A 55,228-nucleotide genomic window follows, 5' to 3' on the forward strand; every position below is an offset into this window, starting at 1 on the left:
GTCGAACGCTTCAACCGCACCCTGCTCGACGAATGGGCCTACCTGCGGCCCTACACCAGCAACCAGGAACGGTCCGAAGCTCTGGCAGACTTCCTGCACACCTACAACCACCACCGCTGCCACACCGCACTCGGCGGCCAGCCACCGATCAGCCGCGTGAACAACCCCGCGGGTCAATACACCTAGAACACCACCAGCGCCCGCCCGCCCTTGCCCGCCAGCATGTTCTCGAAGGCCGCCGGGATGCCGTCCAGGGCGATGCGCTCGGTCACCAGGGCGCCGAGGTCCAGGCGTCCGGCCCGGACGTGCTCGGCCAGCACCGGGAGGTCCCGGGCCGGGTCGGCGTTGCCGTAGACGCAGCCGGAGAGGGTGCGGCCCCAGTGGAAGATCTCCAGGGCGTTGAAGGTGACCTGCTGGTCCTTGCCGCCGATGCCGACGACCGTGGTGCGGCCGCCACGCCGGGTGGATTCCCAGGCGGTGCGGATGGTGACCGCACGGCCGACGCACTCGACGGCGACGTCGACGCCCTGCTTGCCGGTGAGGGCGCGGATCTCGCGGGCGGTGGTGTCGGAGGCGATCAGGTAGTCGGTGGCGCCGGCGGCGCGGGCCAGGTCCTCCTTCTCCGGGGACACGTCGACGGCGACGATCTTCGACGCGCCCGCGATCCGGGCCGCCTGGAGCGTGGCGAGGCCCACTCCCCCGACGCCGAACACGGCGACCGTCTCGCCCTCGCAGACCTTCGCCGAGTGGTGGACGGCGCCGTAGCCGGTGAGGACCGCGCAGCCGAGCAGGGCGGCGTCGGTGAGCGGGATGCCGTCCGGGACGGGCAGGACGCAGCCGGCGTCCACGACAGTCTCCTCGGCGAACGCGGCGACGTTCAGGCCGGGGTGCAGGTCGGTGCCGTCGTCGGCGCGGCGGGCGTGCACGTTGGCCGCGCCGGCCAGGGCGTTCGCGCACAGCCAGACCTCGCCGAGCGAGCAGGCGTGGCAGGCGCCGCAGGACGGGGCCCAGTTGAGGACGACGTCGCCGCCGGGGGCGACGCGGGTGACGCCCTCGCCGACGGCGAGGACCGTGCCGGCGCCCTCGTGGCCGAGGACGGCGGGGACGGGCACGCGCATGGTGCCGTTGGACAGGGACAGGTCGGAGTGGCAGACCCCGGCGGCGGCGAGCTTCACCCGGACCTGCCCCGGGCCGGGCTCGGGCAGCTCGATCCCGGTGACCTCCAGCGGGGCGCCTACGGCGGGTACGACGGCGGCACGGACAGCGGTACGGACGGCCATGACGTGGACAACTCCCCTGGAGTCAGAACTGGAGGGACTTGGTCTGGAGGTACTCGGACAGGCCGTGCGAGCCCAGTTCGCGGCCCACGCCCGACTGCTTGTAGCCCCCGAAGGGCGCCAGCGGGTTGAACCGGCCGCCGTTGATGTCGACCTGGCCGGTGTCCATGCGGCGGGCGAAGGCGACGGCCTCCGCCTCGTCGCCGGCCCAGACGGCGCCGGCGAGGCCGTAGACCGTGCCGTTGGCGATCCGCAGGGCGTCCTCCTCGTCGTCGTACCGGAGGATGGACAGGACCGGCCCGAAGATCTCCTCCTGGGCGATGGTCATGTCCTCGCTCACGTCGGCGAAGACGGTCGGGCTGACGAAGTAGCCCTCCTCGCGCGGGGCTTCGGGGCCGCCCGCGACCAGGCGCGCGCCCTCGGCGACGCCCTTCTCGATGTAACCGCGCACGCGCTCCTGCTGCTTGGCGTTGACGACCGGGCCGATCCGGTCGCCGTACTTCGCGGCGGCCTCGGCGGCCAGCTCCACGGCCTCGTCGTACCGGGCGGCGGGCACGAGCATGCGGGTCCAGGCGCTGCACGTCTGACCGGAGTTGGACATGACGTTGGCGACGCCTACGTTCACGGCCTTGGCCAGGTCGGCGCTCGGGAGGATGACGTTGGCGGACTTGCCGCCGAGTTCGAGCGCGACCTGCTTGACGGCGGCACCGGCGAGGGCACCGATCCGCCGGCCCACGGCCGTGGAGCCCGTGAAGGAGACCAGGTCGACGCCGGGGTGCTCGGCGAGGGCCTGCCCGGCGACCGGGCCGAGGCCGGTGACCAGGTTGAAGACGCCCGCCGGGACGCCGGCCTCGTGCACCGCCTCCGCGAAGAGCTGGGCGGTGAGGGGGGTGTCCTCGGCGGGCTTCAGCACGATCGTGCAGCCGGCCGCGAGCGCCGGGGCGACCTTGGCGACGATCTGGTGGAGGGGGTAGTTCCAGGGGGTGATGGCGCCGACCACGCCGATCGGCTCGTGGTGGACCACGGAGTTGCCGACCTTCTCCTCGAAGGCGTAGGTCGCCGCCAGCTCGGCATAGGAGCCCGCGACCGCGATCGGGGCGGCGGCGTGCACGGCCTGCGAGAACTTCAGCGGGGAACCCAGCTCGGCGGTGACCGTCTCGGCGACCTCGTCCTTGCGGGCCACCAGTACGTCCCGAAGGGCGGCCAGGCGGGCGGCCCGCTCGGCGGGCGGGGTGGCGGCCCAGGCCGGCAGGGCGGCGCGGGCGGCCCGTACGGCGCTGTCGACGTCCAGGGCGGTGCCGGCGGGGACCTTGCCGATCACCTGCTCGTCGGCCGGGTTCACGACCTCGATCGTGTCCCGGCCGTCGGCGGGCCGCCAGGCTCCGTCGATGTACATGCCGTCATGTGCCTTCATCGCGTTCCTTCCGGGCGGGCCTCGTCATCCGCGCCCCAAACTAGCGCCGATAGTTTTACGGCACCAGGGGCGGCCACCATGGTGGCGCGGCTCACCCTTCCGCCGGGCCCGGTCCCGACGCGCTTACTCCTCCAGGTCCGGCAGCCGGGCCGGGGCGGGGCAGATCCGTTCGCCGTGCTGGTCGAAGACGAACAGGTGGGCGAGGTCGACGAGGAGGGGGACCTGCATGCCGTGACGCAGGTCGATGTCGGGGGTGGTCCGGACGATCAGGTCACCGGGGAGGCGGCCGTCGGGGGCGGCGACCGCCGGTTGCTCGTCCTCCTCGTCGTCCATGACCACCACCGGCCCGGCGCGCAGGGCCCCCGCCCGCTCCTTCAGCCGGTCCAGGACCGTGCCGTCGCGGCGGCGGCGTCTGGCGGGGCGGGTGGCGGGGCGCGGAGCCTCAAGGTCGGGCACGACGGCGGGCCGCGAGCCGGTGTTGAAGTGGACGAGGACCTCGTGGCCCTGGAACTCGACGTGCTCCACCAGGCCGGTGAGCAGCACCTCGCCGGGGCGAGCGGAGGCGGGCTTCGCGATTCGTACTGCCTCCGAGCGCAGGCCGACGATGACCTCGCGGCCCTGCTGGACGCGGAGCAGCTGGTGGTCCAGGGAGAGCGGTTCGGGCAGGCGCAGGAACTGCTTGCCCAGACTGATGGTCATCGCACCGTCGAGCGGCGCCCGTACGAGGCCGCGCAGCAGGTTGATGCGCGGGGTGCCGATGAAGGCGGCGACGAAGACGTTGCGCGGCAGGGCGTACACGGCGCGCGGGCTGTCCACCTGCTGGAGCACGCCGCCGCGCAGGACGGCGACGCGGTCGCCGAGGGACATGGCCTCGGACTGGTCGTGGGTGACGTAGATCGTGGTGACGCCGAGTTCCCGGGTCAGTTTGGTGATCTCGGCGCGCAGGTGGTTGCGGAGCTTGGCGTCGAGGTTGGACAGCGGCTCGTCCATCAGGAAGGCGCTGGGGTGGCGGGCGATGGCCCGGCCCATGGCGACGCGCTGGCGTTCGCCGCCGGAGAGCTGGGCGGGGAAGCGGTCGAGGAGGTCCTCGATGCCCAGCATGCGGGCGGTGGCGTCCACCCGGGGGCCGGGGTCGGTCTGGGGGGCCTCGACGCGCAGCGGGAAGCCGATGTTCCCGCGGGTGGTCATGTTCGGGTACAGGGCGAAGTTCTGGAAGACCATCGCCATGCTCCGCTCGGAGGGGAGCAGGTCGTTGGCGTAGGCGCCGTCCAGCAGCAGCCGCCCGTCGGTGATCTCCTCCAGGCCGGCGATCATGCGCAGCACGGTGGACTTGCCGCAGCCGGAGGGGCCGAGCAGGACGAGGAACTCGCCGGGCGCGATGTCCAGCGACAGCCGGTCCACCACGCGGACGCCTCGCGCGTAGGTCTTGCTCACGTCGTGCAGGGAGATGGCGCGTGTCATGGCTGGTGCCCCCGGGGGCTCACTGAGCGCTGGTGCTCCGCGGTCGGACGCCCTCGTGCGGGTCGTACGGGGCGTTTGAGTCACGGAAGCTAACGGAATGTGCGCGGCCGGGGGAAGACGCTGGACCATATCTCGGTGCCACCGTCCATCTGGTGAGAAAGCGGACGGCCGGATTCAGGGGCGGGGCGTCTCGGGCGAGGGGTCGGATGCCCGGTGCCTTCGGCGATCCGGCGGACGAGGGGGAGGTGCGGGAGCGGCGGGCGCCGCGGGGCGGGCGGGCCGGCCCTGGCGGTCCTACGGCCGCCCGGCGCGGCGCCGGCGGTGGGGCGTGTGGTGCGTGCGGGGCGTGCCCTCGGGCTCGTCCTCGGTGGACGGCCGGTCCGCGGGCGAGCCGGTGGACGGTCGGTCCGCGACCGCTCCGGTGGACGGCCGGTCCACGGGCGAGCCGGTGGACGGCCGGTCCACGGGCGAGCCGGTGGACGGTCGGTCCGCGGGCGAGCCGGTGGACGGCTGGTCCGCGACCGCTCCGATGGAAGGCCGGTCCACGGGCGAGCCGCGGGCGGTGCGGTGAACAGGAACCCACCGGGGCGCCCCGACCCGACCGCGATGACCGCGCGCGTGAGGCAGCACGAAGCGCGTGCGGGCGCCGGGACGCAGGCGGCGGGGGCGCAGGCAGCAGGGCGAGCAGGCTTCGGCGGGCGGCCCCGGGAAACAGGCGGCGGGCCGGACAGGCTTCCGCGGGCGGCCCCGGGAAACAGGCGGCGGGGCGGACAGGCTTCCGCGGGTGGCCCCGGCCGTCCTAACGGGTCGTCCGGCGCAGCGGACGGCGGCGGGGCGTGGCCCCGGGCTCGTCCTCCAGGGGCGGGCGGTCCCCGGACGGTCCCGTGGACGGGGCGCGCAGGGCGATGCCCGAGGACATGAGCAGTAGGGCGCCGAGCATCACGAACGGCGCGGCCACGCCCGCGACGCCGGCGATCAGGCCCGCCGCGGCGGGTGCGGCGACCTGGCCGAGGCGGTTGCCGGTCAGGCGCAGGGCGAGGGCGGTGGAGCGGGCTCCGTCGGGGGCCGCCTGGACGACGGTCGTCATGGACAGCGGCTGGCCGACGCCGAGGCAGAAGCCGAGGACGACCAGCATCAGCGCGAGCGCCCAGACCGGCACCGGCAGCGCGACACCGGCGCACAGCAGGGCGGCCAGCAGACACGTGACCGTGAGCAGCGCGGTGCGGCCGAGCAGCCGCAGCAGGGGCGTCAGCACCAGTCGGCAGGCGATGGTGGCCGCCGCACGCAGGCTGAGCAGGACGCCGATCACGGCCGGGGAGATCCCCCGGTGCTCGCCGACGACCGGCAGGTAGGCGGTGAGGATGTCGGTGGCGGACAGGACGGACAGGCTGATCAGGATCCCCGCGGGCACGCCCCGGGCGCGCAGGATGCTCCCCACGGGCACGCGCGCGCCTGCCTCCGTACGGGATTTGGCGGCCGCCGGGTGCTCTATGCGCCACAGCGACGTGAACGCCACCGCCGCGCCCGCCCCCGCCACCACCAGGGCCAGCGCGCTGCTGCCCGCCATGTCGTGGCCGCCGATCAGCGCGCCCGCCGCGACGGGCCCGACGAGTTGGCCCAGCGAGGCGCCGATGGTGAAGTGGCCGAAGTTGCGGTCCTGTTCGTGCGGCGCGGACTGGCGGGCGACCAGCGACTGCGCGCCGATGACGAAGCAGAGGTGGCCGAGGCCCATGACGCCGCTCCACAGGGCCATCGCCCACAAGGAGCCCGCGATGCCGCTCAGCGCGCAGCCGCCGGCGATGAGCACCACGCCGACGGGCAGCAAGGGCGCGCAGCGGCCGTGGTCGGTGCGGCGGCCGAGCGGGACGGCGGCGAACAGCGGCAGCAGCGCGTACACACCGGCGATGACGCCGACCGCCTGTTCGTCCGCGCCCAGCGCGAGGGCCCGGTAGGAGACGGCGGGCCGGGCCATCGACACCGCCCCCTGCGCGAAGCCGAAGGCGATGACGAGGCGGAGCAGCCAGCCGCGGTTCCCACCGGGCGCCATGATCGTGTCCTTCCCGGACTGCCGAGTCCCTGCCCGGCCCCCCAGAAGCCGGGCCGATGATCAGATGATGCCGAACAGAATGCCCGCCGCGAGAATGACCAGGCTCGTCAGGACCGCCCACTTCACCACGAACCGCGTGTGGTCGCCGAACTCGACCTTGGCCATGCCGACCAGGACGTAGACGGCCGGGACGAGCGGGCTGGACATGTGCAGCGGCTGGCCGACGATCGAGGCGCGGGCGATCTCCAGCGTCGACACGCCGTGCGCCTGACCGGCCTCGGCGAGCACCGGCAGGACGCCGAAGTAGAAGCCGTCGTTCGACATGAAGTAGGTCAGCGGCAGGCTCAGCAGACCGGTGACCAGGCCCATCTGCGGGCCCATGCCGTCGGGGATGGTGTCCACGAGCCAGTTGGCCATGTGGTCGACCATGCCGGTGCCGGTGAGGACGCCGGTGAAGACGGCGGCGGCGAAGACCATGCCGGAGACGTTGAGGACGTTGTCGGCGTGGGCCGCGATCCGGGCCTTCTGGTCGGGGATGTGCGGGAAGTTGACGGTGAGCGCGAGGGCGGCGCCGAGCAGGAAGAGCACCGGGATCGGCAGCACCTCCATGATCATGGCGCTGAGCAGCGCGACCGTGAGCAGCGCGTTGAACCAGTACAGCTTGGGGCGCAAGGTGGGCCGGTTCGGGTCGAGACCCTTGAAGTCGTCGTCGGACTCGTCGTCGGACTCGCCGTCCTCGACGGCGGCGTCCTGGGACCCGAGGGACCCACCCCCGCCCACAGATGCCTTCCCCGAACCCGCACCGGCACCGGCACCGGCACCGGCACCCGCGCCGACCAGCACCGTCTCGCTCTCCGGCTCCGGCTCCGGCTCCCGCACCAGCGCCTCGTCCAGCGTCAGCGTGCCCACCCGCCGGCGCTCGCGCAGACCGAGCACGTACGACAGGGCGATGACCGCGAGCAGACCGACGGCCAGGGCCGGGATCATCGGGACGAAGATGTCGGTGGCGTCGACCTTCAGGGCGGTGGCGGCGCGGGCGGTGGGGCCGCCCCAGGGCAGCGTGTTCATCACACCGTTGGCCATCGCGGCGACGCCGGTCATCACGACCAGGCTCATCTTCAGGCGCTTGTACAGCGGGTACATCGCCGAAACCGTGATCATGAAGGTGGTGGAGCCGTCGCCGTCCAGCGAGACGATGGCGGCGAGCAGGGCCGTACCGACGACGATCCGCATCGGGTCGGCCTTGCAGAACTTCAGGATGGCCCGGACGATCGGGTCGAAGAGCCCGACGTCGATCATCACCCCGAAATAGACGATCGCGAACATGAGCATCGCCGCGGTGGGGGCGAGGCTGGACACGCCGTCGATGACGTAGTCACCGAGGTGGGCGCCCTTGCCGACGAACACGCAGAACAGCGCGGGGATCAGCACGAGCGCCGCGATCGGCGACATCTTCTTCATCATGATCAGGACCAGGAAGGTCGCGATCATGGCGAAGCCGAGGATGGTCAGCATGTATGAGTACCTAACGTTCGCCCTTGAACATTCCACCGGGGCAGGCGGTGCGAGCGACGTTAGGTGCCGCAAAGCAGCGTTAACAAGACGTTGACATGCGAGCAATAAGCGCAAAACTCCAGGTCACAGCTTTGCGCCGGTCAGGGCCGGGTCGCGGGGGCGATCGCGACGGGTACGCCGTTGAGGACCGCGTTGCCCGAGAGCGGGTCGAGCAGGCTGCCGTCGAGGAGCTGGTTGACGTTGACGCCGGGCTCGGTGGCGGCGTGGGTCAGACGGGTGCCGGGGCGATCGTGGCCCCAGCCGTGCGGGAGGCTGACCACGCCCGGCCGCACCGCGTCGGTGACTTCTGCGGGGGCGGTCACCTCTCCCCCGGCGCCCATCACGCGCACGGGCTCTCCGCTGCGCACGCCGAGCCGTTCGGCGTCGTCGGGGTGGAGGTGCAGGGTGCAGCGGTTGGAGCCGCCGGTGAGGGCCGGGATGTTGTGCATCCAGCTGTTGTTGGAGCGCAGGTGGCGGCGGCCGACGAGGACGAGCCCGTCGGGGCGCTCGGCCAGGGCCTGCCGCAGGCGCGGCAGATCGTCGGCGATCGGCCCCGGCAGCAGCTCCACCTTGCCACTGCGGGTCTTCAGCGGCTGCGGCAGCCGCGGGCGCAGCGGGCCGAGGTCGATGCCGTGGGGGTGGGCGAGCAGCCGCTGAAGGGACAGCCCGTCGGGCCGTACGCCGAAGCCGTCGCCGTAGGGGCCGAGGCGCAGCATCATGTCGAGCCGCCGCTCGGGGCCGTTCTCGCCGGTGAGCCGGGCGGTCAGTTCGCCCGGGTCGCGTCCGTGCACGGGTGAGTGCGGCTCCCGTACGGCCTTGCCGAGGGTCTGTTCGATCACCATGGCGTCGACGGCGGCCGGGTCGGCGCCGTGCCTGCCGGTGGCGGCCAGGATCAGCCGGGCCAGGATCTCGGTCTCGGCCATGCGGCCGGATTCCAGCGGGACGGCGGGGCGGGTGTAGCGGACCTGGTTGCGCACGGCGAGGGTGTTGAAGGCGAAGTCGTGGTGCGGGCTCTGGGCCGGCGGGGGCGGCGGGAGGACGACGTGGGCGTGGCGCGAGGTCTCGTTGAGGTAGGGGTCGACGCTCACCATGAAGTCGAGCGAGGCCAGCGCCTTGTCGAGCCGGTCGCCGTCGGGTGCGGACAGTACGGGGTTGGCGGCGACGGTGACCAGCGCGCGGACCGGCTCGCCCGTCTCGACGGCGACGGCGGTGTCGATCTCCTCGACGGCAGTGGCGGTGTCGATCTCCTCGGCGAGGGCGGACAGCGGCAGTTCGCCCTTGGCCTCGGGGTGCCCGCTCACCCGGGAGCGCCAGCGGCCGAGCGCGAACCCGTGGCCGGATCCGGCGGGGCGGGGCGTCCTGTCGGTGGCCGCCTGCGGGAAGAGGGCGCCGCCGGGCCGGTCGAGGTTGCCGGTGAGGATGTTGAGGACGTCCACGAGCCAGCTGGCGAGCGTGCCGTGCGGGACGGTGCAGCTGCCGATGCGGCCGTAGACGGCGGCGGTGGGGGCGGCGGCGAGTTCACGGGCGAGGGCCCGCGTCACCTCGGCCTCCACGTCGCAGGCGGCGGCGACGGACTCCGGCGTGAAGTCGCCCACGGCGGCGGCGAGTTCCGCGACCCCTTCGACGTGTGGGGCGAGTGCGCCGAGGTCCACCAGGTCCTCTTCGAACAGTACGTGGGCCATCGCGGCGAGGAGCAGAGCGTCGGTGCCGGGGCGGATCGCCACGTGTCGGTCGGCGAGCTTCGCGGTGCGGGTGCGGCGCGGGTCGATGACGGTGAGGGTGCCGCCGCGGGCCCTGAGCGCCTTGAGGCGGCCGGGGAAGTCGGGGGCCGTGCACAGACTGCCGTTGGACTCCAGCGGGTTGGCGCCGATGAGGAGCAGGTGGTCGGTGTGGTCGAGGTCGGGCACCGGGATGGCGCCCGCGTCACCGAAGAGCAGCCCGCTGGAGACGTGCTTGGGCATCTGGTCGACCGTCGACGCGGTGAAGAGGCTGCGGGTGCCGAGGGCGCCGATCAGGACGGTCGGGTAGAGGGCGCCGGCCATGGTGTGCACGTTGGGGTTGCCGAGGACGACGCCGACGGAGTGCGGCCCGTACCGCTCGACGACGGGCCGGATACCGGCGGCGACCGCGTCGAACGCCTCCTCCCAGGTGGCCTCGCGCAGCTCGCCGTCCCTGCGCACCAGGGGCGCGCGCAGCCGGTCGGGGTCGGAGTCGACGGCGCCGAAGGAGGCGCCCTTGGGGCAGATGAACCCGCGACTGAAGACGTCGTCGCGGTCCCCTCGGGCCGCGGTGACCGTGGTGCCGTCGATGGTGAGCGCCAGGCCGCAGGTGGCCTCGCACAGGGGGCAGATACGCAGGGCGGTGCGGGACACGGGTCCTCCCGGAAGGCGGCGGTGACGCTCTCTGGCGGCGAGCATACCGACCGGTAGGCATGCTGGGGAGGCTTTGCGCCGACGGTTGCGTGAACAGCGGTACGACACCGGCCCGCCGGCCGATCACGGACCGCTCGTCGGTCATGCACGGGCAGCCCGCCGATCGAGCACGGCCGGCCCGTCAGTCGAGCACGACCGGGCCCGCCGGTCAGGCACCGGACCGCCCGCCGGTCAGGCACGGGCAGCCCGCCGGTCGAGCACGGCCGGGCCCGTCGGCCGAGCACGGCCGGGCCCGTCGGCCGAGCACGGCCGGCCCGTCAGTCGAGCACCCGCCCCAGATACGCCCGCAGCAGTTCCCGGGCCTCCTCGATGATCTTCTCGTCCCCGTCCGGCGCGACCCGGAAGGCGAGCTGTACGAGGGTGTCGGCCGTCTCCACGGCGACAAGAAAGGTGCGGCGCAGATCGTCGTCGGGGCGGCGGCCGAGGTAGCCGGAGAGCAGCTCGGTGAGCCGGTCGGCGACGCGGTGGTTGGGGACGGCGTGGCGGCCCCCGACCGGTATCTGGTTGCCGAAGTCGATCAGGGAGAAGCCGGGCGCGGTTCGCTTCATCGCCAGGTACTCGTCGAGCACCGCGTCCAGCGCCCCGCGCCAGTCGCCGTCGCCCGTCTCCGTCAGCCGTTCGGTCACGCGCTCCGCGTAGCGCTCCAGGTTGCGCTGGGCCAGCGCGTCGGCCATCTGCCGCTTGTTGCCGAAGAAGCGGTACACGGAGCCGATGGGGACGTCCGCGCGCAGCGCCACGGCGCGGGTGCTCAGGGCGTCGTAGCCGACCTCGTCGAGGAGGTCCGCGCAGGCGTCGAGGATCCGGGTCAGCCGTTCGGCGCTGCGCCGCTGCACGGGGGCACGGCGGAGCGAGGTCGCGTGGGACACGGTCTTCATGATGCCCTTCCGCCGCGGTCCGGTGAACTGTGACCTTCAGTACGGCGACGGCCACCGACTTCGCTCACCATGCCGCCGCGCGTGCGGCAGCCGCCGTGCGTGCGGGAAGCGCCTGCTCCTCTGTCCCCTCCGGCTCGGTTATCTCCTCCGGTTCCGCTATCTCCTCCGGCTCCGTCGCCTCCGACGGCTCCGCGTCCGACGCCGTGATGTCCGCCGTGCTCTCGACGGGTTCGCCGTCGACGGCCCAGACGGTGCCGTCGTCGGCGTACAGGCGGACCGTGAGCTGGTGGGTGCCGCGGGGCACGAGGTCGGCGGCGAGGCGGTACTCCGGTCCGCGCAGGCGGGTGAGGAGGTCGCCGTCGAGGAAGAGGTGGGCGACACCGCGGCCGGCCACCGCCTTCGCCTCCGTCCCGGCCGGCGAGAACCTGAAGTCGCGGACGGTCAGGCGTACGACCCAGCTGTCGTCGGTCTCGGGCTGTACCTCGATACCGACCTCGGGAGCGCGCTCGCCGTCCACCTCCCGGTAGCGCCGGCCCTCCTCGTCGGTGGCGTCGAGCAGCCTGCCCACCGGTGTGGCCGAATCCCGGGCCTCCGGTTCGCCCGTCCCGCCCGTATCACTGGAGCCGCACCCGGCGGGTCCGGTCAGCAGCAGGACACAGACCGCGAGCACGGCGAGCACTCCCCGCATCCACGACATGACGGGAGACTAGAACACCGGTCCGACAGTCCGGATCCCCCGGGGGTCTGGTTCCGGCCATCCTCCCCCGGTATGACCCGCGTGGACCCGAACCCCGTACGACCTCTTGCGCACGGGAAACCGCAATCCTACGGTGTCCCATAGGAATCGGGTGGGAATCGGGTTGCGAGGGAGCGATCAATGAGCGGGGACGCGCGGAAGACCGCGGAGGGACTGGCCTACCTGTCCGGTTTCGGCAACGAGCACAGCTCGCAGGCCGTTCCGGGCGCACTGCCCGAGGGCCGGAACTCGCCGCAGCGGGCGCCCCTGGGCCTGTACGCGGAGCAGCTGAGCGGCACGGCGTTCACGGAGCCGAGGGCGGACAACCGGCGCTCCTGGCTGTACCGGATCCGCCCGTCGGCCGCGCACCCGGCGTTCACCCGCGCGGGCAACGGCGCGATCCGCACGGCGCCCTTCACCCAGGCCGTACCGGACCCGAACCGGCTGCGGTGGAACCCGCTGCCCGAGCCGGAGGCGGGGACCGACTTCCTGGCGGGCCTGTGGACGCTCGGCGGCAACGGCGACGTCACCCAGCGCACCGGCATGGCCGTGCATCTATACCACGCCACGGCCTCCATGGAGCGCGTCTTCAGCGACGCCGACGGCGAGCTGCTGATCGTGCCGGAGCGCGGCGGCCTGTTGCTGCGCACCGAGTTCGGGCTGCTGCACGCCGAGCCCGGCCATGTGGCGCTGATCCCGCGCGGGGTCCGCTTCCGCGTGGAACTGCTCGACAAGGGGGCCCGCGGCTACGTCTGCGAGAACTACGGCGCCCCCTTCCGCCTCCCCGACCTCGGCCCGATCGGCGCCAACGGGCTCGCGAACGTGCGGGACTTCATGGCGCCCGTCGCGGCCTATGAGGACGTCGAAGGGCCGGTGGAGGTGGTCAACAAGTTCTGCGGCAACCTCTGGACGGCCACCTACGATCACTCCCCGCTCGACGTGGTCGCCTGGCACGGCAACCATGTCCCGTACGTCTACGACCTGCGCCGCTTCAACGTCATCGGCACGATCTCGTACGACCACCCGGACCCGTCGATCTTCACGGTGCTGACCTCCCCGTCGGACACCCCCGGCCTCGCGGGCGTCGACTTCGTGGTCTTCGCGCCGCGCTGGCTGGTGGGCGAGGACACCTTCCGGCCGCCGTACTTCCACCGGAACGTGATGAGCGAATACATGGGCCTGATCGAGGGCGCCTACGACGCGAAGGCGGAAGGCTTCGTGCCGGGCGGCGGCTCGCTGCACAACATGATGTCGGCGCACGGTCCGGACCGGGAGACCTTCGACCGGGCGAGCGCGGCGGAGCTGAAGCCGCAGCGGATCGACGACGGGCTGGCGTTCATGTTCGAGACGCGCTGGCCGGTGACCCTCACGCCCCACGCGGCCCGCGCCGAACACCTGCAACCGCGCTACGACGACGTCTGGCAGGGCCTGGAGCGTCACTTCCGCCCCTTGCACTGAGGATTCCCTACCGGTACGGATGGCCCGTGACCTCCTTCGCCCCGGACTCCATCGTCCTGAACCGCAAGCTGCCGCTGTGGTACCAGGTGTCGCAGTCGCTGCGCGCCTCGATACTCGGCCGCTCGCCCCGGGACCCGCTGCGCCTGCCCACGGAGGAGCAGCTGGCCGGTCACTACGGGGTGAGCGTGCTGACCATGCGGCAGGCGCTGAAGGAGCTGGAGGACGAGGGGCTGATCACGCGGCACCGCCGGCGCGGCACGTTCATCGAGCCCGACGCCCGGCGGGGCGCCCCGGTGCGGCTGCTGGGCTCGGTCGACGCGATCGTGGCCCAGCAGTCCGGCATGAAGGCCGAGCTGCTGGGCCACGGCACCGGGCCCGTGCCGCCCGAACTCGCCGAGTTCTTCCCGGACCTGGCGGAGACGGCGACGTACCACCGGCTGCGCTGCGACGAGAAGACGGGCGAGCCCACCAACCACGCCCGCAACTACGTCCGTCCCGAAGTCGCCGCCCGCATCGACGTGGACGACCTGGCCCGTTGGCCGATGACCAAGGTGCTGCGGGACGTGGTGGGCATGGACATCAGCCGGATCACGGACACGGTGGAGGCCCGGCTCGCGGACCCGGAGACGGCGCGGCTGCTCGAAGTCCCGCTGCTCAGCCCGATCCTGCACTACACGGGCATCACGTACGACACGGCGGGGCGGGTCCTGGACGTGGCGGTCATCCACTACCGGGGGGACCGTTTCTCGTTCACGGTCACCCTGGACGCCACGTGAGGCCCAAGCACCCCGTCGTACGATGCCCAGCGTGACGCACGACGACGCTCCGCCGCTGGCGGACCTCATGCCGTGGTCCGTCGCACCGCCGCGGCTCGGCCGGGGGTGGCCGACGGCACCCGACGCGACGTCCCTCAAGGCCCGCTGGGACGCCCTGATGAAGGCCGAGGGGCCCGACCGGGAGGCCCTGTTCGAGCCGACGCGCTCGCGGACCGCGCACACGGCGGTCGGACGGCTGCCGGGCGGGGCCGGTGGCACCGGGAAGCTGGCCCGCGCGTCGGGGCCGTGTCCGGAGCCGGTCCGTGTGCTGCGCGCGCCCTTCGACGAGCAGTGGCTCATCCCCGACCATCGGCTGATCGACGCGGCCCGTCCGGAGCTGTGGCGGGTGGCGGACGAGCGACAGGTCTTCGTGGTGGAGGCGCCCGACGCCGCCGGTCCTCCCCTGCTCGTCGCGACCTCGCGGCTGCCGCTGCTCGGCGGAGCCCGGGTGCGCCCGCTGTACCGGCGTCCCGGCGGGGCGGAGCCGAACCTGGCCCCCGGTCTCCTCGACCACCTGGCCGCCCGGCTCGGCCGGCGTCCCGCGCCGGAGGACGTACTGGCCTGGGCGGTGGCCACCGTGCGGGAGGGTTCCCTGGTCCCGCTCACCGCGGACCCGGCGCTGTGGGAGCACGGTGTCGGCCTCGGCCGGCGCGCCCTGTGGCTGATGCGCCGCGACGGGGAGCGCCCCAAGCTGCCCGGCGGCCGTCGCCCGTACGTCCGCGCCCCACTGCCCGCGCGCCCGCTGACCCTGCGCTACGACCGGGACGAGGAGGCCCTGTACCTGGACGAGGGCCGGGTCTCCCCCGTGCCGCCCGGTGCCTGGGACTTCGAGGTGGGCGGGGCGCGGGTGCTGGAGCAGTGGTTCGCGGCCCGTACCGCCGAGGGTGAGCCGGGCACGCTGGCGGCGATCCGCCCGGCCACCTGGCCGCAGACCTGGACGTCCGAGCTGCTGGAACTGATCACCGTCCTCGCCCTGCTCGCCGAAGTGCGGCCACGCTGCCGGGAGTTGACCGTGACGGACGGGATCACGTCGGCCGAGCTGCGCGAGGCGGGCGTGCTGCCGGCGCCCCCGGCGGCCCGCCGGCCGGCCTCCGTCCTGGACGGCCGGGAGGAGGGGCCGGAGGGGCAGCTGGCGCTGCTGTAAACCCGTCTGACTCAGGCCGGGCCCGTCCGGCTCAGGCGAACCCGTCCAGCACCCGGGTCAGCGCCCGCTCGAAGACCGCCTCCAGGTCGATCGGGCCGGCGTCCCCGGCGAAGGACGCCGCCAGCCGCGGATAGTCGCCGCTCGCGATCTGCCGACCCAGGTAGGCGATGCGCGTCGCGTTCTCCTGCTCCTCGGACCAGGGCAGCGAGCGGGTGCGCTCGGCGGTGGAGATCTCGTTGGTGACGTAGGTCGTCACGACGCCGTTCACCATGGCGACCAGCTCCATCTTCGTGCCGTAGGGCGCGTCGAAGGGGTCGAGGCAGGCCAGGCAGTGCTCCAGGTAGCGCAGGGCGTTGGGGCTGAAGCCGTAGACCGGGGACATCAGGCGGGGCAGCCAGGTGTGGCGGTGCATCAGCGCCCGGGTCTGGTGGGCCACCCGGATCATGTCGGCGCGCCAGTCGCCGCTCGGCTCCCACAGCTCGTGTTCGCCGCTGACGGCGTCCATCATCAGCTCGTACAGGTCCTCCTTGCGGGGGACGTAGTTGTAGAGCGACATGGTGCCGCAGCCGAGCTCGACGGCCACGCGGCGCATGGAGACCGCGTCCAGTCCCTCGGCGTCGGCGATCCGCACCGCGGCGGCGGCGATGTCGGCGCGGGTGTACGCCGGTCTCGGCCCCCGGCCGGTGCGCTCGGGGCGCGACCAGATCACTTCGGGTACGGCCGCTCGGCCCGCCATCGTTCATCACCTCGGCCACCATCCTAGTTACGTACAGCGTACGTAGTGCGCTATGGTCGACCCATGACTACTACGTACGCTGTACTTAGTGAAGGGCTGGAGAAGCGCTTCGGCGATGTGCACGCGCTGCGCGGGCTGGATCTGGCGGTGGCCGAGGGCACGGTGTGCGGACTGCTCGGGCCGAACGGGGCGGGCAAGACCACGGCGGTGCGCCTGCTGACCACACTGCTGCGGCCGGACGCGGGTTCGGCGCGGATCGCCGGGCACGACCTGGTCCGCGAGGCCGCCACCGTTCGCCGCCGGATCGGTGTGACCGGGCAGTACGCGTCGGTGGACGGGGACCTCACCGGACGCCAGAACCTGCGGCTGTTCGCCCGGCTGCACCGGGTACGGGACGCCTCCGCGCGGGCCGACGAGCTGCTCGACCGCTTCGCGCTGGCCGACGCCGCCGACCGGCCCGCCTCCACCCTGTCGGGTGGCATGCGGCGCCGCCTCGACCTGGCCGCGAGCCTCGTGCGGCGCCCCGAGGTGCTGTTCCTGGACGAGCCGACGACGGGCCTCGACCCGGCCAGCCGCAATCAGATCTGGGACGCCGTGCGCGCCCTCAAGGCGGACGGCACGACCGTGCTGCTCACCACGCAGTATCTGGAGGAGGCCGACCGCCTCGCCGACGACATCGCCCTGGTGGACCGGGGCCGGGTCGCGCACACGGGGTCGCCGGCCGAACTCAAGGCGCTGGTGGGGGCCTACGCGGAGGCCGTCGTCGCGGACGCGGACGCCATGGCACGGGCTGCGGCGGTCCTGGACCGGCTCACCGGAGCCGAACCAGCGCTGGACCAGGACCGGCGCACCGTCGGCGCGGTCAGCACCGATCCGACGCTGACCCTGCCGCGCCTGGTGCGCGAACTCGACGCGGCAGGCGTGCCCCTGGTGGACGCGAGCCTGCGTCCGCCGACCCTCGACGACGTCTTCCTCCGCCTGACCGGCGACGACAAGGAGCTTGTGGCATGAGCACGGTGACCTACGACCTGGCGTACGACGGCACGGCCATGCTGAGCCGGCAACTGCGGCGGCTGCGGAACAATCCGGGGCTGCTGATCCTCACCCAGACGATGCCGGTCACGATGCTGCTGTTCTTCGGCTACGTCTTCGGCAGCGCGCTGGCGATGCCGGGCGAGGAGTACCGGTCCTTCCTGGTGCCGGGCCTGCTCGTCGCGACGGCCGCGAACGGCATCATGACGGGCATGTTCCAGGCCGCCCAGGACACGCACCGGGGCGTGACCGACCGCCTCCGGACGCTGCCGGTGAGCCGGGCGGCGGTGCCGCTCGGGCAGTCGGTCGCCGACGTGCTCGTCACGGCCGCCGGGACGGTGCCCTTCCTGCTGGTCGGGCTCGCGGTGGGCTGGCGGATCGAGGGCGGCGCGCTCGGCGCGGTGGGTGCCGTGGGGCTGCTGTTGCTGTTCCGGTTCGCGACGACGTGGGTCGGGATCTTCCTGGGGCTGCTCACCCGGAACGAGGAGGCCGCCGGTCAACTGGGCGGCGCGACCTTCATCCTGCCGCTGCTGTCCAACGCGTACATCCCGACCGAGGGACTGCCGGGCTGGCTGCGCACGGTCGCCGAGTGGAATCCGATCAGCGCGGTCACCACGGCGCTGCGCGATCTCTTCGGCAACGCGCCCGTGCCGGAGGGGGCCGCCTGGCCGGTGGCGCATCCCGTCGCCGGATCGCTGGCCTGGTGCACGGTACTGCTGGCGGTGTTCGTCCCGCTCGCCGTACGCCGGTACGCGCGCGGGCAGGGCTGAGCGGGCCGGTGGGCGTCACCGCCGGGTGGGAGTCGGCGGGACGGACGTACGAGAGAGACGGGCGTACGGAAGAACGCGTAGGAAGACGCGGGCGTACGAACGGGTACGGGCGTACGGAGGATTACCCGCGCTCGGGAGCACACCGGGGCGCCGCTGCGTGCCGTGGGGATGACGGACGAGTGCGCGGCGCCGCGCCGGGTCGGTGTGACCGCCGGCGCGCGGGCCTCAGTTGCCGCCGAACAGCGAGCGGCGCAGTCGGCGCAGTGGCGCGAACAGCGAGACCCGGCGCACCCTGGCGCCCCTGCTGCTGCGCTTGTGCGCGGGCTCACGCGCGGTCAGCTCACGCATCAGCGATGTCGCCTCCACCGTCTCCCGTTGCGGGAGGGCAGGCCCTCCGAGCACCGCGAGATGACGGTCGAGACGCGAGCTGGTCGCGCTGCTTCCGCAAGTGATCGCAGGGACCCTTGCCCTGCTGCGCACTGTTATCTGTTCCATGTCACTCCCCACCCGTACGAGTCCACCCGGCCCGGGCAGAGTAACCCTATCGCCCCGGTACGGCATGCGTGTATCGCGGTCACAGGATTCACCTTCCCCGTAAGGGGGTTGACGATTACTCTCCGAATCCAACAGATTCCAGGGTGAGTTGGACAACCGGCCTGCTCGTCGGGCGGGCCGAGCCCCCGTCGGGCTCGATCGTCACCGCCAGTGAGGTGGCGGTCCGGTTCAGGTCGGAGGCGATCAGGGGCGTGTCGCCGTCGAAGAGCCCGAGGGAGCGCGGCACCGCGCCGGGGCGCATGAGCCAGAGTTGGTGCACGCGGTCGCCGGACGGCTCGCCGTACCCGCTCAGGGTGACGACCGCGCGCCCCTCAGAAGCGGAGGCGACCACTCCGATACTGCGGCCCCGGTCGTCCTCGCCGCTCGTCGCGCGGGCGTCCGGCGCGGCCAGAACGTGGGCGATCTCACGTGCCCGGTCCCGCGCGGCGTCCAGTTCGCCCTGCGTCCGGTTGGCCTGGACGGCGAAGAGCGAGGCGACCACGAGCGCCGCGGCCGCCGTCGCCGTGGCGAAGGGCACGAGCAGGGGGCGCGGCCGGGACGCGCGGGTGCGTTCCGGCGGCGGCTGGACGCCCCACACGTGGGGCGGCAGCCGGCGCACGGGCCCGCGCCCGGGAGCGAGCTCCTGCGCGGTCGTGCGTACGGCGGCCAGGACGCGGTCGCGCAGGGCGGCCGGTGCCGGGGCGGCCGTGGACCAGGCCAGCCGCACGGCGTCCTCGGACAGGGCCCGCACCTCGGCGGCGCAGCGCTCGCACCGCTCCAGGTGCCGTTCGAAGCGGACCCGTTCGGCGCCTTCGAGGGCGTCCAGGGCGTAGGGGGCGGCGAGCGAGTGGAGGTCGCCGCGGCGCGGCAGCCGGCCGAAGAGGCTCATGCGACACCTCCCAGGCAGTCGCGCAGGCGGTTGAGTCCGTCTCTCATCCGTGTCTTCACCGTGCCCAGCGGAAGGGAGAGGCGCTCGGCCACCTCCCGATAGGTGTAGCCGTCGTAGTAGGCGAGGGTGACCGACTGGCGCTGCAGTGCGGTCAGGCGGTCCAGACAGCGGCGCACCCACTCGCGTTCCAGGCCCGCCTCGACCTCCTCGGAGACCTGGTCGAAGGCGGGGTGGTGGGCGCGGCGGGCCTCGCGCTGCTCGCGTTCGCCGGCCGCGCGGGCGCTGCGCACCCGGTCGACGGCGCGGCGGTGGGCGACGGTGAGGATCCAGGACAGGGCGCTTCCGCGGCGCGGGTCGAACCGTGCGGCGGACCGCCAGAGTTCGAGCAGCACCTCCTGCGCCACCTCCTCCGACTGGGCGGGGTCGCGCACCACGCGCCGTACGAGTCCGAACACCGGGCCGGATACCAGCCCGTACAGCTCCTCGAAGGCCTTCTGGTCGCCGTCCGCCACGAGCATCAGCAGCTCGTCCGCCTCCACCCGTTCCCCCTCTCTCCCCGCGGGCCGCGCCCGGCCCGTCCACGTCACCGCCGGGCGCGGCCCGCGGCACGCCCTCCGCAGGAGTTACGGATCGACGGGCGGAAAACGCGGGTCGGCCGGGCACGAGTTGGCCGCGGAACGGGATTCCGGGTTCTTCACCGGAGCTTCCGGGTCCCGCCCCGGCTCTTTGCGGGCCCTTCCCGGGAAGGACGGGCGCCTCGTTTCGTCGGAGGTGCCACAGTGCCGGCCGTAGCGCTGACGGCGGGGCCCGTGGCCGTCGACGGAGTACCGGATGTCGTGGTGACGGTGTGCCGAGGGGCGGGCCTTAAGTCGAACAGGCACGCACCGACGGCGGCCTCCCTTTTTCGTTCCCTCCCTTCGCATGACAAAGCAGACCCCCGCCCCCGTACTCACACACGCACGCCAGAACGCAGTCGTACTCAGTCAGGTCCCACCAGCCCTCGACCTCGTTGCCGTGGCCCGCCGGGCCTACGGCAACGCCTCCGCGTCGCGGCCGCTGACATGCAGCGCCCAGGCGCCCTTGTCGCCATGGTCGGCGGCGAGGGCGGTGTCGCGGTCGTGCGGCTCGGCGGTGGTGCGAGCCGCCTGCTGCGGCGGCGTCCCCGGTGGGCGTCGGGCCCACTGGCCGGACTGGTGCGCCGGGCCACTCCCCTCGGGTCGGCGTTCGTGGTGGTGGTCCTCGGGGCCGGATTGGTGTTCAGGGGGGCCGCATCCGCCCTCGGCTGAGCTACTTTTGGGATGAATGCGGGAGTGTTCGGGCCCGTTCCCGGGGAATGTCCGCGCGAGACGTCATAGGGGGCGCCGGTGTTCCAGGAACCCGGCAGTGAGCGCGTGATCGCCGGCCGCTACCGTCTCCTGTCCCCCCTCGGCGAGGGCGGCATGGGCACCGTGTGGCGCGCCCGCGACGAGGTGCTGCACCGCGAGGTCGCCGTCAAGGAGGTACGCGCGCCCGCCGGGTTGCCGGAGACCGATGTGCAGCGGATGTACGCGCGGCTGGAGCGCGAGGCATGGGCCGCCGCCCGGGTCGCCCACCACAACGTGGTCACGGTGTACGACGTGGCCACCGACGGCGGCCGGCCCTGGATCGTGATGGAACTGGTCCGCGGGCTCTCCCTGTCCGACCAGTTGGAAGCCGAGGGCCCGCTGGAGCCGCGGCGGGCCGCGCGGATCGGTGCCGAGGTGCTGGCCGCGCTGCGGGCCGCGCACGGGGCGGGCGTGCTGCACCGGGACGTGAAGCCGGCCAACGTGCTGCTGGCGAACGACGGCCGGGTGGTCCTCACCGACTTCGGGATCGCCATGGTCGAGGGCAGCTCGGCGCTGACCATGACCGGCGAGGTCATCGGCTCGCCCGAGTTCCTCGCGCCGGAACGGGCGCTGGGCCGCACGCCCGGCCCCGAGTCCGACCTCTGGTCGCTGGGCGTGCTGCTCTACGCGGCGGTCGAGGGCGCCTCGCCCTTCCGTCAGGACACCCCGCTGAGCACCCTGCGGGCGATCGTCGACGAGGAGTTGCCGCCGCCGCACCGGGCCGGCGCGCTCGCGCCCGTCATCGAGGGCCTGCTGCGCAAGGATCCGGCCGACCGGCTCCCGGCCGAGCGTGCCGAGCGGGAGCTGCGGAACCTGGGCGCCGGGGGAGGCGCGCCGCCCGCGAACACGATGCGGGCCGGCGCCTACGCCCCGACCGTCGCGGCCCGTCCGGAGCCGGTCCGGGCGACACCGCCGATGCCGATGCCGGCGCCGGTGCCGGCGACTGCGACGGCCGCCCGGTCCGCGCCCACCTCGTCCGGGGGCCGGGACCGGCGCGCGCGGGCGGTGCTGGTCGTGGGGCTGGTGGCGCTCGTGCTCGCACTGGCCGGACTGACGTACGCGCTGCTGAACCGCTCGGACGGTGACGGCGGTACGGCGGGTTCGGGCGGGAGCCAGGATCCTGGGGCGAGTTCGGGCGCGCCGGGCCGGACGGAGTCGAGCGAGGAGCCGAGCCCGTCGGCCTCTTCCGGCAGCCCCAGCCCGGAGAGCAGTCCCGCACCGCAGTCGGTGAAGGTCTCCGTGGCGGGCTCGCACACCGAGTACTCGGGGGTCTGTCCGCCGCCGCACGACCGGGCGCCCGCCTTCACGGCGACGTTCACGGTGGGGCGGCTGCCCGCGCAGGTCGGCTACCGCTGGGTGACGGAGGACGGGTCGGTCTCCGACCCGGGGTGGAAGACGTTGTCCTTCCCGACGGGGGGTGACCGCTCACGGCAGGACACGGTCGTCGTGACGACGAACGACGACAGCGGCACGTTCGAGGGCGTGGTCCGCGTGGAGGTGCGGTCTCCGGTGGAGGCCACGTCGAACTCGGTGGCGTTCTCCGTGGCCTGTGAGACGGGTACGGAGACGGAGCCGGAGACGGAGACCCCGACGGGCGGGGCCTCCCCCTCCTCTTCTCCTTCTCCTTCTCATTCCGCTTCCGGTCAGGCGGCGCCGTTGAGGACCGGCAGGTAGCCGCCGGACTGGCCGGCCGCGGTCGGGTGGTACGACTCGCCGATGTTGAGCCAGTTCACGCTGTGCAGCCAGGAGCTGCCGGAGCAGATCTCGTGACCGGTGAAGGTGGGACGCACGTCGCCGAAGGTGAAGCCGTGGTCGGCGGCGCGCTTGGCGATGGCGGTGTTGAGGTGGTCGGAGGCGTCGTTGATCGCCTTCCGCTTGGTCTCGGAGAGGCCGATGCAGGAGGTGCCGAGCTGGTAGAAGCGCGGGTAGCCGATGACGACGACATGGGCGCCCGGGGCCTTGTCGCGGATGGCCGAGTAGACGCTGTCGAGGTTGCCGGGCAGCGTCGAGTCGACGTACGCCTTCGCGGTGGCGATCCGCGACAGGCAGGAGCTGTCGGACTGGAGCACACACGCCATCATGACGTCGGCGAAGCCGGCGTCGTTGCCGCCGACGCTGATCGAGACCAGGCCGGTGGCGGAGCTGAGCGGGCCGAGCTGCCCGGCGAGAACATCACCCGTTCGGGCGCCGGCACAGGCGGTGAAGTCGAACGAAGAGGGAGAGTTGGCGGCGGCCCACAGGTACGGATGGGCCTTCGTGCTGCGCTTGCAGTCGCCGCTGGAGCCGATGTAGCTACCCGCTCCGACCCCGGAGGAGTAGGAGTCGCCGAGCGCCACATAGCCCTCGGCTGCGGCGAGTTGGGCCGCCTGAGCGGTCGCGGCCCCGGTGAGGGCGGCGCCGACGGCGAGGAGGAGTGAACTCAGGAAGCCGACAAGTCGGGAACGTCTCATGGAACCTCCTTTAGCAGGATCTCTGCTACAACCGTGGTAGCGGCTACGCCGTTGACAGGAAGTGTCCATGCCAAGAAATGGCTGACAGTCATTCAATATCGGACGAAAGTCAGCGCGAACACCAGTGCGCCCTTGACGCTCTCCTGCGGGCTGCGTCACATTTAGGCCCGGCATCTTGGGCTTCGGGGGGCAAAGCGGAACGGTCCGGGGGACCGAACGCCGCGCGAAAACGCCCCGTAAGAAGAACGGATGACGGCAAACCAACAAAAACGTGAGACCTGGTTCCAGGTCTTGCCATACGGGTTCAATCGTCAATACCGTCATACATCTCCCGCATCGGTACGTCGGCAAGCGGCTCAGGGGAGGGCTCGAGGCCGCGGCGGACCGGGGCGGGACGCGCGGTAGGGGGGTGCCGTGCTCGGTGACCGCATCGGTGACCGGGCCGTGCCGCGCAGTCGGCTGCCGTTTCTTTCCGGCGTCGACAGGCTTCGCCAGCTCACCTGGCACGCACGGAGATCCATGCCGTCGCGCCGTGGGTGATAACCCCCCTTTCGAACCGGATACAGAGCCGGACCGCCCCTGGGGCGGGCGGTCCGCCGGACGAGAGGGAACAGACTCATGAGCTCAGTCCTGCAGCCGGCGTCGACGAGCAACGATCCGTCAGCCGGTCAGTCAGCCGGTCAGACATCCGATCAGACATCCGATCCGTCACCGGCCGAGAAGTACCGGCCCGTCTCCTCGCATCTGGCGATAGCTCCGCCGGTGAGCGTGGTGATACCCGCCATGAACGAGGCGGAGAACCTTCCCTACGTCTTCAAGACACTGCCCGACTGGGTCCACGAGGTCGTCCTCGTGGACGGCAACTCCACGGACAACACCGTCGAGGTCGCCCGGGAGCTGTGGCCGGACGTCAAGGTCGTCGAGCAGCGCGGCAAGGGCAAGGGGGACGCGCTGATCACCGGTTTCAAGGCGTGTACCGGCGACATCATCGTGATGGTCGACGCCGACGGTTCGGCCGACGGCCAGGAGATCGTGTCCTACGTCTCCGCCCTCGTCTCCGGCGCCGACTTCGCCAAGGGCTCCCGCTTCGCCAACGGCGGCGGCACCGACGACATGACTTTCATCCGCAAGCTCGGCAACCGCGCCCTGTGTGCGGTGGTCAACCGGAAGTTCGGCGCCCGCTACACCGACCTCTGCTACGGCTACAACGCCTTCTGGCGGCACTGCCTGGACAAGATCGACCTCGACTGCACCGGCTTCGAGGTCGAGACCCTGATGAACATCCGGGTCGTCAAGGCCGGCCTGAAGGTCCAGGAGATACCCAGCCACGAGTACCTGCGCATCCACGGCGTCAGCAACCTGCGCGCCGTGCGGGACGGGCTGCGGGTGCTCAGAGTCATCCTCGACGAGCGCTCCAACCGGCGCGCGCTGCGCAGCCGTACGCACGCGCCGACGCTCGCCTCGGTCGGCTCGGCCGTCCCCGTCGTCCCGGCCGTCCCGGCCGTCCCGGTCCGGAGGAAGGCGTCTTGAGCGGTACCGACGCCTCACTCACGGCATCGATCACGGCGTCACGCACGGCCTCACTCACGATCTCCGTCGTGATCTGCGTCTACACCGAGGACCGCTGGGAGGACATCCTCGCGGCGGTCTCCTCGGTACGGGCGCAGTCCCACCCGGCCCGGGAGACGCTGCTGGTCGTCGACCACAACGAAGCGCTCCGGGACCGGCTGCTGAAGGAGTACAAGGAGACGCGGGACGTGCGGGTGCTCGCCAACGCGGGCCCCCGCGGTCTGTCCGCCGGACGCAACACCGGCATCGCCGCCTCGCGCGGGGAGGTGATCGCCTTCCTCGACGACGACGCCGTGGCCGAGCGCGACTGGCTGAGGCACTTCGCCGAGGGGTACGCCGACCCGGCGGTCGTCGCCGTCGGCGGGCGCACGGTGCCGATCTGGGCGTCGGGGCGCCGGCCCGACTGGTTCCCGGAGGAGTTCGACTGGGTGGTGGGCTGCACGTACCGGGGCCTGCCGCCCGGCCGGGTCCGGGTGCGCAACGTGCTGGGCGGGAACGCCTCCTTCCGGCGCGACGCGTTCGACGCGGCGGGCGGCTTCGCCACCGGAATCGGGCGCGACGGCGACAAGCGCCCGCTGGGCTGCGAGGAGACCGAGCTGTGCATCCGGCTCTCCCGCGCCCGGCCCGACGCCGTGCTGCTGATCGACGACCGCGCGGTGATCCACCACCGGGTGCCCGAGGCGCGCGAGCACTTCGGCTACTTCCGTACCCGCGCCTACGCCGAGGGCCTGTCCAAGGCCCTGGTGGCGCGCAGCGTCGGCGCGGACAAAGGCCTGGAGTCCGAACGCCGGTACGCCACCCGGGTCCTGCCCGCCGGTGTGGTGCGCGGACTGCGGGACGCCGTACTGGCCCGGCCCGGTGGCGCGGGACGGGCGGGCGCGATCGTCGCCGGGGTGCTCACGGCGGCGGGCGGCTACGTGGTGGGGAGCGTTCGGGCGCGGCGCGGCGGGGCGACGTTCTCCGTGGCGCCGGTCGAGGGGGGCGCGTATGGCTGAGGAGTACGAGGAGTACGACGCGCGCGTGCCGATCCTCATGTACCACGCGGTCGCGGCCGACCCGAACGACGCGACCCGCGCGCTGTCGGTGACCCCGGAGGCGTTCGCCGAGCAGATGGCGGCGATCGCCGACCGGGGCCGCACCCCGATCGGCACCGCGGAGCTGGCCGCGGCGTGGCGCTCCGGCCGGCCGCTGCCGAAGCGGCCCGTCCTCATCACCTTCGACGACGGCTACGAGGGGGTGCACCGGCACGCCCTGCCCACCCTGGCCAAGCACGGCTTCCCGGCCACCCTGTTCGTCACGACCGGCTGGCTGCGCGGCCCGTACGACACCGGGGGCGCCCTGGACACCATGCTCGACTGGGACCAGGTCCGCGAACTGGCCGCCGCCGGCGTGGAGATCGGCGGGCACAGCCACACCCATCCGCAGCTCGATCAACTCGGCGAGCAGCGGTTGCGGTTCGAGCTGATCCACTGCAAGGAGATCGTCGCCGACCAACTGGGCCCCGTACCAGTCTCGTTTGCCTACCCCTACGGGTACTCCGACCGCCGGGTGCGGCGGGCGGTGCGCGAGACGGGGTACGCGCAGGCGCTCGCCGTCGGCAACGGCCTGGCGCGCCGCGCCCAAGGGCCGTACGCCCTGCGGCGGGTCACCGTGCGCCGCGGCACGGGGGCCGACGAGTTCGCCCGGCTGGTCGAGGGCCGCGCGATCGCCCGTACCTTCGTCCGGGACCGGGCCCTCACCAAGGGGTACGCCGTGCTCCGCGGGGCACGGCGGGTGCGGGGGCGGATGCCGGGGGCCGGCGCCTGATCCGCCGGCCGTCGGCCGCCCCGCGTCACGGGTGCCGCGTGTGCCCGGGAAACCGGGTGCACGCGGCGGCCGTGTGCCGGATCATGGCGGCATGTCCGTGAACCCGCACGAGGCCCTGCCGATCCGGCTCAACGTCGACGACAGCGACTCCCCGTCCGATGTCGTCGACGCGCTGTTCCTCGGCCGTTTCGCCACGGGCGAGCAGCCGTACTCGCACGCGGCGAACATCGACCGCGTACGGTCCGGCGCGACGCTGCTGCCGCCCGGCGCGCGCGTGCTCCGGATCGCCCGCGACGACGACCGCAGCGCCACGCTGGCGGAGGGCGACGGCTGGACGCTGCTGATCTCGCGCTGGAGCCGGGGCGCCGACGTCACGGTGACGGCGACCAGCGCCGACCTGGCCGAGAAGGTGCTCGCGGACGCGACGGACGGCGCGGCGGACGAGCCCGAGCCGCAGCCGGAGAACGTGACGATGGGCTTCTGGTACGTCTCCCCGAGGCGCGGCCCGCACCGCACCACCCGGCAGATCTCCGCGGGCACCTGGGACGAGGTCCGGGCCAACTACACGGCGCCGGTCGCGGACGCCATGGACGGCCTGATGAAGACGACTCCCGAGGACATCGCGGGCCGGCTGCTGCTCCTGCACGGTCCGCCCGGCACCGGCAAGACGTCGGCGCTGCGTACGCTCGCCCGGTCCTGGCGGGACTGGTGCCAGGTGGACTGCGTCCTCGACCCCGAGCGGCTCTTCTCCGACGTGGGCTACCTGATGGACATCGCCATCGGCGAGGAGGACGCGACGGGCAAGGGCCGCTGGCGGCTGCTGTTGCTGGAGGACTGCGACGAGCTGATCCGCGGCGAGGCCAAGCACACGGCGGGCCAGGCGCTCTCCCGGCTGCTGAACCTCACGGACGGGCTGCTCGGCCAGGGCCGCAACGTCCTGGTCGGCGTCACGACCAACGAGGACCTGGAACGCCTCCACCCCGCCGTCGTCCGCCCCGGCCGCTGCCTGGCCCGCATCGAGGTCGGCCCGCTGACCCGCCGGGAGGCGGTGGACTGGCTCGGCACCGAGGAGGGGGTGGGCCGCGAGGGCGCGACGCTGGCGGAGCTGTACGCGCTGCGCCGGGGCACCTCGCCCACCGCGCTGCCGGAGCCGCGGGACGGCGCGGAGGCCGGGCTCTACCTGTAGCGGAGGGAGCCGGGTGTTTTGATGGGCGTATGACCCTGTTCGTCGGCACGTCGGGCTGGCAGTACCGGGACTGGCGGGACGTCCTGTACCCGCCCGGCCTGCCCGTACGGCTGTGGCTTGAGCGATACGCGGCGGGCTTCGCGACGGTCGAGATCAACAACGCGTTCTACCGGCTGCCCACGCGCGAGACGTTCGAGGCGTGGCGCGACCGGGTCCCGGCGGACTTCGTCGTCGCCGTCAAGGCGAGCCGCTACCTGACCCACATCAAGCGGCTGCGGGACCCCGAGGAGCCGGTCGACCGCCTGATGACCCACGCGGCGGGGCTGGGCGACCGCCTCGGCCCGGTCCTGCTGCAACTCCCGCCGACGCTGCGCGCCGACGCGGGCCTCCTGGACACCTGCCTCGCCTGCTTCCCGCCCGGCACGCGGGTCGCGGTCGAGCCCCGGCACGAGTCCTGGTGGACACCCGAGGTACGGGACGTCCTCACGTCCCGGGGCGCGGCGCTGTGCTGGGCCGACGTCCGGGCCCGCCCGGTCACCCCGCTGTGGCGCACCACCGACTGGGGCTACGTCCGCTTCCACCAGGGGCGAGCCGCACCCTGGCCGCACTACGGCCGCCGGTCCCTGGCGACATGGGTCGACCGCATCGCGAACACCTGGCCGGACGACCACGACGTCTACGCGTACTTCAACAACGACCCGAACGCGGCAGCGGTCCGCGACGCCGTGTTGTTCGCACGACTCGCGCAGAGGGCAGACCTGACGGTCACCCGAACGCCGAAAGGGGCGCGGGGAACTGCACGACCAGCCACAACGCACCCGCAGGCAGGAACCGGCCCCCGCTCAAACGGCGCTCAGTCCCCGTAAGCCGCCCGCAGGGCATCACGTACGGCGCCCAGCGCATCGGACTCCGCGAGTCCAAGCCGCCGTGCCCGCGAGGCATAAACCTGCGCGGCGGACGCCACCTCCCGCTCCGCCGCAGAGCCCGCGGCGGCGACGAACGTCCCGTTGCGCCCCCGCGTCTCGATCACCCCGTCCCCCTCCAGCGCCCGGTACGCCTTGGCGACCGTGTTCGCGGCGAGCCCCAGGGACTCCGCCAGCCCACGCACGGTCGGCAGCCGGTACCCGACCGGCAGCGCCCCCGACCGCGCCTGTTCGGAGATCTGCGCGCGCACCTGCTCGTAGGGCGGGGCACCGTCGTCGATGTGGATCTTCAAGGTCACCCGGCGATTGTCCCGCATCCCCGGGAAAATGAGAGGCATCCGACCGCCCGCCCGCCGTAGCGTCCGCTCACATGACCGTTCTTGTGCGCGACCTGCGTCCCGACGATCCGGCCGACGTCGCGGCCTTCACCCATGTCCGCCATGTCGCCCTGCCGTTCATCCTGTGGACGCCCGAGGCCGTCATCCACCACCTCCTCCACACCCACCCGGACGCCAGGAGCCGGTCCCTCGTCGCGGAGGAGAACGGGGAGATGATCGGCACGGCCCAGGTCGGGCTGGTGCACGACAGCCCGGAACCCGGTCAGGCGTACCTCAACATCTACGTCCACCCGGACCGCCTCCGGCGCGGTGCCGGCGGGCTGCTGGTGCGCACGGCCGAGGAGTACCTCGCCACCGAGGGGGCGACGAAGCTGTTCGCCTGGGTGCTGGACGAGCCCGCCAACCTGGCCTTCGCCGAGCGGCACGGCTACGCACGGCGGCGCTCCGCCCACTTCCTCCGGTTCGACCTGGCGAACGGCACGCTCCCGCCCCTGCCGTCCCCTCCCCCGGGCGTCGAACTGCGCACTGCCGCCGACTTCGCCGACGACCCCCGCCCTATGTTCGAGCTGGACGCGGAGACGCTGGCGGACGAACCGAGCGACGTCGACATCGAGTTCACGGACTACGAGGCCTGGCTCGCGGAGACCTGGCGGCACCCGCTGCTGAACCGTGAACTGACCACGGTCGCGGTCGTCGACGGCCGCCCCGTCGCCTTCAGCGTCGCCTACACCGACGGCGGCACCCGCTATTCGACCGCGATGACCGGCACCGTCCGCACCCACCGCGGCCGGGGTCTCGCCAAACTCGCCAAGGCCGACTCCCTGTACCGGGCCCGTGCCGCCGGATACACGGAGGCGTTCACGGGCAACGACACCGACAACGGCCCGATGCTCGCCATCAACAAGTGGCTCGGGTACGAGGTCTGCGGGACGGAGGTGCGTCATGTCCGCGAACTCGGCTGAGTCGCCGACCGGGGTGGACGTCGTCCTGGTCAAGGCGGGCCGTACGAAGATCCGATACGCGAGCGAGCTGCTGCACGACGACGGCACCCGCCTCGCGGTCCGCGCCCCCTGGGCCGGTGCCGGTGTCCGCGACTTCGGCTTCGTACGCTTCGAGGCAGGCGACGTCTTCACCGAATACTACTGGCGCGACCGCTGGTACTCGGTGAAGGAGGTCCGGACGGCGGTCGGCCTGCTCAAGGGCTGGTACTGCGACATCACCCGCCCCGCCGTGCTCACCGGCACGGAACTGGTCGTCGAGGATCTCGACCTGGACCTGTGGCGCTCCGCGGACGGCACGGACGTACTGCGGCTGGACGAGGACGAGTTCGCCGAGAGCGGTCTGGCGGAGCGGGATCCCGCGGCCGCTGCCGCCGCCGTGGCGGCGTTGGACGAACTGGAGCGGCTGGCCCGCGGGAGCGGATTCACGGACCTGCTGGCATAGCGCGCCCGGTTCACCCGGGTACCGCGACCACCGCGTACCGCTCGTCCGCCACCTCCCTCCCCCACAGCGACGGGTCGTCCGACAGCCGCTCCACGCGCACCTCACCGGCGAGCGGGGCGAGGAGGGAGGTGAGCCGGTCGGCGGCCATGCCGACCGGGTCGACGGTCCCCCACACGCCCTCGACCAGGACCAGCCGCCCTCCGGGACGCAGCAACTCCCGCCAGTGCCGCAGGACCGGGCCGGGGTCGGGCAGCGTCCACAGCACGTGCCGGACCAGCACGGCGTCGAAGCGCTGCTCGCCCACCGGCGGTGCCGCCGCGTCACCGGTGAGAAACACCGCGTCACGGCCGGCGAGTTTGGCCCGGGCCAGCGCCACCATGGCCGGGGACAGGTCGACGCCTGTGACGCGGTGTCCCCGCTCGGCCGCGAGGAGCGACAGGCTGCCGGTGCCGCACCCCAGGTCGAGGACGTCGCCGGCCCGCGCGGGCAGCCATGACGCCAGCCGGGCCGCCCAGGCCCGGCGCACGTCCGCGTCGCGCAGACCGTGGTCCGGTTCGTCGTCGAAGACGGCGGCCTGCGCGTCCCAGTCGATACCCGGCGCGGTCGTCTCGTCACTGTGGTTCGCCATGCCGCCCAGAGTGACACCCGCCACTGACAACGGGATCGGGACACCGGATCGTGACAACCGCCACTGACAGCCATGCATCGATGAGTAACTCTCGGGGAAAGGGTCTACCTCCGTGAGAACGCGGAACCCGGTGGATCCGTAAGGAGGCAGCCATGCGCCGTCTGACCGTGCAGAAGCCCCTGAAGAAGACCGACGCCCGCCGAGTCCGTGAGGAGGCCGACGAGCGCCCCTCGGGACGCCCGGAGGTCCGCAAGGACATCGCGCGCACGTGGTGGCCGGACAACTGACCGGGCCGGTGACGTCATGAGACGCGTCAGAGCAGTCGCTTACGGTAGTGGACGCGGTCGTAGGGCCCGTCCACTCGGCGTTCCACGAGCTGGTACCCGTACTTCGGGTAGATCTCCTGGTTCTCCCACATCAACGCGTTCGTGTAGAGCCTGACCTCGGGCAGGCCCAGCGCACGCGCGTGTGCGTCCACGAACCGCAGCAGCCGCCGCCCCACGCCCCTGCCGTGCGCGTCGGGGTGGACGGCGATGCTGTCGAGGAAGAGGTGGTCGGCGAACTCCTCCACGACGACGAGACCCACGACGCCCACGAGGCCCACGAGGCCCGCCACGGGCTCGCCCGAGGCTTCCGTGACGAACACCTTCCCCGCGGCCACGTTCGCCGCGTGATCCGCCTCCATCGGCTGCGGCACCACCCCGATGCGCTCGGTGTAGGGGCGGTACGCGGCGTCGGTGACGGCCCTCACCGCCGGCAGGTCGGCGGCGACCGCCTGCCTGACCCGCTCTTCTCGTTCTCGTGCCATGCCGCGAACGGTAGCTACCTCAGCGCAGCCTGAGCACTCCCTTAACGCGACCATAAGGATCTCCCTCACCCGCCGCCAGCAGGCGATTCCACGGTTTCTTGGGGCTAGTTTGCTGATCACCCCACGGGTTCTCGGCCCAAGTCCCCACGTCCCAGAGACCGTTTCGAGGAGTTCCCCATGCCCGCACCGTCCGCGTCCCGCAAGGTCGCCGCCGTCGCCGTCGCCGGCCTCGCCCCGCTCGCCCTGACCACGCTGGCCGCCGCCCCCGCGGCCGCGCACGGTTCGATGGGCGACCCGGTCAGCCGGGTGTCGCAGTGTCACGCCGAGGGCCCGGAGAGCCCGAAGTCGGACGCGTGCAAGGCGGCGGTCGCGGCCGGCGGCACCCAGGCACTCTACGACTGGAACGGCATCCGCATCGGCAACGCCGCCGGGAAGCACCAGGAGCTGATCCCGGACGGCAAGCTGTGCAGCGCCAACGACCCGGCCTTCAAGGGCATGGACCTGGCCCGCGCCGACTGGCCCGCGACCAGCGTGAGCAGCGGCTCGTACACCTTCAAGTACCGCGTGACGGCCCCGCACAAGGGCACCTTCAAGGTGTACATCACCAAGCCCGGTTACGACCCGGCGGGGCCGCTGGGCTGGGGCGACCTGGACCTGTCCGCCCCGGTCGCCACGGTCACCGACCCGGCCGCCTCCGGCGGTTTCTACACCTTCTCCGGGACCCTCCCCGAGCGTTCCGGCAAGCACCTGCTGTACGCGGTGTGGCAGCGCTCTGACAGTCCGGAGGCGTTCTACTCCTGCTCCGACATCTCCTTCGGCGGCGACAACGGCGCCGCCGGGAGCGGCGACTCCGCGAAGGGCGACTCCGCGGACGGCGCCGCACCGGCGCCCGAGGCCTCCGCCCCGTCGGACGAGCAGATCGCGGCCGCGGCCGACAAGTCGACGATCGAGCACAACGGCCACGGTGACCAGGACGCCGGGACGACGACGGACCCGACGGACCCGGCCGCCCCGGACGAGGCGTCCGACGAGGCGGGGACCGAGGCAGCGGCCGGGGCGGCGGAGGACACCGCGACGCCCGCCGCCGGTGGCGAGCCCAACCAGGTCAAGGCCGCCGGCGCGGGCACCGAGAACCTCGCCGAGACCGGCGGGGACAGCACCACGCCCTACATCGCCGTCGGTGGCGCCGCCGCCCTGGCGGTCGGCGCGGCCGTCATGTTCGCGTCGGTCCGCCGACGGGCCACGGCCGGGGGCCGGCACAGCGCCTGACCCAGGACGCGGGGGAACGCGGGGTCTGTCCGGCGGCTCAGGCCGGACAGGCCCCGCTCGGCGTGCCGTGCGCCTCGCCAGCAGCCGAAGACCGCGGGTGGCTGTGGCTCACCAGGCGGGCCGCACGGGCCCGTTGGGCGCGACCCGCAGCAGACGGTCGCGCAGCGCGTGGACCTCTCCCTCACCGAGCACGTCGACCCACGCGCGCACGGCCTCCGCCGCCGCCTCCTCCGCGGCCCGCGTGCAGGCCCACCCCGACTCGGTCAGCACGACCAGCCGGGCCCGCGCGTCGGCGGGGTGCGGCCGGCGTTCGGCGTACCCCTTGCGGACCAGCTCGTCGACGAGCTGACTGGCGGCCTGCTTGGTCATTCCGAGGTGCGCGGCGAGGTCGGTGACCGTCGCGCCGTCCGGGGCCAGCCGGGCGAAGGCGAAGCCGTGGGCGGGCCGCAGCCCTTCGAAGCCACGAGCGACGACACCCTCGTGGATGCGCTGCGTCAGCCCGCCCGCAGCGGCGAGCACGGCGGCGGACAAGGCCATGGCGTCGGAGTTCTGCACGGGGGCATTGAAACACCCTTGACGAATTGGTCAAGTAGCTTGACCATAGAGGCCGACAACTTGGTCAAATCACTTGACTAAAAGTGCTTGACCAGACCCCCGCCGGCAGGAGTCCGCCATGCCCGTCGTCCGCTCGTCCGAAGCCGTGACCCACGAGATCCACGGCGCCCGTTTCGTCTCGTACGCCACCCCGCGCAGCGGCAGCAAGGAGCTGTGCGCCTGGCGGGGCGAGATCCCGGCAGGCACGAAGGCGCCCGCGCACACCGTCAACCGGGAGGAGATCTTCCACCTGCTCACCGGCGAACTGCTGATCACCCTCGACGGCCGCACCGAGCGCGTCACCGCGGGCGACACGGTGATCATCAACCCGGGGGCGACCCTCGCCGTCGAGAACCCGACCGACCGGACCGCGACCTCCTGGGTCACCACCTCCGTCGGCCTGGAGGCGGAGCTGGCCGACGGCACCCGGATCACTCCCCCGTGGGCCAACTGACCCGCGGGGGCCTCACGCCGCCAGCGACCCCGGCATCACCGCCCTCGGCCCGAACTTCGCCCGCGCGCGGTCCGCGACCTCCTCGATCCGGCGGACCTTCTCGTCCACGGGGTCGAAGGTGAGCTGATGGGAGGCCTGCTCGGCGGGGGCGAGACCCTCGGCGCGCAGGGCGATCGAGCGGACCCGGGCGCGCTGGAGGCCGAGCGCCTCGTACATGTCGTACGCGGTCCGCGTCAGCGCCGCCGAGTGCGCGGTCGGCTCCTTCAGGGTGCGGCTGCGGGTGGTGGCCGACCGGTCGGCGTAGCGCACGGTGAGGGTCAGGGTGCGGCAGATCTTGTCCACGGCGCGCAGCCGGGTGCCCAGTTCCTCAGCGGCCGACAGCAGGGCGCGGCGGTGGCGGCCGGGGTCGAGTTCGTCGCGGTCGAAGGGGCGGTCGGCGGCCAGGGACCGGGAGACGCCGTTGGGGACGACCCGGCCGCGGTCGACGCCGTTCGCCTTCTCGTGCAGCTCGCGGCCGGTCTTCGCGCCGACCAGGCGCTGGAGCGTGGACAGGGGCGCGGCGGCGACCCGGCCGAGGGTGTCGAGGCCGTACTCGCACAGTGTGCGGGCGGTCGCGGCGCCGACGCCGGGCAGCGCGGCGACGGGCTTGCCGGCGAGGAACTCCGCCACCGCGCCCTCCGGTACCGCGCGGGTCAGCCCCGGCCGGGCGTCCCGCAGGGCCATGCGGGCCGGCATCGGGCTCGGCCCGGCGCCGATCACGCAGTCGACGCCGTACAGCGCGAGGGCGCGGACGCGGATCACCGAGGCCAGTTCCACGGCGTCGCGCCCGAAGTACCGCTCGGCGCCCCGCAGGTCGGCCAGCGCCCCGTCCGGCGGCAGCGCCTCGACGACCGGCGTGAACTCCTCCAGCAACCCCAGCAGCTGAGGCAGGGCCGCCTCGTACATGGGCGGCAGCTGGAAACGTACGCAGAGAATGGTCATCCCGCACTCCCCGGACTCTGGTGCCACAACTTCCTTCCCACCGCGGACCCTTCGCCCGCGGGGCGCAGATCGGCCCATGGATGCATCTCGTACCCCGTGGGCATGCGGATGCTCCGCTGCCGCTCCATCGGGTCCTGGGCCGCGGAACCCGTCGGCGCGGGCTGCCCGTCCGAACCGGCCAGGCGTCTGCGCGTCGGGCCGCCCTCCGGATCGTCGCCCTGGCTTGTGCCCGTACCGGCCAGCCGGGCCGCGACGCCCTCCAGCCCCTCCTCCCGGCGCACCTCCAGCAGGTCGGCGAGGTTCCAGGCGGCGGAGCCCACCACGCTGAGGCTGCGCGGGCCGCGCCGTTGCACCACCCCGCGCACCAGCAGCAGCCAGGAGTGGAAGACGGTGTGCGCGCAGGCGTCGTGCGAGTCGTCGAAGAAGGCGAGGTCGACCAGGCCGGTGCCGTCGTCCAGGGTGGAGAAGATGACCCGGCGGCCGGAGCGGATCGGTGGTGTCTGGGTGGCCGCCTTGGCGCCCGCGACCAGCACCGTCTCCCCGTGCCGGGCCTCGCGCAGCCGCTTGGCCGACATGACGCCCAGCTCGTCCAGGAAGGTGCGGTGGTCGTCCATCAGGTTGCGCGAGGCGTCCATGGAGAGCACGCCCAGTTCGGCGCTGAGTTTCTCCGCCGAGGTGAGGTCGGGCAGCCCGGCGGAGGCGGTCCTGCGTCCGCCGGACAGGGGGAGCTGGTCGCCGCGTCCGGCTCGGGCGCCGCGGTGCAGTTCGGTCAGGTGCAGTTGCAGGTCGCGGCGGTTGGCGCCGAACGCGTCCAGCGCGCCGACCTGGGCGAGCCGTCCGGCCAGCGGCCTGCTGGGGCGGGCCCGTTCCCAGAAGTCGAGCAGGGAGGCGTACGGCTGCCCCTCGGTGATCCGCCCCGCCTCGGCCTCGCTGATGCCGTGCACGTCCGAGAGGGCGAGACGGAGGCCCCACACCTTCGGCCGACGGGACTCCCGTGATTCAGACACCAGTTCGATCTCGTGTGCGACCCCCGACTTGTTCACGTCCAACGGCAGGATCGGCACCCCGCGCCGCCGCGCGTCCGCCAGCAGCAGCCGCTTGGGATACATGCCGGGGTCGTGCGTGAGCAGACCGGCGTAGAAGGCGGCCGGGTGATGGGCCTTCAGCCACGCCGACTGGTAGGTGGGGACGGCGAAGGCGACCGCGTGCGCCTTGCAGAAGCCGTACGAGCCGAAGGCCTCGACGATCTCCCAGGTCCGCTGAATCGTTTCCGCGTCGTAGCCGTTCGCCGTCGCGTGCTGCGCGAACCACACCTTGATCCGCCCCTGCGACTCCGGGTCGGACAGCCCGCGCCGCACCCGGTCCGCCTCACCGCGCCCGCAGCCGGTCATGATGTCCACGATGTCGATGATCTGCTCGTGGAAGACGACGACCCCGTACGTGCCCTCCAGCGGCTCCGACAGGTCCTCGTGCGGGTAGCGCACCGGCGCCCGCCCGTGCCGGGCCTCGATGAACGGCCGCACCATGTCGGCGGCGACCGGACCGGGCCTGAAGAGCGAGATGTCGACGACGAGATCGTGGAAGGTGGCCGGTTGGAGCCTCCCGACCAGGTCCCGCTGCCCCGGCGACTCGATCTGGAAGCAGCCCAGCGTCTCGGCGGAGCGGATCACCCGGTACGTCGCCGGATCGCCGTCCGGCACCGCGTCCAGGTCGACCTCGGTGCCCGACGCCCGCTTCACCTCGGCGACCGCGTGCGCCATCGCCGACTGCATCCGCACACCGAGCACGTCCAGCTTGAGCAGCCCGAGGTCCTCGACGTCGTCCTTGTCGAACTGCGCCATGGGGAAGCCCTCGCCGCTGGTCGGCATGACCGGCGTACGGGAGAGCAGGGAGGCGTCGGAGAGGAGCACTCCGCAGGGGTGCATGGCGACACCGCGCGGGAGGGCGTCGAGGCCCTCGACCAGCTCCCAGAGCTTGCCGTACCTCTCCCGCTCCCCCGCCAGTTCCTTCAGCTCGGGCAGTTCATCGAGCGCCGCGCGGGCGTCGCGGGCGCGGATGTGCGGGAAGGACTTGGCGACACGGTCGATCTCGGCCGGGTCCATGGACAGGGCGGCGCCGACGTCGCGGATGGCGTGGCGCACCCGGTACGTCTCCGGCATGGCGACCGTGGCGACCCGCTCGGTGCCGAAGCGGCCGATGATCGCCCGGTAGACCTCCAGGCGGCGGGCGGACTCCACATCGATGTCGATGTCGGGCAGCACCACCCGCTCCTTGGACAGGAACCGCTCCATCAGCAGCCCGTGCTCGACCGGGTCGGCGTGCGCGATGCCGAGGAGGTGGTTGACGAGCGAGCCCGCGCCGGAGCCGCGCGCGGCGACCCGGATGCCCATGTGCCGTACGTCGTCCACGACCTGGGCGACGGTGAGGAAGTACGAGGCGAAGCCGTGGTGGGCGATGATGTCCAGCTCGTGGTGCATCCGCTCCCAGTACACGCGGCGCCGGTCGTAGCCGCGCAGCACCATGCCCGCCGCCGCCCGGGAGGCGAGCGCGCGCTGGGCGGTGCGGCGGCCGGCGCCCACGAGGTGCGGTTCGGGGAAGTGGACGGCGCCCATGCCGAGGTCGTCCTCGGGGTCGACCAGGCACTCGGCGGCCGTCGCCCGTGTCTGCTCCAGCAGGCGGTGGGCCGTGTCGCGCCGGAAGCCCGCGGACTCGACGATCCGCTCGGCGGCGTGCCGCATGGCATCCGCGTCCTTGAGCCAGGCCTCGCCGGAGTCCAGTTCCTTGGTGGCGTCGATCGGGACCAGGCGGCGGGCGGCGTCCAGGACGTCGGCGACCGGGCCCTGGCCGGGGTCGGCGTAGCGGACGGCGTTGGCGAGCACCGGCCGGATGCCCTGCTCGGCGGCGAAGCCGACGGTGCGGGCGGCCAGGCGCAGGGAGCCGGGGCCGGTCCCTTCACGGCCGTGCCAGACGGCCTCCAGGCGCAGGGCGTCGCCGTAGACCTCCCGCCAGGGGGCGAGGAGCCGGGCAGCCCGGTCGGGGCGGCCCGCGGCGAGGGCGCGGCCGACGTCGGAGTCGGGACCGAGCAGGACGGTCAGGCCGTCGGCGTGGTTGTCGGCCCAGGAGAGCAGGGGTGTGTCCGGCGCGGTGTGGGCGGCGGACACCAGTCGGCACAGGTCGGCCCAGCCGCGGGCGCCGTCCCGGGCGAGGAAGGTCACTCGCGGGGCCGACTCGTCGACGAAGGCGCCTCCACGCACGGGGACACGGCGTCGGTCCCGGCGTACGGAGGTCTCCGTGCGGTCCGCTTCGGGCTCGGGGGCGGCCACCGCCAGGTCCGCGCCGAACAGCGGGCGGACGCCCGCCTTCGCGCAGGCCTTGGCGAAGCGGACCGTGCCCGCGAGGGTGTCGCGGTCGGTGAGGGCGAGGGCGTCCATGTCCCGCTCGACGGCACGCTCGGCCAGCCGCTCCGGGTGGGAGGCGCCGTAGCGGGCGGAGAATCCGGAGACGGTGTGCAGATGCGTGAAACCCGGCACACGCACCTCCCGATCTCATGAACCGACGCCTTATCGAACGTCTGTTCCCAACTACCTCACCCCCACCATAGACCAATTTTCGAAAGTGTGTGCGACATCCGTTCGGCCCCGCCCCACCTGCGCAAACGCCCGTCGGCCCGGACCGTGGGGACATGTCGCACACCCCGGTCACCGACCGTCGCAGCGGCTCCTTCCTCGGTGAGGTGAAGGACGCCGTCACCCCGCGGGCCACCCTGCTCGTGCTCGGCGTGATCGCGCTCCAGCTGCTGTTCATCGCCTCCTACGTCGGGGCGCTGCACGACCCGAAGCCGAAGGACGTGCCCTTCGGGGTGGTCGCGCCCCCGGCGGCCGCCGAGCGGACGGTGAGCAGGCTGGAGCGGCTGCCCGGGTCGCCGCTGGATCCGCGCACGGTGGCCGACGCGGAGAGCGCGCGGCGGCAGATCGAGAACCGGGAGATCGACGGCGCCCTGATCGTGGGCCCGGGCGGCACCGAGGACACCCTGCTGGTCGCCTCCGGTGGCGGGACCGTGCTCGCCACCTCCTTGGAGGGCCTGGTCGCCAAGGTGGAGAAGGCCGAGGGCCGCACGGTGCGGACCGTCGACGTGGCCCCGGCCTCGCCCCGGGACTTCGACGGACTGTCGTCCTTCTACCTGGTCGTGGGCTGGTGCGTCGGCGGTTATCTGTGCGCCTCGATCCTGGCGATCAGCACCGGCGCCCGGCCCGCCAACCCGCGTCGCGCGGCGATCCGGCTGATCGTGATGGCCCTGGTGTCGATCGTCGGCGGACTCGGCGGCGCGGTGATCGTCGGGCCGATCCTGGGCGCGCTGCCCGGCAGCGTGGTGGACCTGTGGGGGCTCGGCGCGCTGATCACCTTCGCGGTGGGCGCCGCCACCCTCGCCCTCCAGGGCGTCTTCGGGATCGTCGGCATCGGGCTGGCGATCCTGCTGGTGGTGATCGCGGGCAACCCGAGCGCGGGCGGCGCCTTCCCGCTGCCGATGCTGCCGCCGTTCTGGAGGGAGATCGGCCCGTGGCTGCCACCGGGCGCGGGCACCTGGGCGGCCCGTTCGATCGCCTACTTCAAGGGCAACGACACGACCGTCTCCCTGCTGTTGCTGTGGGCGTGGGCGGTCGCGGGGACGGTGATCACGATCCTGGCGGCCGCGCTGCGCCGCAGGCGACAGGAGGCGGAGCTGCCGACGCAGGCCGACTGACCCGCCGTACGTCCGCGAGCACACTGCCGTACGCCCGCGAACACGCTGCCGTACGCACGCGAACACGCGGAAGTCCCGCCCCTCGCGCGCGGGACGGGACTTCAGCGGTACCTCAGAGGTACCTCACAGGCGCGGTGCCGCTCAGCCGATCTGCGTACCGGTGGCCGACAGGGCCTCCGTCACCGGCTGGAAGAAGGTCTCGCCGCCCGAGGTGCAGTCGCCGCTGCCGCCGGAGGTGAGGCCGACGGCCTTGTCGCCCGAGAAGAGCGAGCCGCCGCTGTCGCCGGGCTCGGCGCAGACGTCGGTCTGGATCAGGCCGTTGACGATGTCGCCGTTGCCGTAGTTCACGGTGGCGTCCAGGCCGGTGACCGCGCCGGAGTGCACCTGGGTGGTGGAGCCGCTGCGGGTCACCTCCATGCCGACGGTGGCGTCGGCGGCACCCGAGATGGCCTGGGTGGAGCCGTTGTAGAGGTTGACCTCGCTCGGGTGGTCCACCTGGCCGGTGTACTTGACCAGGCCGTAGTCGTTGTCCGGGAAGCTGGACGTCACGTTGTCGCCGAGCTGGTTGCCGGAGGCGTCCTGCCAGCTGGTGATGCCCTCGGTGCAGTGACCCGCGGTGAGGAAGTGCGGTTCCCCGCCCTTGGTCACGTTGAAGCCGAGCGAGCAGCGGCCGCTGCCGTCGGTGATGGCGTCGCCGCCCGCGATGAAGGGCTTGTACTCGCCCTTGGTCCGCTTGAGCTCGGCCTTGGCGCCGAGTCCGTCGACCACCTTGGTCAGCTTGGCCCACTCGGCCTTCGAGACCGTGCGGTCGGCGGTGACGACGACCCTGTTGGTGGTCGGGTCGGTCGCCCACGAGGTACCCGGGATGGTGGCGTCCTCGGTGAGGGTGGTGCGCGCGCCCTTCAGCTCGGCGAGCGAGTTCTCGACGACTCTCGCCTTGGCGCCGGCCTCCTCGACGGTCTGCGCGGCGGCTTCGTCGAGCACGTTGACGACGAGGCTCTTCGCCTGCGCGTCGTAGTACGTGCCCGCCGCGTCGGTGCCGAGGTCGCCGAGCAGCGTGGAGGCGAGCTTTCCGGCCGCCGTGACCGACAGGGTCTCGGGGGCGGAGGCCTCCGGGGCCTCGCTGGCGTTCGCACTCTGGAAGGTGACTCCCGCTGCGACCAGTGCGGTGATACCCGCACCTACGACTGCGGCGCGCCGCCTGGGTATGCGTCGGTGCTTCAACTCACGTCCTCCTGTGGGGGGTCGGCCCGGGAGATTGTGGGGACCTCACGGGCCGGAAGGCTGGTTGACGAGCGCTAACTCTTCCGAACACACAGAGGGCACACAAGGTCGACTTCAGGACGTGCGCACGACAACTTCAGCGCGCACACACGTCCTTCACCATTCATGTCCCTTCCAGCAGGATTCGCGCAGCGAACAATCCAGCAAACGCTACGAGCGAGTAACCGGGAACCGGGCGACAAGGTCCGGCCATGTCTTGAATTCGCCCTTGCGCCGCGGTCTCTGAGTGTGCGTCTACACGCGGTGGCGGCACCAGTCCCGGCAAAGGGGAGGGCAGAGGGGAGCCCCCGCACACCGATTGGTGTGCGGGGGCTCGTCGTGCTGCCGCCTGCGCTTTGGGGACGGTTCAGGTGACGTTGACGCCGTAGGCGCTCAAGGCCTCCGTGACCGGCTGGAAGAACGTCGTACCGCCGGACCTGCAGTTGCCGCTGCCGCCAGACGTCAGACCGTACGCGGTGCCGTTGCTTCCGTAGAGCGGACCGCCGGAGTCACCGGGCTCGGCGCAGACCGTGGTCTGGATCAGCCCGCGGACGATATCGCCGCCGCCGTAGTTGACGGTGGCGTTCAGGGCGGTGACCCGGCCGCTGTGGGTGCCGGTGGTGGAACCGTCACGAATGACGGTGGTGCCTACGCTCGGGGTGGCCGCGCGCGTGATGTTCACCCCGTTCGCGGTACCGGGCTTGCTGATGGAGCTGTTGGTGTACCGGACGATGCCGTAGTCGTTGCCCGGGAAGCTGGACCCGGCGGTCGAACCGAGGACGGTGGTACGCCCGGAGTTGGCGTACCAGGTCCCGGCCCCGGCGGTGCAGTGGCCGGCGGTCAGGAAGTAGTCGACACCACTGCCGCTGCGGACATTGAAGCCGAGGGAGCAGCGCCCGCTGTTGGAGTAGATGGCGTCGCCGCCCTGGATGAGCTTGTTGAACGTGCCGGGGGTGCGCTTGATCGTGAGCGCGCCGGCCTTGTCGCCTGCCTGCTCCTTGATCTTCGCGATCTCGGCCTGGGAGACCGTGCTGTCGACCGTGAGAAGCACCCGGCCGCCCTTGCTGTCGACGGCCCAGGCGGTGCCCGGGACGTCGGCCTCGAGTACCGCGCCGCTGGCGCTGCCCAGTTCGGCGGCGGTGAAGGTGGCCGGGGTGGGTGCCGCGTTCGCGCTGGGGATCGCGATCGCTGCCGCGGCCACGAGGCCGGAGGACACGGCGATCAGCCGGGTCCGTCTCGTGATACCGCTGCGGGGGGTGGTGCGCTTGATCCTCACTTTTCGTTCCTCCACAAAGGAAGTCGGGGGCCCTCTTGTGGGGTTGGGGCCCGTGAGGCGCAGCCAGGGGTGGACGTCCGGGTTCCGGATGCGTCGTGACCCTGACAAGCGCTGAGGTTGGAGTATTCGGCCGAACGACCGGTCGGCGCAAGAGTGCCTTTCGGCCGTCAACCTTTGAACGACTTCCACCGCCCCCGGCGGACCTCAGCGCAGTTCGCGCTCCCCCGCCTCGATACGGGCGTCCAGGGTGTTCCCCGGCGGCGGGAAGGGGCAGACGAAGTGGTCGGCGAACGCGCACGGCGGCAGCAGCGCGCGGTTGAGGTCGACCGTCGTACGCCCCTCGGCGTCCGGGGCGGCCGGGCGCAGGAACCGGAAGCGGTAACTGGTGCTCCCGCTGGTGGCATCGGCGAAGACCGCCCACAGCGAGCCGTCCTCCTCGACGCTCACCTGGAGCGTGAGGTGCCGCCCGTCCAGGGTGAAGGCCAGCTCACCGCCGAGACCGAGCCCGCGCTCCCGCCCGTCCGCGTTGGGCACCAGCACACTGCGCCGCCCGGTGCCGTACGGGGTGAAGCGCCCCGGCACCGACCAGCGCGGGTCGTAGGGCGTGGCCGCGATGCCCCGGAACGCCCGGCGTGCCCCGGCGGCCGGGTCGAAGTCGCGCACGCCCCAGGCGCCCTCGCGCAACAGGACGACGATCTGCCGCTCGCCGCAGGCCACCCGGGCCGCGCTCGCCGGTCCCGGATCGGCCGTGAGCCGTACCCCGCCGTCGAGGGGCCGCCCGTCCACGGTGAACCCGTCCGTCCCGGTGGCCGTCAGCAGTACCGCGTCGCCGTCCGCCGACCAGTTCCCGGGGATGTCCGGAAGTTGACCGTCCGGATAGTCCTCCAGCCAGTACGTGCCGGTCAGCGCGAGGGGCCCGTAGGGCGCCGAGACCGCCGCGACCCGCTGCTCGTGCCACCGCTTCCACTCGTCGGATGCGTCCGTCGTCATGGAGACAACCCTCGCACAACGGACCGTCTCAGCAGCTGCAGCCGCAGTCGCAGCCGTCGCACCCGCACCCGTCGTCACCGCAGCAGTTGCCGCAGCACTCGCAGCAACTGCAGCAGTCACCGCACCCGCTGCAGTCGCAGTTGGCGCACGTCCCTTCCTTGCGCTCCCCGCTCCAGGGGTCGTGGTACGTGCCGCAGCACATCTGGCACGTACAGGCCAGCCCGAGCCACACGGCGCACCCCGCGAGCAGCCCCCGCCGGTCGCGGCGGGGCGGCTCCGGGGGCGTCGGCCCACCCGGGGCACCCGGGGCGCCTGGGGCGCCTGGGGCGCCTGGGGTTCCGGGCGGGGCGTACGGGTGGCCGCCGTGCGCGCAGGAGACGGTGCCGAAGGCGCGGTCGACGGAGTTGCCCAGCTCGTGCACGAGCAGCCGGTGCACCAGCCGACCGTCGCTGAACTCCGCCTCGCGCAGCGCGAGCCGCACTCCGCGCACGGCGTCGTCCGCCAGCCGCCGGGCCTCCGTGAGCGGGGTCCCGGTGGCGGTGAGCGGGTTCCAGGCGCCCGACGAGGCGTCAGCTTCCTTGTCCTCCACGGCGTCGAGGAGGTGGGCGAGCCGGCCGAAGAGGCGTCCGGCCTCGGCGAGCGGCTCCGCGTTGTGCGGCCGTCCGGCGAGGTACGCGGTGTGCGCGAACGCGGCCGCGGTCGCGGTCTCCGTCGGCTCGGTGACGGTGAGCAGGGGCGTGCCGGGCCCGGCGAGCGCCTCGATGCCGCCCTGCCGGTCGACGGCGTCGACCAGTACGCCGGTGTCGAACCCGACGGCACCGCCGCCGCGGGCGCCGGCCGCGTCCCAGCCCGTGGCGATCCGGCGGGCGGCGAGGGCCACCGGCCGGCGGGCCAGCAGCCCGTCTCCGTCGGCGACATGGTCGCGCACCTTGGCCGAGGCCAGCACCAGGGAGACGGCCGCCGCGAGCCGGGCGCCCTCACCGTGCGCGACGGACGCGGTGCGCATCCCGCGCAGCGGGCACGGCCCGGCCTTGCGCCGCCCGGCACCCCCGCCGGTCCCGGCCCCGCCGTGGGCCTGAGCCTCCGTCAAAACCGATATGAGCAGCCCGTCATAGTTCGTCACGATCCGCGCGAACTGTCCGTGGTCCTTGCGCAGCGCGAGGCACAACCCGCACAAATGCGCCATCCACTGGCTCGTGAGGCTCTCCCCGAGCCGGTGCCTGCACGGCCTGACGATTCCGAACACGACATTCCCCCGTGGTGCGTACGACGTTGAGCTGCGGCATCGTATCGATCGCCGCGTTCACCCGTACGCACCCTCCCTCACCCGTGTGCCGGGAAGAATCATATTTCACTCACAGTCAGCATCCGTTTGGGAAAGGACCCTTGGGACACAAGGACTCTCGACGGATTCGCTGTGCACCAGTACCGTCACAAACCCCCCGGGCGGCGTCTATCCACTTGGCGCGACGTCCGCATCATGGATGACCATAGGGATGCGGAAGCACGAAAGACCGCTGTGAGAGGAGGCGTCCATGGGATCGGTACGCAAGGCGAGTGCGTGGCTCGGCCTCGTCGACGACAACGATGACGAGCGTTACTACGACGACGACTACTCCGAGGGCACCGAGTCCGGGGAGGCCTGGGTCACGGACCCGCGGGTGAAGGTGGCCTCGGACGTGGCGGAGGAGAAGGGCCGCCGCATCGCGACCGTCACCCCGGACAGCTTCCGGGACGCACGGTCCATCGGCGAGCTGTTCCGGGACGGGGTCCCGGTCATCATGAACCTGACGGCCATGGAGGCCACCGACGCCAAGCGTGTGGTCGACTTCGCGGCCGGCCTGATCTTCGGTCTGCGCGGTTCGATCGAGCGGGTGTCCACCCGGGTGTTCCTGCTGAGCCCGGCCGACACCCAGGTCATCAGCGGCGAGCCGGCCGCGCACCGTTCCGACGGTTTCTTCAACCAGAGCTGAGGCGGGGCCGCACACCACGGCCCCGCCCCCGCCGGACTCCTGCGCGCTCCTGCCGACCGACTACCGGAAGGCGTCGAGTCCGGTGAGCGCCTTGCCCAGCACCAGCTGGTGCATCTCGACGGTGCCCTCGTAGGTGAGCACCGATTCCAGGTTCGTCGCGTGCCGCATCACGGGGTATTCGAGGGAGATCCCGTTGGCGCCGAGGATCGTGCGGGCCGTACGGCAGATGTCGATGGCCTCGCGTACGTTGTTGAGCTTGCCGAAGCTGACCTGCTCGGGACGCAGGCGGCCGGCGTCCATGCGCCGCCCGAGATGATGGGCGAGCAGAATCCCCTTGTGCAGTTCGACCGCCATGTCGGCGAGCTTGGCCTGGGTGAGCTGGAAGCCGCCGATGGGCCGCCCGAACTGCTCCCGCGACTTCGCGTACTCCACGGCCGCCTCGAAGGAGCTGCGGGCCGCGCCCATCGCGCCCCAGAGGATGCCGTAGCGGGCGTGGGAGAGACAGCTGAGCGGTCCGCGCAGTCCGGTGACCTCCGGCAGTACGGCGTCGGCGGGCAGCCGTACGTCGTCGAGGACCAGCTCGCTGGTGACGCTGGCCCGCAGCGACCACTTGCGCTTGATCTCGGGCGCCGAGAAGCCGGGGCTGTCCGTGGGCACGACGAAGCCGCGGATCCCGTCCTCGGTCTGCGCCCAGACCACGGCGACACCGGCCACCGACCCGTTGGTGATCCACATCTTGCGGCCGTTGAGGATCCAGTCGCCGCCGTCGCGCTTGGCGTGGGTGCGCATGTTGGCGGGGTCGGAGCCGTGGTCGGGCTCGGTCAGCCCGAAGCAGCCGATGACCTCGCCGGCGGCCATGCGCGGCAGCCAGGCCTGCTTCTGCTCCTCGCTGCCGAAGCGGTGGATGGCGTACATGGCGAGGGAGCCCTGCACGGAGACCAGGGAACGGATGCCGGAGTCGGCCGCCTCCAGCTCCAGGCAGGCGAGCCCGTACTGCACGGCACTCGCGCCGGCGCAGCCGTAGCCGTCGAGCGACATGCCGAGTGCGCCGATGGCGCCGAGTTCGCGGGCGAGGTCCCTGATGCCGGGCAGCTCGCCGTTCTCGTACCACTGAGCGATGTGCGGCAGCACGCGGTCCGTGGCCCAGGTGCGAACGGTGTCCCGGATCGCCAGGTCCTCCGGTTCGAGGAGATCGTCGACGCCGAGCGGGTCGGCGGGGTCGAACGCGGGCAACTTGGGGGACGCGGCCATGGGGACACCCTCCGGAACGATAAAACTAGCAGTGCTAGTTACGGCTCGAAGTCGACGTTACGCGGCAGTGTGGCGCACGTCCACCCTGCTCTCCCACCCACGCACCACCCGTTCACCGCCGACCAGGAGGTGTACGTCGCCCGTGGGTGGCTGAGCGCCATCGGCGTCCGCGGCCAGTGCTCCGGCTGCGGCTGCGCTTGCGCCCCACCCACGCACCGCAAGCCGCCGACGGCGGCGCACCCCCACGGGCGACGTCCACCTGGTGACGGACAGCAAACGGGTGGTGCGTGGGTGGGAGAGCAATCGCTCACACCGAGACACGGGACTCCACCGCGTCCCGAGGCGCGGGCACGGCCACGGCCTCGCACTGCATCACCCGCGGCAACCGCAACGCCATCACCGCCCCCAACAGCAACAACCCCGCACTCACCACCAACGTCACATGCAGCCCGTGCACGAACGCGTCCCCGGCAGCCCGCCGCAGCGCGACCCCCGCGGGCCCGCCGAGCTGCGCGGCGACCTCGTACGCCTCCCCCAGCGAATGCCCCGCCGCCGCCGACGCCGGCCCCGGCACCCCGGGCACACCCCCCGCCAGCCCGGGCGCGTACGCCGCGTTCATCACGCTGCCCAGCAGCGCGATCCCGATCCCGGCGCCCAGCTGGTACGACGTCTCCCCGATCGCCGCCGCCCCGCCGGCCTGCTCCTGCGGCGCCTCGCTCAGCATCGACTCGTACGCCCCGAACAGCGTCGTCTCCAGCCCGAAGCCGAGCAGCACGAACCCGGACAGCATCAGCGCGCAGTTGTCGGCCCGGCCCATCGCCGTCAGCAGCACCACCGCGAAGGCGGTCAGGCAGAACCCCGCGCACACCATCCGCCGCGGCCCGAACCTCCGCAGCATCCGCGCGCCCGCCAGCCCCGCGGCCATCGCCGCGAAGGTCAGCGGCAGCAGCCGCAGCCCGGTCTCCAGCGGGGACAGCCCGAGCACCAGTTGCAGGTACTGGGCCGCGATCAGCTCCAGACCCACCAGCGCCAGCATCGCCAGCACGATGCACCCCACCGACGTGCTGAACGCCGGCCGCCGGAACATCTCCAGGTCCACCAGCGGATGCGTACGCCGCCGCTGCCGTCGTACGAAGGCGACCAGCAGGGCCGCGCCCACCACCAGCGGCAGCACGGTGAACACGCTGGCCACCGGCTCGCCGCCGCCCAGCCGCTTCACGCCCAGGACGACGCCGAACAGACCGCCCGCCGCCATCAGCGCGCCGACCACGTCCCAGGGCCCGCGGCCGTCGCCCTTCGACTCGGGCAGCAGCAGCCGCCCCACCGGGAGGCTGACCAGCATCAGCGGGATGTTGACGAGGAAGACCGAGCCCCACCAGAAGTGCTCCAGCAGGAAGCCGCCGAGCAGCGGGCCGACCGCCGCGCCGACCGCGGCGACGGCGCTCCAGATGCCGATGGCCATCGCCCGTTCCCGCCGGTCGGGAAAGACCTGGCGCAGGATCGACAGCGTCGCCGGCATGATCATCGCGCCGCCGACGCCGAGCAGCGCGCGGGCCACGATCAGCAGCTGGCCGCTGTCGGCGAGGGCCGCCAGCGCGGAGGCGACGCCGAAGAGCGCGTAGCCGAGCAGAAGGATCCGTCTGCGACCCACCCGGTCGCCCAGCGTGCCGAACAGGATCAGCAGCGAGGCGCAGACCAGCGGGTAGATGTCGACGATCCAGAGCAGTTCGATCGCGCCGGGCCTCAGGTCCTCGGTGACGGCGGGGACCGCCACGTGCAGCACGGTCGCGTCGACGGCGACGAGCAGCAGGCTGACGCAGAGGACGACCAGAACCACCCAGCGGTTGGCACCGGCCCCGGCCGCCCGGCGGCGCAGTGCGGTGGCAGCCGTGGTCGTCCCGGACATGTACGTACCTCCAAGATGTTCCCTCGCGTCCGGCGGGCTGCGCGGGGTGGGGACTCCCTGCGGCTCGGCCGGAGAGGAGCGGGGTCTCCGGGCCGTGCAACGGAACGCGAGTGACTCGCCAGAGTACGCGAGACCGGGCATCGCACACGTGGCGGGCCTCACACATCCCGCGTCACCCGTGTGGCATGCGCCACTGCGCCCCGGGCCCCGCCCGCCCCGGCCCGCCGATCACTGCCGGCCCCGGCAGATAATCGAGCCCGTGACCGATCTTGAAACGCGCACGGCGGGCCGCCCAGGTGCCCTGCGCCGGGCTGCCCCGGCGCTCCTCGGCTACGCGGCCGTACGCGCCCTGGGCCTGCTCGCCCTGGCCCTGTGGAGCGCCGCGCGCGACAAGAGCGCGTACACGCTGCTGACCGCCCGCTGGGACTCCCTCTGGTACACCAGGGTCGCCGACCTGGGCTACGGCTACGAGGTGCGGCTGCCGGGCGGCGACGTCCACTCCAATCTGGCCTTCTTCCCGCTGCTGCCCTGGCTGGAGCGGCTCGGCGCGGCGGTGACGCCCATGTCGCACGCGGACGCGGGGTTCGTCGTGAGCCTCCTCGCCTCGCTCGCCGCGGCCTGGGGGATCTTCGCGGTGGCCGACCATGTGTACGGCTGCCGGGCCGGGGTGTGCGCGGTGCTGCTGTGGGCCGTGCTGCCGGTCGGGATCGTGCAGTCCATGGCGTACAGCGAGTCCCTGTTCACGGCGCTGGCCGCCTGGTCGCTGTACGCGGTGCTGACCGGGCGCTGGGTGACGGCGGGGGCCCTGGCCGCGCTGGCCGGGCTGACCCGTCCGGTCGGGCTCGCGGTGGCGGCGGCGGTGTGGGCGGCCGCGGTCGTGGCATTCGTGCGAAGCCGGAGCGAGGCCGTCCCGGACGGCGCCCACGGCCCGGAGCGCGCCCCCGGCGACGGCGCGCGGCGTGTACTCGGCATGCTCCTCGCGCCCCTGGGCGCCGCCGGGTACGTGCTCTGGGTCGGACACCGCACCGGCAAGGGCCCGCTCGGCTACCTCGACGTCCAGGCCGGCTGGCGCAACGGCTTCGACGGAGGCGTGGCCTTCGCCCGTTTCGTCGCCGGGAGGTTCACGTCGTTCCCGTCGGCCCTGGCGGGCGTCGGTCTGGTCGTCGGGGTGGCGCTGCTGGTCTGGCTGTACGTCGTGTGCGTACGGCAGCGCCAGCCGCTCGCGCTGCTGGTGTACGCGGGGATCGTCGTCGCCCTCGCCCTGTGCGCGTCGAGCTACTTCGGCTCGAAACCGCGGCTGCTGATGCCCGCCTTCCCGCTGCTGCTGCCCCTCGCCGTCGCCCTCGCCCGGCTGCGAACCTCCAGGTCGGCGCTGATCGTGGGCGGTGTCGCGGTGGCTTCGGCGGTGTACGGGGCGTTCTGGCTGAACGGCTCCGGGCCGCCCTGACCGGTACGGGCCGCCCGATGGCCGCCGGGAGAATTCCGTACCAGCATTCGGTTAACGAATTCATAAGCACGATAAAACCGCCGACCGGACCGATCAAAGGAAATGAAGTCCACCGTCGCCCCGGATTGCGGATTCCTCGGAAATAAACCACTCCCTGAGAGGAATCCCACATCACATCGTCATCACAAAGCCGTTGATTCGGCCGGGATCACTCCTCACTCGCTGTAACGTCGATTGGGTGCGTACCGAACGGAACCTCACCCGTCTGGACCGGGTGTTCGCGAGACTTGACCGGGAGCCGGAACGACCGGCCCTCCTGGACGTGCCGGAGATGAGCCGGCACAGGATTGCGCTGTTCTCGGGAACCCTCGCGTTCTACGTCGCGATCGTGTGGGCCGTGCTGATCACCTCGTGGCTGGTCCGGCTCGACTGGCAGGTCATGTTCTTCCGGCCCTACCAGCAGTGGCCGGAACTCCACGCGTTCGTCGACTACTACGTGGTGCTCGGCCAGCGCGGCCCCACCGCGGTGATGGTCGCGGCGTGGCTCGGCTGGCGCTCCTGGCGGCAGCACACGCTGCGCCCCCTGCTCGCGCTCGGTGTCTCCCTGCTCCTGCTGAACGTCACGGTGGGAGCCGCCAAGATCGGCATGGGCCGGCTCGGGCCGCACTACGCGACCACGGTCGGCTCGAACGAGATGTGGCTCGGCGGCGATATATTTCCGAGCGGTCACACCGCGAACGCCGTCGTGACCTGGGGCATCCTGGCCTATCTGGCCTCGACGCCCAGGGCACGGCGCTGGCTGTCGGCCCTGTCGGCGGTCGTTTCACTCGGGGTGGGCATGTCCACCGTCTACCTCGGTACGCACTGGCTCAGCGACGTGCTCCTCGGCTGGGCGGCGGGGCTGCTGATCCTGCTGGCGCTGCCGTGGTTCGAGCCGCTGATCACTCGCGCCGAGGCCTGGATCCTCGGCCTGCGCGACCGCTTGTTCGCCCGCCTCGGCCGTACGGCGGCGACGAAGCTGCCGGTCAGCCCGCCCGCGGTCCTCACGCCCCCCGCCCGTGACCCGGAGAAGACCCCGCTGCGCGAGCCGGTCGCCGCGCCGCGCACCCGGGCCCCGGCGTACCTCGCTCCGGGCCCGCACACGGCCCGCTCGGACCGTACGCCGGTGACCCCGGCCGGCAGCCGCAGGCCGCCGCACGCCGACCGCCATCCGCGAGGCGCCGCCCCGGCCGCACGCCCCCTGTCGGGCGGCTGACCCGGCGCGGGGACCGCTACGCACCGCCTCTCCCCCGCGCGTCAGCCCTTCCAGGACCGCGCCACGCGGCCGTCCTTCACCTCGAAGTTGAGGCGGCCCACGCGGTACTCCATGGTGATGACCGTCCCCGGCGCCAGTGACCGCACCGTCGACCAGCCCCGCTCCCGCGCGAGCCGTTCGGCCGCGGCGGATTCGAGGCCGACGTATGCGTCCGGACTGTCCTGGGGTTCGGCCGGTGGTGTCGGAATCGGTGCCATGCCGCCACGCTAAGCCCTGCTCCACGACCGGGGAAGCCCAGGCCGGTAACACGGGCCACAGATGCACCTACGGTCACATTTCTGTCACAGGATCACGGTCCCTGTTTTGGTCGAACTCCGTCACACGGACGGACGGTTTTGTACGCCTTCCAGGGTCACGGCCGGCGAATTGCCGCGTGTCGCATCGCGCCATCGAATAGGCGGGCGGAAAAGGTCTCCGAAGCGTCCCCGGCGCTCCCCCGCATTTCACGTTCGAACGCCCGCGAACGGACTTGCGGATGTCTTGCGGAGATCGGACATCAGCACAGGAAGTACATCGCTCGCTCACAGGTTCCCCTCGCCGGTCGCGGGCCGCTCGGACCGGGACAGGGCGCGGGTCAGCCGGTCGCGTCCGGTCCGGATCGCCTCCGTCAGCCCGGCCGGCTCCAGCACCTCGAAGTCGAAGCCGAGCAGCATCAGGTGCACCACCATGACGTCCAGGCTTCCGGCTCCGGTGCGCAGGAGGCAGCTGCCCGGGCCCTCCGCCTCCAGGACCCCCGCCGTGGGCGAGATCCGCTCGGCGGCCTCCTCCAGCGGCACCAGCAGCCGGACGACCGCGTGGGTGGCGTACGCGCGCGTGGAGACGCCCTCGGAGACGTAGGCGGCCAGGTCCTCCGCGGGCGGCTCGCGCGGGACGAAGCGGGGGCCGTGCGGCGGCTTGGGCGTGACCCGGTCCACCCGGAACGTGCGCCAGTCGGCGCGGTCGAGGTCGAAGGCGACCAGGTACCAGCGGCGCTCGGAGCACACCAGCCGGTACGGCTCCACGGTGCGCCGGCTGTCGGTGCCGTCGTGGCCCCGGTAGGCGAAGCGCAGCCGCTCGCCGTCCCGGCACAGGTTGGCCAGCTCGGTCAGGACGCCCGGGTCGACCTCGGAGGGCCCGGGGCCGCGCAGCATCGGCACGGTGAAGGCGTTGAGGGCGCCCACGCGGCGCCGCAGCCGGTTCGGCAGCACCTGCTCCAGTTTGGCGAGGGCACGGACGGAGGTCTCGCCGATGCCCTCGATGCCCTGCCCGGCGGCCGTGCGCAGTCCGACGGCGACGGCGACGGCCTCGTCGTCGTCCAGCAGCAGCGGCGGCAGCTCGGCGCCCGCGCCCAGCTGGTAGCCGCCGCCGGTGCCGGGGCTGGCGTTGACGGGGTAGCCCAGCTCGCGCAGCCGGTCCACGTCCCGGCGCACGGTGCGCGGGGAGACGCCGAGGCGGTCGGCGAGGTCGGTGCCGGACCACTCGCGGTGGGCCTGGAGCAGGGAGAGCAGGCGCAGGAGTCGTGCCGAGGTCTCGAGCATGGCGCCGAGTCTGCCAGCGGTCGCGGACAGGTTCTGTCCGCGGTCGTCAGGACTCCACCCGGGTGACCGACAGCGACAGGTCGTTGTCCCGGGTGTAGTAGGGCCCGGCCTCAACGGGGCCGTGCGGCGTCAGCACGCGCGCGCGTGGATAGGTGAAGACGGGGTGCTTGTCGGCGACGTCGTCCAGCAGCCGCGCGAGGCGCACGAGCGGACCGGGCTCACCGGCGGGCCGCAGCCACAGGTCCCACTCGCCCGGCGCGAGGGTGTCGTAGGGCACGGTGAAGCCGAACTCCGCCCGGTCGGCCGCGACGTCCAGCCGACGTACGGCGCCCTCACCGGCGCCGGGCCGGGCCCGCAGCTCGACGTGGGCGCCGGGGGCGAGCTGCGTGCCGTACACCCGCCCGCGTACGGTCAGCCCGCCGTCCGCGAAGCCGAGCTTTCCCGTCTCCGCGTGCGGGGCGCGCAGCCAGCTGCGGACGGTGAGGTTGCCCTGCCGGGTGGCGTACGGGATGCGGACGGCGACGTGGCCGAGCAGTCCGCCCGGGGTGCGGTCGGCCAGGGAGCGCAGGTCGGTGACGCCGGGCACCAGGCGCCGCGGTTCGCCGGCGGACACGCGCGCGTAGGCGTCCCAGCGGCCCTCGGGCAGGGCCACGCTGCTGGGCAGCGCGGCGCGCAGCCGGCCCTCGGCGGCCGGGGCCAGCGGCAGGCTGACCGTGTCGTCGGCGGCGTCGGAGGCGCGGCGGCGCAGTATGAGGAGGGCCGCCCCGGTGTTCTCGCGCGCGGCGACGTCGAAGGTCAGACCGCCCGCGGAGTCGCCGATGCAGTCGGCGCGCAGCGGGGCGGCCGGTGGGGCCGGCGGCGTCATGCGGTGCGGTTCCTCCCTGGGCTTCTCGTCGTCCGGTTAGACCCGGAACCCTGCCTTCTGGTTGTCCGTGTCCGATTGCGATGTGGTCACGACCGGAAGGCGGGCCCGAACGGAAGGCGGGCCCGACCGGATCGGCCAACGGCCCGTCGCTCCAGGCCAGTCCGCCATTACCTCGGGTATCAGCCATTTCCGGACACCCACTTCATTCGCTGATTTCCTGATTTGTCGACCAACCGTCATGGCGATCCGCGCACCACCTCATCAGCTCAACGCCCCTGCGTTACGCACCAGTTGACGGCAAGTGAGCGCTCCCGCCCGGCGGATGACCGCGCGCGCCGGATGGTTCGATTCCGTTGGCCATGGGGCGTGACTCCCGCCACAGATCGCCCGTTGTCATCAGCATGAGCCGGGGATCCGCCCGGACCACGGCCCGGGAGCCACCCGGTCCGGTCACGCACCGCATCCCGAGGGAGCCACCCGTGCCGCGCATGCTCGACGTCAGCGACGACGTACGCGCCGAGATCGGCGACGAAGAAGCCGACCGCCTGCTCGCCGGGGAGTCCGCCCCGGGCAGCTACGACTGCACGTCCTGCCGCACCCCGGGCGACTGCGAGCAGGAGCGCACCAGCACCGTTCTCTTCATCGGGGACGAGACCGCCGTCCTCGCCTTCGCCCACGCCGGCTGTCTGCCCTCGCAGGTCGTCAAGGTCACCGAGGAGCAGCTCCAGGGGGCCGTGAAGTCCATCCACGCCGACAACGCCCGCCCCGGGCCCGAGCAGGCCGCACCCGAGAAGGTCGCGTCCGAGCAGGCCGTGCTCGGCGTCACCAGCGGACTGATCCTGATCGCCGGGGAGCTGCACCCGGCCCTCGTGGTGGAGCCGACCGCGCCCATCGCGCGGCCCGGCACGGCCGGCGCCGGCGACGACTTCCTGCCGCTGCTCATCGAACAGGGCTTCATGCCGGTCACCGAGCTGTCCACCACCCCGGCCGTGCTGCACGGCTGGTCGGTACTGCTCGCGATGGGCCAGCTGCACGCGGTGCTCCAGCCGGGGACGAACGGCGGCCGGCCGGTGGCCTGGTGGCAGGCACACCAGCCCCTCCAGGTCACCGAGGGCTGGCGCACGGCGGCCAACAAGCACCAGCAGGTGCTGATGTTCGCGGCGCCCGTCGGGACGATCGGACGGCAGCCGCGCGAGGACCTGCTGCGGGACGCGCTGGACAAGGCGGCGGCGAACGGGCAGCTGGTCGCGGCGGCGCTGCCGCTGGCGGGAACCTGAGCGCCATCCGTGCGGGCGCCGGACGCCCACGGCCTGGGCCGCATCTCTTCCCGTGCAAGGTCGTTTGGACATACGTGTACGCATACGACGCCTTCCACCGCCAGGGCGGCCCCTCGGCCACGCCGATCTACGACGCGCTCTACGCCGAGTACGTCAGGTCCTTCCGATCACTGCCGGGCGATCGCAGCGGCGAGGAGGAGCTGGGGTTCACGTCCTTCAGGAGCATCCCGCGCAGCAGAGGCTCGTACAGCGCCTACAGCGCGGGTGCCCACAGCGCCCGCGTCGGCCAGCAGTCGATGTGGCAGCGCGTCGGCACGCACCACGTCCCGGCCGCGCTGCCACCGGCTCCGCGCAGAGGTGCCTGACAGCCACCTGAGCGAGGAGAGCGACGAGAGAGGGCGACCCCGGCCGGGGTCGCCC

At 72.7% G+C, this 55,228-nt stretch carries 52 protein-coding genes and 1 pseudogene; 24 read left to right on the forward strand and 29 right to left on the reverse strand.

What is annotated here, in order from left to right; genetic code table 11:
* A partial coding sequence (locus ACFCZF_RS33240) for an integrase core domain-containing protein (protein WP_376674790.1) occupies positions 1-186 on the forward strand: 186 nt, incomplete at its 5' end.
* On the opposite strand, the gene ACFCZF_RS33245 is transcribed toward ACFCZF_RS33240, so the two are convergent.
* The 9 genes from ACFCZF_RS33245 to ACFCZF_RS33285 all read right to left on the reverse strand — a co-directional run bounded on the left by ACFCZF_RS33245 (position 183) and on the right by ACFCZF_RS33285 (position 11,757).
* Entirely contained in the window at positions 183-1,280 is a 1,098-nt protein-coding gene (locus ACFCZF_RS33245; RefSeq protein ID WP_376674791.1) for a zinc-binding dehydrogenase, read from the reverse strand. The two genes, ACFCZF_RS33240 and ACFCZF_RS33245, sit on opposite strands and share 4 nt — an antisense overlap.
* 22 nt (positions 1,281-1,302) lie before the next feature.
* On the reverse strand, positions 1,303-2,691 hold the full coding sequence (locus ACFCZF_RS33250) for an aldehyde dehydrogenase family protein (protein ID WP_376674792.1): 1,389 nt from the start codon (positions 2,689-2,691) through the stop codon (positions 1,303-1,305).
* Positions 2,692-2,814: 123 nt separating this feature from the next.
* The gene (locus ACFCZF_RS33255) at positions 2,815-4,152 is read right to left on the reverse strand and encodes an ABC transporter ATP-binding protein (RefSeq protein ID WP_376674793.1); all 1,338 of its coding nucleotides are present in this window, start codon (positions 4,150-4,152) and stop codon (positions 2,815-2,817) included.
* A gap of 294 nt (positions 4,153-4,446) precedes the next feature.
* Positions 4,447-4,698, reverse strand: coding sequence for a hypothetical protein (locus ACFCZF_RS33260; RefSeq protein ID WP_376674794.1), 252 nt, complete (start codon positions 4,696-4,698; stop codon positions 4,447-4,449).
* A 253-nt stretch (positions 4,699-4,951) separates the two neighbouring features.
* On the reverse strand, positions 4,952-6,199 hold the full coding sequence (locus ACFCZF_RS33265; RefSeq protein WP_376674795.1) for an MFS transporter: 1,248 nt from the start codon (positions 6,197-6,199) through the stop codon (positions 4,952-4,954).
* Positions 6,200-6,259: 60 nt separating this feature from the next.
* Complete coding sequence (locus ACFCZF_RS33270) at positions 6,260-7,714, reverse strand: CitMHS family transporter (RefSeq protein ID WP_376674796.1); 1,455 nt, start codon at positions 7,712-7,714, stop codon at positions 6,260-6,262.
* Between the two features lie 140 nt (positions 7,715-7,854).
* A complete protein-coding gene (locus ACFCZF_RS33275) occupies positions 7,855-10,125 on the reverse strand; it encodes a molybdopterin oxidoreductase family protein (protein ID WP_376674797.1) in 2,271 nt (756 codons plus the stop codon).
* A gap of 317 nt (positions 10,126-10,442) precedes the next feature.
* Entirely contained in the window at positions 10,443-11,060 is a 618-nt protein-coding gene (locus tag ACFCZF_RS33280; protein ID WP_376674798.1) for a TetR family transcriptional regulator, read from the reverse strand.
* 64 nt (positions 11,061-11,124) lie between these two features.
* On the reverse strand, positions 11,125-11,757 hold the full coding sequence (locus ACFCZF_RS33285; RefSeq protein ID WP_376674799.1) for a hypothetical protein: 633 nt from the start codon (positions 11,755-11,757) through the stop codon (positions 11,125-11,127).
* 180 nt (positions 11,758-11,937) lie between these two features.
* Between ACFCZF_RS33285 and hmgA the strand changes: the two genes are divergently transcribed.
* The 3 genes from hmgA to ACFCZF_RS33300 are packed head-to-tail and all read left to right on the forward strand — an operon-like array spanning position 11,938 to position 15,213.
* On the forward strand, positions 11,938-13,254 hold the full coding sequence (gene hmgA, locus ACFCZF_RS33290) for a homogentisate 1,2-dioxygenase (protein WP_376674800.1): 1,317 nt from the start codon (positions 11,938-11,940) through the stop codon (positions 13,252-13,254).
* 26 nt (positions 13,255-13,280) lie between these two features.
* Positions 13,281-14,030, forward strand: coding sequence for a GntR family transcriptional regulator (locus tag ACFCZF_RS33295; protein WP_375909383.1), 750 nt, complete (start codon positions 13,281-13,283; stop codon positions 14,028-14,030).
* 22 nt (positions 14,031-14,052) lie between these two features.
* Positions 14,053-15,213 (forward strand): type ISP restriction/modification enzyme, encoded by a 1,161-nt coding sequence (locus tag ACFCZF_RS33300; RefSeq protein ID WP_376674801.1) that lies wholly within the window; start codon positions 14,053-14,055, stop codon positions 15,211-15,213.
* Positions 15,214-15,244: 31 nt separating this feature from the next.
* On the opposite strand, the gene ACFCZF_RS33305 is transcribed toward ACFCZF_RS33300, so the two are convergent.
* A complete protein-coding gene (locus ACFCZF_RS33305; protein WP_376674802.1) occupies positions 15,245-15,949 on the reverse strand; it encodes a TetR/AcrR family transcriptional regulator C-terminal domain-containing protein in 705 nt (234 codons plus the stop codon).
* Positions 15,950-16,012: 63 nt separating this feature from the next.
* On the opposite strand from ACFCZF_RS33305, the gene ACFCZF_RS33310 reads away from it, so the two are divergent.
* Together ACFCZF_RS33310 and ACFCZF_RS33315 are read left to right on the forward strand one after the other, a co-directional pair.
* Positions 16,013-16,960, forward strand: coding sequence for an ATP-binding cassette domain-containing protein (locus ACFCZF_RS33310; protein ID WP_376674803.1), 948 nt, complete (start codon positions 16,013-16,015; stop codon positions 16,958-16,960).
* Complete coding sequence (locus ACFCZF_RS33315) at positions 16,957-17,751, forward strand: ABC transporter permease (RefSeq protein WP_376674804.1); 795 nt, start codon at positions 16,957-16,959, stop codon at positions 17,749-17,751. The genes ACFCZF_RS33310 and ACFCZF_RS33315 overlap by 4 nt, the downstream gene beginning before the upstream one ends.
* A gap of 225 nt (positions 17,752-17,976) precedes the next feature.
* Here ACFCZF_RS33315 and ACFCZF_RS33320 read toward each other — a convergent pair whose 3' ends face one another.
* The 3 genes from ACFCZF_RS33320 to ACFCZF_RS33330 all read right to left on the reverse strand — a co-directional run bounded on the left by ACFCZF_RS33320 (position 17,977) and on the right by ACFCZF_RS33330 (position 19,761).
* Positions 17,977-18,246 (reverse strand): hypothetical protein, encoded by a 270-nt coding sequence (locus tag ACFCZF_RS33320; RefSeq protein WP_055416136.1) that lies wholly within the window; start codon positions 18,244-18,246, stop codon positions 17,977-17,979.
* 115 nt (positions 18,247-18,361) lie between these two features.
* The gene (locus ACFCZF_RS33325; protein ID WP_376674805.1) at positions 18,362-19,174 is read right to left on the reverse strand and encodes an anti-sigma factor domain-containing protein; all 813 of its coding nucleotides are present in this window, start codon (positions 19,172-19,174) and stop codon (positions 18,362-18,364) included.
* The gene (locus tag ACFCZF_RS33330) at positions 19,171-19,761 is read right to left on the reverse strand and encodes a sigma-70 family RNA polymerase sigma factor (RefSeq protein WP_375909394.1); all 591 of its coding nucleotides are present in this window, start codon (positions 19,759-19,761) and stop codon (positions 19,171-19,173) included. Before ACFCZF_RS33330 ends, ACFCZF_RS33325 begins: the two co-directional genes overlap by 4 nt.
* Before the next feature lie 519 nt (positions 19,762-20,280).
* On the opposite strand from ACFCZF_RS33330, the pseudogene ACFCZF_RS33335 reads away from it, so the two are divergent.
* Together ACFCZF_RS33335 and ACFCZF_RS33340 are read left to right on the forward strand one after the other, a co-directional pair.
* Positions 20,281-20,460 (forward strand): annotated as a pseudogene (locus ACFCZF_RS33335) (nickel transporter); the annotation flags it as partial.
* Positions 20,461-20,538: 78 nt separating this feature from the next.
* The gene (locus tag ACFCZF_RS33340) at positions 20,539-22,212 is read left to right on the forward strand and encodes a serine/threonine-protein kinase (RefSeq protein WP_376674806.1); all 1,674 of its coding nucleotides are present in this window, start codon (positions 20,539-20,541) and stop codon (positions 22,210-22,212) included.
* Here ACFCZF_RS33340 and ACFCZF_RS33345 read toward each other — a convergent pair.
* A complete protein-coding gene (locus ACFCZF_RS33345) occupies positions 22,182-22,988 on the reverse strand; it encodes an SGNH/GDSL hydrolase family protein (protein ID WP_376674807.1) in 807 nt (268 codons plus the stop codon). The two genes, ACFCZF_RS33340 and ACFCZF_RS33345, sit on opposite strands and share 31 nt — an antisense overlap.
* A gap of 618 nt (positions 22,989-23,606) precedes the next feature.
* On the opposite strand from ACFCZF_RS33345, the gene ACFCZF_RS33350 reads away from it, so the two are divergent.
* The 5 genes from ACFCZF_RS33350 (at position 23,607) to ACFCZF_RS33370 (ending at position 28,415) form a co-directional block, all read left to right on the forward strand.
* Positions 23,607-24,518: a glycosyltransferase family 2 protein gene (locus ACFCZF_RS33350; protein ID WP_376674808.1), complete on the forward strand. Its 912-nt coding sequence runs from the start codon at positions 23,607-23,609 to the stop codon at positions 24,516-24,518.
* 59 nt (positions 24,519-24,577) lie between these two features.
* On the forward strand, positions 24,578-25,552 hold the full coding sequence (locus ACFCZF_RS33355; protein ID WP_376674830.1) for a glycosyltransferase family 2 protein: 975 nt from the start codon (positions 24,578-24,580) through the stop codon (positions 25,550-25,552).
* Positions 25,545-26,363 carry a polysaccharide deacetylase family protein gene (locus tag ACFCZF_RS33360; protein ID WP_376674809.1) on the forward strand — a complete coding sequence of 273 codons (819 nt, stop codon included), beginning with the start codon at positions 25,545-25,547 and terminating at the stop codon, positions 26,361-26,363. Before ACFCZF_RS33355 ends, ACFCZF_RS33360 begins: the two co-directional genes overlap by 8 nt.
* Before the next feature lie 91 nt (positions 26,364-26,454).
* Positions 26,455-27,549: a DUF5925 domain-containing protein gene (locus ACFCZF_RS33365; RefSeq protein ID WP_376674810.1), complete on the forward strand. Its 1,095-nt coding sequence runs from the start codon at positions 26,455-26,457 to the stop codon at positions 27,547-27,549.
* A gap of 29 nt (positions 27,550-27,578) precedes the next feature.
* Positions 27,579-28,415 (forward strand): DUF72 domain-containing protein, encoded by an 837-nt coding sequence (locus ACFCZF_RS33370; protein ID WP_376674811.1) that lies wholly within the window; start codon positions 27,579-27,581, stop codon positions 28,413-28,415.
* On the opposite strand, the gene ACFCZF_RS33375 is transcribed toward ACFCZF_RS33370, so the two are convergent.
* Positions 28,403-28,771 (reverse strand): GntR family transcriptional regulator, encoded by a 369-nt coding sequence (locus ACFCZF_RS33375; protein WP_376674812.1) that lies wholly within the window; start codon positions 28,769-28,771, stop codon positions 28,403-28,405. The genes ACFCZF_RS33370 and ACFCZF_RS33375 overlap by 13 nt on opposite strands.
* A 71-nt stretch (positions 28,772-28,842) precedes the next feature.
* On the opposite strand from ACFCZF_RS33375, the gene ACFCZF_RS33380 reads away from it, so the two are divergent.
* Together ACFCZF_RS33380 and ACFCZF_RS33385 are read left to right on the forward strand one after the other, a co-directional pair.
* Positions 28,843-29,772: a GNAT family N-acetyltransferase gene (locus tag ACFCZF_RS33380; RefSeq protein ID WP_376674813.1), complete on the forward strand. Its 930-nt coding sequence runs from the start codon at positions 28,843-28,845 to the stop codon at positions 29,770-29,772.
* The gene (locus tag ACFCZF_RS33385) at positions 29,753-30,253 is read left to right on the forward strand and encodes a DUF402 domain-containing protein (protein WP_376674814.1); all 501 of its coding nucleotides are present in this window, start codon (positions 29,753-29,755) and stop codon (positions 30,251-30,253) included. Before ACFCZF_RS33380 ends, ACFCZF_RS33385 begins: the two co-directional genes overlap by 20 nt.
* A gap of 10 nt (positions 30,254-30,263) precedes the next feature.
* On the opposite strand, the gene ACFCZF_RS33390 is transcribed toward ACFCZF_RS33385, so the two are convergent.
* Positions 30,264-30,881, reverse strand: a complete 618-nt coding sequence (locus ACFCZF_RS33390) for a class I SAM-dependent methyltransferase (RefSeq protein WP_376674815.1) — start codon at positions 30,879-30,881, stop codon at positions 30,264-30,266.
* A gap of 152 nt (positions 30,882-31,033) precedes the next feature.
* Between ACFCZF_RS33390 and ACFCZF_RS33395 the strand changes: the two genes are divergently transcribed.
* On the forward strand, positions 31,034-31,168 hold the full coding sequence (locus ACFCZF_RS33395) for a hypothetical protein (protein ID WP_121746099.1): 135 nt from the start codon (positions 31,034-31,036) through the stop codon (positions 31,166-31,168).
* A gap of 26 nt (positions 31,169-31,194) precedes the next feature.
* Here ACFCZF_RS33395 and ACFCZF_RS33400 read toward each other — a convergent pair whose 3' ends face one another.
* Positions 31,195-31,689: a GNAT family N-acetyltransferase gene (locus ACFCZF_RS33400; protein ID WP_376674816.1), complete on the reverse strand. Its 495-nt coding sequence runs from the start codon at positions 31,687-31,689 to the stop codon at positions 31,195-31,197.
* A 177-nt stretch (positions 31,690-31,866) separates the two neighbouring features.
* Here ACFCZF_RS33400 and ACFCZF_RS33405 point away from each other — a divergent pair, with 177 nt between their 5' ends.
* Positions 31,867-32,958 (forward strand): lytic polysaccharide monooxygenase, encoded by a 1,092-nt coding sequence (locus ACFCZF_RS33405; RefSeq protein WP_376674817.1) that lies wholly within the window; start codon positions 31,867-31,869, stop codon positions 32,956-32,958.
* Between the two features lie 108 nt (positions 32,959-33,066).
* On the opposite strand, the gene ACFCZF_RS33410 is transcribed toward ACFCZF_RS33405, so the two are convergent.
* Positions 33,067-33,513, reverse strand: a complete 447-nt coding sequence (locus ACFCZF_RS33410) for a MarR family winged helix-turn-helix transcriptional regulator (RefSeq protein ID WP_310874114.1) — start codon at positions 33,511-33,513, stop codon at positions 33,067-33,069.
* Positions 33,514-33,631: 118 nt separating this feature from the next.
* On the opposite strand from ACFCZF_RS33410, the gene ACFCZF_RS33415 reads away from it, so the two are divergent.
* Entirely contained in the window at positions 33,632-34,006 is a 375-nt protein-coding gene (locus tag ACFCZF_RS33415; RefSeq protein ID WP_310874113.1) for a cupin domain-containing protein, read from the forward strand.
* Positions 34,007-34,018: 12 nt separating this feature from the next.
* On the opposite strand, the gene ACFCZF_RS33420 is transcribed toward ACFCZF_RS33415, so the two are convergent.
* Both ACFCZF_RS33420 and ACFCZF_RS33425 read right to left on the reverse strand, forming a co-directional pair.
* Positions 34,019-34,987 (reverse strand): hypothetical protein, encoded by a 969-nt coding sequence (locus tag ACFCZF_RS33420; protein ID WP_376674818.1) that lies wholly within the window; start codon positions 34,985-34,987, stop codon positions 34,019-34,021.
* Positions 34,984-38,517, reverse strand: a complete 3,534-nt coding sequence (locus tag ACFCZF_RS33425) for a DNA polymerase III subunit alpha (RefSeq protein WP_376674819.1) — start codon at positions 38,515-38,517, stop codon at positions 34,984-34,986. The genes ACFCZF_RS33420 and ACFCZF_RS33425 overlap by 4 nt, the downstream gene beginning before the upstream one ends.
* A gap of 152 nt (positions 38,518-38,669) precedes the next feature.
* Between ACFCZF_RS33425 and ACFCZF_RS33430 the strand changes: the two genes are divergently transcribed.
* Entirely contained in the window at positions 38,670-39,728 is a 1,059-nt protein-coding gene (locus ACFCZF_RS33430; protein WP_376674820.1) for a DUF3533 domain-containing protein, read from the forward strand.
* Between the two features lie 141 nt (positions 39,729-39,869).
* On the opposite strand, the gene ACFCZF_RS33435 is transcribed toward ACFCZF_RS33430, so the two are convergent.
* The 4 genes from ACFCZF_RS33435 to ACFCZF_RS33450 all read right to left on the reverse strand — a co-directional run bounded on the left by ACFCZF_RS33435 (position 39,870) and on the right by ACFCZF_RS33450 (position 44,503).
* Positions 39,870-40,952: a S1 family peptidase gene (locus ACFCZF_RS33435; protein ID WP_376674821.1), complete on the reverse strand. Its 1,083-nt coding sequence runs from the start codon at positions 40,950-40,952 to the stop codon at positions 39,870-39,872.
* Positions 40,953-41,358: 406 nt separating this feature from the next.
* Positions 41,359-42,267 carry a S1 family peptidase gene (locus tag ACFCZF_RS33440; RefSeq protein ID WP_376674822.1) on the reverse strand — a complete coding sequence of 303 codons (909 nt, stop codon included), beginning with the start codon at positions 42,265-42,267 and terminating at the stop codon, positions 41,359-41,361.
* A gap of 204 nt (positions 42,268-42,471) precedes the next feature.
* Complete coding sequence (locus ACFCZF_RS33445) at positions 42,472-43,257, reverse strand: DUF1684 domain-containing protein (RefSeq protein ID WP_376674823.1); 786 nt, start codon at positions 43,255-43,257, stop codon at positions 42,472-42,474.
* Between the two features lie 28 nt (positions 43,258-43,285).
* Positions 43,286-44,503 carry a DUF5685 family protein gene (locus ACFCZF_RS33450; protein WP_376674824.1) on the reverse strand — a complete coding sequence of 406 codons (1,218 nt, stop codon included), beginning with the start codon at positions 44,501-44,503 and terminating at the stop codon, positions 43,286-43,288.
* A 289-nt stretch (positions 44,504-44,792) separates the two neighbouring features.
* On the opposite strand from ACFCZF_RS33450, the gene ACFCZF_RS33455 reads away from it, so the two are divergent.
* Positions 44,793-45,230, forward strand: coding sequence for a cell division protein SepF (locus tag ACFCZF_RS33455; RefSeq protein ID WP_376674825.1), 438 nt, complete (start codon positions 44,793-44,795; stop codon positions 45,228-45,230).
* A 60-nt stretch (positions 45,231-45,290) separates the two neighbouring features.
* On the opposite strand, the gene ACFCZF_RS33460 is transcribed toward ACFCZF_RS33455, so the two are convergent.
* Complete coding sequence (locus ACFCZF_RS33460; RefSeq protein ID WP_376674826.1) at positions 45,291-46,481, reverse strand: acyl-CoA dehydrogenase family protein; 1,191 nt, start codon at positions 46,479-46,481, stop codon at positions 45,291-45,293.
* A gap of 307 nt (positions 46,482-46,788) precedes the next feature.
* Positions 46,789-48,387: an MFS transporter gene (locus ACFCZF_RS33465; RefSeq protein WP_376674827.1), complete on the reverse strand. Its 1,599-nt coding sequence runs from the start codon at positions 48,385-48,387 to the stop codon at positions 46,789-46,791.
* A 259-nt stretch (positions 48,388-48,646) separates the two neighbouring features.
* Between ACFCZF_RS33465 and ACFCZF_RS33470 the strand changes: the two genes are divergently transcribed.
* Together ACFCZF_RS33470 and ACFCZF_RS33475 are read left to right on the forward strand one after the other, a co-directional pair.
* On the forward strand, positions 48,647-49,834 hold the full coding sequence (locus ACFCZF_RS33470; protein WP_376674828.1) for a mannosyltransferase family protein: 1,188 nt from the start codon (positions 48,647-48,649) through the stop codon (positions 49,832-49,834).
* A gap of 238 nt (positions 49,835-50,072) precedes the next feature.
* The gene (locus ACFCZF_RS33475; protein WP_375909450.1) at positions 50,073-51,089 is read left to right on the forward strand and encodes a phosphatase PAP2 family protein; all 1,017 of its coding nucleotides are present in this window, start codon (positions 50,073-50,075) and stop codon (positions 51,087-51,089) included.
* 41 nt (positions 51,090-51,130) lie between these two features.
* Here the strand turns inward: ACFCZF_RS33475 and ACFCZF_RS33480 are convergent, their stop codons facing one another.
* The 3 genes from ACFCZF_RS33480 to ACFCZF_RS33490 all read right to left on the reverse strand — a co-directional run bounded on the left by ACFCZF_RS33480 (position 51,131) and on the right by ACFCZF_RS33490 (position 53,531).
* Positions 51,131-51,346, reverse strand: a complete 216-nt coding sequence (locus ACFCZF_RS33480) for an I78 family peptidase inhibitor (RefSeq protein ID WP_375909451.1) — start codon at positions 51,344-51,346, stop codon at positions 51,131-51,133.
* Between the two features lie 324 nt (positions 51,347-51,670).
* Positions 51,671-52,666: a helix-turn-helix transcriptional regulator gene (locus ACFCZF_RS33485; RefSeq protein ID WP_375909453.1), complete on the reverse strand. Its 996-nt coding sequence runs from the start codon at positions 52,664-52,666 to the stop codon at positions 51,671-51,673.
* A gap of 46 nt (positions 52,667-52,712) precedes the next feature.
* Positions 52,713-53,531, reverse strand: a complete 819-nt coding sequence (locus ACFCZF_RS33490; protein WP_376674829.1) for a hypothetical protein — start codon at positions 53,529-53,531, stop codon at positions 52,713-52,715.
* Between the two features lie 479 nt (positions 53,532-54,010).
* Here ACFCZF_RS33490 and ACFCZF_RS33495 point away from each other — a divergent pair, with 479 nt between their 5' ends.
* Entirely contained in the window at positions 54,011-54,808 is a 798-nt protein-coding gene (locus ACFCZF_RS33495) for a hypothetical protein (RefSeq protein WP_375909457.1), read from the forward strand.
* Positions 54,809-54,882: 74 nt separating this feature from the next.
* Positions 54,883-55,173, forward strand: coding sequence for a hypothetical protein (locus ACFCZF_RS33500; protein WP_375909459.1), 291 nt, complete (start codon positions 54,883-54,885; stop codon positions 55,171-55,173).
* Positions 55,174-55,228: the final 55 nt, after the last annotated feature.

Origin of the sequence: Streptomyces sp. NPDC056296 (assembly GCF_042268605.1) — a bacterium.
Lineage (GTDB): Bacteria > Actinomycetota > Actinomycetes > Streptomycetales > Streptomycetaceae > Streptomyces.

Coding starts and splice junctions, on each gene's coding strand:
- hmgA (WP_376674800.1), top strand. CDS start 11,938: ATGAGCGGGGACGCGCGGAAGACCGCGGAGGGACTGGCCTACCTGTCC.
- ACFCZF_RS33360 (WP_376674809.1), top strand. CDS start 25,545: ATGGCTGAGGAGTACGAGGAGTACGACGCGCGCGTGCCGATCCTCATG.
- ACFCZF_RS33255 (WP_376674793.1), bottom strand. CDS start 4,152: ATGACACGCGCCATCTCCCTGCACGACGTGAGCAAGACCTACGCGCGA.
- ACFCZF_RS33455 (WP_376674825.1), top strand. CDS start 44,793: ATGGGATCGGTACGCAAGGCGAGTGCGTGGCTCGGCCTCGTCGACGAC.
- ACFCZF_RS33380 (WP_376674813.1), top strand. CDS start 28,843: ATGACCGTTCTTGTGCGCGACCTGCGTCCCGACGATCCGGCCGACGTC.
- ACFCZF_RS33345 (WP_376674807.1), bottom strand. CDS start 22,988: ATGAGACGTTCCCGACTTGTCGGCTTCCTGAGTTCACTCCTCCTCGCC.
- ACFCZF_RS33395 (WP_121746099.1), top strand. CDS start 31,034: ATGCGCCGTCTGACCGTGCAGAAGCCCCTGAAGAAGACCGACGCCCGC.
- ACFCZF_RS33420 (WP_376674818.1), bottom strand. CDS start 34,987: ATGACCATTCTCTGCGTACGTTTCCAGCTGCCGCCCATGTACGAGGCG.
- ACFCZF_RS33320 (WP_055416136.1), bottom strand. CDS start 18,246: ATGGAACAGATAACAGTGCGCAGCAGGGCAAGGGTCCCTGCGATCACT.
- ACFCZF_RS33400 (WP_376674816.1), bottom strand. CDS start 31,689: ATGGCACGAGAACGAGAAGAGCGGGTCAGGCAGGCGGTCGCCGCCGAC.
- ACFCZF_RS33490 (WP_376674829.1), bottom strand. CDS start 53,531: ATGACGCCGCCGGCCCCACCGGCCGCCCCGCTGCGCGCCGACTGCATC.
- ACFCZF_RS33245 (WP_376674791.1), bottom strand. CDS start 1,280: ATGGCCGTCCGTACCGCTGTCCGTGCCGCCGTCGTACCCGCCGTAGGC.
- ACFCZF_RS33285 (WP_376674799.1), bottom strand. CDS start 11,757: ATGTCGTGGATGCGGGGAGTGCTCGCCGTGCTCGCGGTCTGTGTCCTG.
- ACFCZF_RS33405 (WP_376674817.1), top strand. CDS start 31,867: ATGCCCGCACCGTCCGCGTCCCGCAAGGTCGCCGCCGTCGCCGTCGCC.
- ACFCZF_RS33445 (WP_376674823.1), bottom strand. CDS start 43,257: ATGACGACGGACGCATCCGACGAGTGGAAGCGGTGGCACGAGCAGCGG.
- ACFCZF_RS33265 (WP_376674795.1), bottom strand. CDS start 6,199: ATGGCGCCCGGTGGGAACCGCGGCTGGCTGCTCCGCCTCGTCATCGCC.
- ACFCZF_RS33365 (WP_376674810.1), top strand. CDS start 26,455: ATGTCCGTGAACCCGCACGAGGCCCTGCCGATCCGGCTCAACGTCGAC.
- ACFCZF_RS33310 (WP_376674803.1), top strand. CDS start 16,013: ATGACTACTACGTACGCTGTACTTAGTGAAGGGCTGGAGAAGCGCTTC.
- ACFCZF_RS33390 (WP_376674815.1), bottom strand. CDS start 30,881: ATGGCGAACCACAGTGACGAGACGACCGCGCCGGGTATCGACTGGGAC.
- ACFCZF_RS33350 (WP_376674808.1), top strand. CDS start 23,607: ATGAGCTCAGTCCTGCAGCCGGCGTCGACGAGCAACGATCCGTCAGCC.
- ACFCZF_RS33485 (WP_375909453.1), bottom strand. CDS start 52,666: ATGCTCGAGACCTCGGCACGACTCCTGCGCCTGCTCTCCCTGCTCCAG.
- ACFCZF_RS33280 (WP_376674798.1), bottom strand. CDS start 11,060: ATGAAGACCGTGTCCCACGCGACCTCGCTCCGCCGTGCCCCCGTGCAG.
- ACFCZF_RS33415 (WP_310874113.1), top strand. CDS start 33,632: ATGCCCGTCGTCCGCTCGTCCGAAGCCGTGACCCACGAGATCCACGGC.
- ACFCZF_RS33465 (WP_376674827.1), bottom strand. CDS start 48,387: ATGTCCGGGACGACCACGGCTGCCACCGCACTGCGCCGCCGGGCGGCC.
- ACFCZF_RS33325 (WP_376674805.1), bottom strand. CDS start 19,174: ATGAGCCTCTTCGGCCGGCTGCCGCGCCGCGGCGACCTCCACTCGCTC.
- ACFCZF_RS33270 (WP_376674796.1), bottom strand. CDS start 7,714: ATGCTGACCATCCTCGGCTTCGCCATGATCGCGACCTTCCTGGTCCTG.
- ACFCZF_RS33385 (WP_376674814.1), top strand. CDS start 29,753: ATGTCCGCGAACTCGGCTGAGTCGCCGACCGGGGTGGACGTCGTCCTG.
- ACFCZF_RS33430 (WP_376674820.1), top strand. CDS start 38,670: ATGTCGCACACCCCGGTCACCGACCGTCGCAGCGGCTCCTTCCTCGGT.
- ACFCZF_RS33460 (WP_376674826.1), bottom strand. CDS start 46,481: ATGGCCGCGTCCCCCAAGTTGCCCGCGTTCGACCCCGCCGACCCGCTC.
- ACFCZF_RS33250 (WP_376674792.1), bottom strand. CDS start 2,691: ATGAAGGCACATGACGGCATGTACATCGACGGAGCCTGGCGGCCCGCC.
- ACFCZF_RS33370 (WP_376674811.1), top strand. CDS start 27,579: ATGACCCTGTTCGTCGGCACGTCGGGCTGGCAGTACCGGGACTGGCGG.
- ACFCZF_RS33305 (WP_376674802.1), bottom strand. CDS start 15,949: ATGGCGGGCCGAGCGGCCGTACCCGAAGTGATCTGGTCGCGCCCCGAG.
- ACFCZF_RS33315 (WP_376674804.1), top strand. CDS start 16,957: ATGAGCACGGTGACCTACGACCTGGCGTACGACGGCACGGCCATGCTG.
- ACFCZF_RS33480 (WP_375909451.1), bottom strand. CDS start 51,346: ATGGCACCGATTCCGACACCACCGGCCGAACCCCAGGACAGTCCGGAC.
- ACFCZF_RS33300 (WP_376674801.1), top strand. CDS start 14,053: ATGCCCAGCGTGACGCACGACGACGCTCCGCCGCTGGCGGACCTCATG.